This window comes from Leptospira bourretii, from assembly GCF_004770145.1.
Taxonomy (GTDB): Bacteria; Spirochaetota; Leptospiria; order Leptospirales; family Leptospiraceae; genus Leptospira_A; species Leptospira_A bourretii.
In genome coordinates, this window is the sequence record NZ_RQFW01000012.1 from 400,499 (window position 1) to 443,882 (window position 43,384).

Here is a 43,384-nt window from a genome sequence, read left to right on the forward strand (position 1 = left end):
AATAAGCAAAATGATCTCTGCCAGGGATTTGGATCGCATAAAATGGTTTGGTCCAAAGGTCAGAAAAAGGAAGGAGGATGATCCGGTCCACCTCATCTGTGTTATGCTGAAAGGAAAAATCTCCTTCGTAAGTGGCTAAAAATGGGGTGATATGAAAACCGGTTCTTGTATGGAGACCTTCTAGTTTTCCCAAAACATTCAGACTAGAGCGGTGGACACCCATTTCCTCCTCCCATTCCCGAAGGGCAGTGATGAGGAGATTGGGATCTTCTTTTTCTTTGACCCCGCCAGGAAAAGAAATTTGGCCGGGATGAGATTTTAGATTTTTGGAACGTTCAGTAAGGATGATTCCTTCTGCAATTTCTTTGGATCCAAATAAAGGAAAGATCACTCCTGACTTCACTTCTGTTGTGTCAGGAATCTCGTCGAAGTCCCTTGAAAGTTTTTCTACAAAGGACTGGTAGGGTAACATCAACCCTCGTCTTTCGAGTTTTGGTTTTGTTTTTTCCTGCGTTTGGCAACGAATGCTTCTTTGGAACGAATGGCAACCAAACGATTGATCATCGAATCAAAAGGAAGTCCTTGGATGGCAGCAAGTAAACTTGGACCATAGTTCTGTACTTTCCAATCGGAAAATACATGAAGGGCTTTTAGTTCTTCTAAGTTTTTTGGTGCTGCACGTAAAATAACAATGAGTTGTTTGTTAGAAGGGAGAAGGGAGTGTTCCATTCGTCTAGCGCGCATAATACGGAGTCGCCATTTTTTTGCGTTTTGAAATTTATGATTTTCGTCTTCGTTTAAGTCTTCGCCATGACGTTTCGAAAGTTCTGATGTGTCTATGGGGTCACTATATTCTGCGATGAGTAGTTTGTAGATTTCTGATCCATCTTTTTTCCCAAACCATTCCACACACTTTTCTTCGTTCGGGTGTCCTTTGACGGCTTGTGACAAACGATCGTTATTAAAAACTCGGAAACTTGCTTTGTTGATTCGTTTTGCTTTTTCATCTCGGTAACGAAGTAATTCTAAAATCTTTCTTCTTTCGAGCGGAGTGAAATTGAGAATGTCAGGAAATTTTCCTAGAGAAAATCCTTCTCCTTCTTTGGTTACGTATTCTTCAGAAGCGATGAATTCAAATTCTGATTTGGCTTCTTCATAGAGACCTCTACGTTTGAGTTCTTCTTCCATTTTCAACCAAATGGATTCTAAATAAGCAGTGTCAAGTGCTGCGTACTTTAGCTGTTGTTTTTGAAGAGGACGGATTTCCCAGTTAGACTTTTGTTCTACTTTAGAAAGTGTCACTTTATGATAATGTTCCACAACATGTGACAATGAACTTTGTTCTAATGACAACAACCGAGAACTGATCATCGTATCTGCCGTGTTCACAAATTTAAACCCAAAGTCTCGTTTTAAGGCTTTGATGTCGTCTTGTGCCGAGTGGAAGATTTTGAGGATGTTCTCATCTTCGAATAAAGGACCCAAAGCTGACAAATTTGTGATCTTTAGTGGGTCAATCAGGTAATTTTTGCCATTAGAATTGATCTGGATGAGGCAAACTTTGGGATAGTACGTGTAATAACCGGAGGACTCGGTGTCGATCGACATGATTTTGGACTGTCTGAGATTGATCAGAGCTAAATCCAAAGCTTTTGCTGTATCAACGAGAATATAGTTGGAATTGATTTGCATCTAATTGGGATTTTGGAAATACTGCAATTGTCATTCTAACAATGATTCTCCAATCTGACAAACCAAAAGAAGAATGTGCCATTTTCGGCATCTACAATAGCAAGGAAGCTGCTAATTTTACCTACCTAGGTTTGTACTCGATGCAACACCGTGGCCAGGAGTCCAGTGGGATCGTCACAACCGATGGATCTCACTTATACCGGTATGCCAATATGGGCCTTGTGGCAAATATCTTCACCCAACCGAAGATCAAAGAGCTCATTGGGGATGCGGCCATTGGCCACAACCGGTATTCCACAACGGGAGCCAGTTTTTTACGAAATGCTCAGCCCATCCGCGTGGAATCCCACTTAGGTCCTGTGGCTCTAGCCCACAATGGAAACCTAGTCAACTCCTGGGACATTCGAAACAAACTCGAAAGAGACGGATCGATCTTCCAAACCACTATCGATTCCGAAGTCATTGTCCACTTAATGGCGAAAAGCCATAAAACAGACCTTCTAGAAGCACTTTGTGAATCACTCGCACAAGTTCGTGGTGCCTACTCCCTGTTAGTTTTAACTCCAAGATACTTAATTGCCGTGCGAGATCCCAACGGTTTCCGTCCGCTTGTGATGGGAAAACGTTCGGATGGGGCGATTGTCTTTGCTTCGGAAACTTGCGCTTTTGATATCACGGAAACGGAGTATGTAAGAGATGTGGAACCGGGAGAGATGGTTGTCATCGATCATACCGGAATGCGTTCTCTCTATCCATTCCCAAAAGCAAAACCAAGCCTTTGTATTTTTGAATATATCTACTTTGCAAGACCTGATTCTTATATTTTCGAAGAGTCAGTTTACAAAGTAAGAAAGTCTCTCGGCCGCCAGCTGGCGCGTGTTATGCCAGTGGAAGCAGATGTGATCATTCCTGTTCCCGATTCTGCAAACATTGCGGCCCTCGGTTACAGTGAAGAGTCAGGAATTCCTTACCAAAGTGGTCTCGTACGTTCTCATTATATTGGTCGAACTTTCATTGAACCGGACCAAAAGATTCGGGACTTTGGAGCCAAAATCAAATACAATGTGGTGAAAGAAGTGGTGAATGGAAAACGTGTGGTCATCATTGACGACTCGGTGATGCGAGGGACAACTAGCCGCAAAATCATCAAAATGATCCGTAATGCTGGTGCCAAAGAAATTCATTTTCGAGTTTCGGCACCTCCAACAGTTTCTCCTTGTTATTATGGAATCGATATTCCTACGCATAAAGAATTGATTGCCTCCACACATAGTATTGATGAAATCCAAAAGTATTTACGTGTGGATTCCCTTGCTTATTTAACATTGGATACAATGCACAAAGCAGTGGAAGGACATAAAGGTGGTGGATTTTGTGATGCTTGTTTCACATCCAACTACCCAGTGGAATTCCAAGACCATGCTGGAAACCAAAAGTCACTCTTTACGGAATACGCGACGGAAGAGTGATGGAAGAGCTTGAACTTTCCAAAACCTTTGGTTTTGAAGCCGCACATTTTTTACCCAATGTTCCCGAAGGCCATAAATGCAAAAGAATGCATGGCCATAGCTTTCGTTTTGCTGTATATCTAAAGGGTGAAATTGATCCACATACAGGTTGGATTATGGACTTTGGGGAACTTAAATCCATCGTAAAACCAATCTTAGACGAACATTTGGACCATTATGTGTTAAACAATGTTCCTGGCCTTGAAAACCCTACGAGTGAAAATATTGCGGTATGGCTCTGGAACCAATTAAAACCTAAATTGCCACTGCTCGATAAAATTACTCTCTACGAAACTTGCACTAGCTCCTGTGTATACAGAGGGCCGAAAAAATAAATGGTCTCCGTAAAGGATTCCTCACTCAAATCCAAATCTGAAAAAAAAGGTGCCGTTGTACTTCTGTCAGGCGGACTCGATTCAACTACTTGTTTGTATTTTGCCGCCAAAGAGTTTGGTTATCCCAAAAACAAAAAATTGCCAATACTCGCTTTATCTTTTGATTATTCTCAAAAACATAAAATTGAACTCATCAAAAGTAAAAAAATCGCAAAAACCTTGGGTATCAAACATGTGATCCAAAAATTGGATCCTGGATTTTTTTTGGGAAGTTCCCTTACTGAAAAAAAAATCAAAGTGAGAAAGAACGCAAAATCCTTGTTTAGTGGGATCGAAGAAGAAATTCCGAATACTTATGTCCCTGGTCGCAATATTTTATTTTTATCCTTTGCTTTGTCACTTGCGGAAGGCCATGGGTATGATTCCATTTATATTGGAGTCAATGCACTTGACTATTCTGGATATCCGGATTGCCGGCCTGAGTTTATTGAATCCTTTCAAAAGATGGCAAATCTTGGGACAAAAAAAGGGGTGAGTGGGGATGGTGATTCCATCCAAATCAAAACTCCACTTTTACATCTGGGTAAAAAAGAAATTATTGAATTGGGAATCCAAGTAGACGCACCACTCCACCTAACGCATTCTTGTTATGATCCCGTGCGAGGGAAACCTTGTGGCAAATGTGATTCTTGCATTTTAAGAGCCAAAGGATTTTTGGAAGCTGGAATTTTAGACCCAGCCATCTCTCTTCGATAAATTTTGAAAGGGTTCTATGAAAATTCAATTCGTTTTGTTTTTTTTGATTCTGGCAACGATCTATCAATGCAGACAAAGCCAACTTAACAATTCTTCTGACTCCCAATCCGATGCTTACTTTGAAACAGCAATTTGGAATTGTATGATTACCACAGTTCCATGTTATGAAATTAAACAACAAAACCAAGGTATAAAACAATGGACTAGGTTGTTAGGTGGTACTTCGTCTGTTGCAACCAATTCGTTTGCCTCCGCAACAGATTTCGATGGAAATAACTATATTGCTGGTAAAGTGGATGGAGCACTTCCGGGATTAACTAAAGTTTCTTCTGGTTTTAATACGGATTTATTTCTCGCAAAATACAACTCCATGGGAGACCTCCAGTGGGTTCGACAATTAGGCTCTTTAAGTAATTATAATTCAGATGCGCAGTCGATTCATGTAGATTCCTTTGGTGATATCATTGTGACAGGACTAACCCAAGGTTCTTTTGGGGAATATACTTCAACAGAATATGGTTTAGTTTTATTAAAGTATTCTCCATCAGGAGAAAAACTTTGGACAAAAATATTTTATGGTAATTCGGGATTAGTGACTGCCGGTGTGGGAGTCACTTCTGATCTACAAGGGAATATTTATGTTACTGGGCATACCGAATTAACAAACATTAACGGGGAAATCGCTTATGGAATTTATAATTTAATTCTATTTAAGTATGATCGAACGGGGAATTTGTTATGGACTCGGATATTAGCAGAGACTCCGGGAAGTTTAATTTACGGATACAAAATTACTTACGATAGTTATTCCAATCAAGTTTTTGTTGTTGGTCATGCCACTGGACCTGGCACCTTTTTAGGCCAAACCATTGGAAATACGCAGGAAAGTTTTATCGCTGCGTTTCGTGATGATGGTGTCAATACTTGGGCAAAAGTCATAGGCCAACCTGGAACAAGTGTTTTTTCGCGTGGAGTTTCTTCTGATAAAAGAGGATCGATTTACTTAACGGGTGATTTGAGTGGAATGCCGATTGATGGGCAAACTTTTTCTGGTACAATGGCAGAGTTACTCATTAAATTTAATGTGACTGGTTTTCGGGAATGGACAATCCTTAGAGGTGCTGGTTCTGGCACTTCGACGAACGCTCGTGGTGTCTATGCAGACAATTCAGGCAATGTATATACAGTTGGATGGACAACTGGAAATCTTTCTGGAGTAAGTTTGAATGGAACTCAAGATGCGTATTTATCGAAATATCATTTTAACGGGAATCTAGAATGGACAAGATTGTCCGGAAGCAGCTTGGTAACGTTAGATGGTATGGCGTTGTCTTCAGATCGATTGGGATCCATTTACCTTACTGGTGGGACCACTGGAAATTTGGATGCGCAAACAAAAACAGGGACAAAGGATGCCTTTGTCATTCAATATAAATGAGTATCACCTAAGGTTTTTTGAAAGGTATGCGTTTTTTTCTATTATTATTCTTATTTCTTTTATGCATATGTAAACCATTACCGTTTAACAATCCAACGGATGCAAAAACAGATGCTTTTTTGGAAACACAACTACTTCGCTGTATTTTAGGAGAGTGGGATTGTTATGAAATCCCACAAGACAACCAAGGAGTTCGGGAATGGACAAGGTTTTTAGGAGCCACAGGAGGAGTCCAAACAGCTTCGCAGTCCGTTGTTACCGATCGATCTGGAAACGTGTATGTAGTAGGTACAACAACTGGCTCACTGGCAGGCCAACCAAAAATATCTCCAGCCACTTATAATGATATTTTTATAGCGAAATTTGATAGTAACGGAAATCTTTTGTGGGTTCGTCAGACAGGTAGTACTAACATTGCGTCCACTTATGCCGAAGTGGCACATTTTGATAAGTGGGGAGATTTGTATATCGTCGGTTCCTCTGGAGGTCCATTCAATGAATATTCAGGCACCGGTGCGGGAAGTTTACTTCTTAAAGTGCATCCATCGGGATTGGTACTCTGGACAAAAATTTTCCCAACGGGAAGTGAAACCTTAGGATCGGGAGTCACTACAGATTCTGACGGAAATGTTTATATCACGGGAAATACCGAAGAACAAATCATCAATGGCGAAACGGCACTCGGCGGAAGAAATACATTTATCTTTAAATACAATCGTAACGGGGATTATATTTGGACAAGACTCATTGACAATGGTGGTGTCAGTTCGTATGGACATCAGATTCAATATGATCCTTATTCACAAAATATTCTAATTACTGGGCAAGTCGGTGGTTCTGGAACCTTTTTGGGAAATCCGTTACCAGGTGGAAGTATGGATTCCTATTTAATTTCTTTAAACACTAACGGAAACATTCAATGGGTTCGACTTCTGGGAGTCTCCGGTGGAACTACCAGTGCAAGAGCCATTTCCGTTGATAAAAAGGGATCAGTTTATATTTCAGGGGATGCTAATTTAGATATTGATGGTCAAACTAAGTCAGGTTTGATAGATCAATTTTTAACTCGATACAATGTGTCTGGTGAAAAAATTTGGACTCGTTTGCTCGGTGGTGGAGGATCTAGTAGTACATATTCCTACGGTATTTATGCTGATAATGCATTTCATATTTATACAGCAGGCAGTACTACCGGAAATTTATCTGGCGTTAATTTAATTGGAACACAAGATTCTTACCTCACTAAATATGATGGAAATGGAAACTTGATTTGGATTCGTCCATCTGGTAGTAGTGGTTCTACTATTTATGGAAGAGGAATTTCTTCTGATAAGTATGGAACTTTATATGTGATTGGATCGACTGATGGGAGTTTTGATGACCAAACAAAACTAGGAACTTCCGATGCTTTTATAATGAAGTATCGTTAATTACAAATATTCCATTACAAATCAGCTTATGTTAAATTATATTTTGATCGCAATTTAGTGAAATTCAAAATACATTCATAAAACTTTATTAAGGATTACGAATGTATTTATCAATTTAACTAATAACCAACTGTAAATCTTTGTTTTACATATTTTCTTTCTTCGAGTTCATCTACAAAGGCTTTTACTAAATCTGCAAGTGAGATATGGCTATGTCCATTGGTATCAACAAGAAGAGATTCTTTTGAAAAACGATACTTACCTGTTTTTGTTCCCTCTGGTTCGATGACAGCAGAAGGAGAAAGGAAGGACCATTCCAATTCGTTTTCGGATCGTAAGTGGTTTAGTATCTGCCTTGCACCATCGGCACCGGCAAAATATTCTTTTGGAAACTCTGGAGTGTCAATCAGTTGCACTCCAGGTTGAACTTCTAAAGATCCTGCACCACCCATCACAATGATCCGTTTGACACCTGCTTTTTTTGTGGCACTTAGAATGGATAAAGATCCATTGATCATGTTTTCACGAATATTGGGATCTGTCCAACCAGGGTTATAAGAATCCAAAACGGCATCAGAACCGGAAATGATTTTTGCCAATCCATCTGTATCAAAAATATCCCCTTGGATTTTTTTTAAGTTTGGATGTTCCACTTTTAATTTGGAAGGATCTCGCAATACGGCTATAACCTGATATCCTTTATTTAAAGTTTCTTCTAGAGTTTTACTTCCGATAAACCCTGTTGCACCGATTAATGTAATTTTCATTGTTTTCTCCTTTGTTGTTTTGTTGTAACTTACATTATTACATCTTATGTTAAAAAAATTTTAGCTTTTACGCTCGTTTTTTATAAGTTCCCGTTTTTTTAGATAATGTCCGTTGGCGTATCTCCGAACTAACATCGGATAAATTGTATTTTGAAAGTTTATCTTCCATGGCTTTCTGCGCTTCGTCTAAAATTCCTGATAGTGCGACCTGAATATTTTTTCCAATAGGGCAATTCGGATTGGGATGTTCGTGCAAAAGAAACAAGTTTTCTTCTTTTTCTGTTGCTTTATAAATATCGAGTAGGTTGATCTCCCTGGCAGGTTTCGACAAAGAAGAACCTTTGATTCCTCTCCGTGCATTGATGATGCCTGCTCTTTTTAGTTTTCCGAGTAACAAACGAATGATGGCCGGGTTTGTGCCCACAGATCCTGCAATTTCCTCTGAAGATGCTTCTCCATCCATTTCCAAAATGGTTAAAATATGGATGGCAACAGAATATCGGCTAGGGATGGACATAAAGGTTACTTGTAACCACGATTGTTACAGGTGGATTTTTTGGCAAATCTTAAATTCGCTACTTTCGCCATTTGCTTGGACTTGAAAAGTTTTTCGTACGACCCGGTTTGACATGAAACCTCGATCCAGTATTGAATTTTGGAGCATTGAACCGAGCGTTATTGAATTTAAAACGACCTGGTTTGATGTCCATTTTCCCTCTTGGAATGTAAGTCCTTTCTTTTAGAATCGAAAACAATCCACCTAAATCAATTTCTCCGTAGGCACCACCACCTCCGCCTCCACCGCCAGCTAACTCTTCCTCGCCTTCCTCTTCAAGATCATCGTCGTCATCTTCTTCGTTACCATCCTTTTTTATTTGGTTGGTCGAGGTCACATCTAAATCAATAGGTTTTGGTTCTATGTATCTAGATTGGAAATTCACTTGGGAATAAAAATCTAAAATATTAGATTCAGCTAACTTTGGTAAGTTTTCTATATTCGTGTCGTTGGGTATACTTCTAGATAAGATAAAAATTTGACTTTGTGATTTAAAACAAGAAAATACAAAGTATTCTTTTTTTAACTGTTCTTTTTCTACATCCGGTTTCGCAATTTCTAACGTAAAAGTATATGATCCGTCCCGATAATCAGGCGAATAAGTTTCATGAATGATGCCAGATTTTGGATAGGTCTTCTTAATTTTTTCAACGAGGTTTGTGGTGATGAATGTTTTTAAAGTTTTTTCAATCCCATCGGTGATGATATCAGATTGTATTTTTTGGTTTACATTGATGGCTTGAATTTTAAAGAGCCCGTGAATGGGATCAAAAAAACTAACATTCTGTTTGCCATCGCGAATCACAGCGAATCTTGTATCCACAGGAATTTGCGTTGTAAAAAGATTGGAATCGGATGTGTAAGTTCCGCCAAGGACATCCCCATACACTGGATTCAGTCGTTTGATTGGCAATGGTTGGCTATTTTTGTTTTCTAACGCTGCCAAAAATTGATCTTTTGAATGATCTATGAACCTGTAGTCTTTGTTGTAATTTTCAACTTCATTAAAAAAATTGAATGTTGGTAACAGAAGCCATGTGAGAACTCTTCTATATCCAAACTTATAGGTCGTTAGAGTAGGAATTCTTTCGATTGCCTTTCTTTTGAAAACAATGAAATAATGATTCTCATAATTCACGGTAGGAATGATTCCAAGCGAGATTAAAAATAAAACTAGATTATAGTTATCCTTTTCTCTTCTTACATAATATAAGTTATAGTAAGTGTCACAATTCTCTATATCATCAAAAAGATTAGGATGATCACCTGGGTATAAAAAAGTATCTGCATCGATGATTTCAGCATATTTGAGTAATGTTTTTTTATCTTTTGGGTCGATTGTCATTTTCTCAATTTGTTGGAATCTTTCAAATGACTTGTTTGTGCGAAAGGATTCTAACTCTTTCGTATATGGCCAAGACTTAGGAATTCCTTGAATTTGTTTGATATGTCTAGTGTTTGTATTTTTTAATTTTAAATTGGTTCGTATATTTTCAATGAACTGGGTGTCGATGAGTGGAAGATTGGATTGTGTGAGTTCATTGGAAGAACCAGATTCTTGGAATTTTAAAATAGAAAAAAAACAGGATGTTCCCGTCTCTCCCAAAAGGGTTCCCCCTTCTGCGATTGGGATTTCACCAGATTGGTTTGGATTGATCCGTGTATGATACCAACTGACCTGGCAATTCAAAAGGAAGAAGAGGAAAATAAAATAGAATTTCATATCGAGAACCACTAAAGAAGTTAGTGGCTCCCGAGGTTTTGTCAAAACAAAATGCTAACAAACTCTTGGTGTTTCGAGAATCAAATGGTTTCTACTGTTCGACACAAATGATAGCCGCAGTGTTCGTACATCCAGCGGTTCCAGCAGCATAGATTGCATCAGACGATGTACTGTCATATGTTGCCATTGAGAAACTACCAGTCCCCGTCCATTGTGAACAATGATTACCATTACTAGTCCAATTTGCATTCAGTCCTGTTGCTGTCATATTTGTAAAAGGAATTGCATTGCTAATTGAATTTGTCAAAGGAAAGGTAAAGAGTCCATTGGCATTGGTTGTGCCAATCACCGTGGTTCCATTGGATCGCCTATATTCTTTATTTGCCTTTAACACCCAACCAGTATGTTCGGAAGATCCACCAGAACAATTAGCAGTTGTACAAGCAATTCGATTGGTTCCATCAGCAACTAGAGCTTTGTATGTGCCTCCTCCAGAAGGTTTATCAGTGGAGTTATTGCAAAAATTATCTAATCCACTAATTCCTAAATTTGTATTCAATGCTGGAAAAGTATTAGCTGTGACAAATATTTTACAAGGACCAGTTGTGGAGCAAGGTCCGACGGAAGTATTTGTTGTACTTGTCGTAGAAGCAGTAGAACTGCTGTTATTTGACACGAGTGCAAGCGCACTGGCTGCAGCCGTATTGTCGGTGTTATTTTCTTCACAAGAGATGAGTGAAAAGCAAATAAAGCTAATAATGATTAAATTAACTGTAAAAAAGGAATTTGATAAGTCTTTCAGTTTATGCAAAAAAATTCTCCAATATAAGGGTAATACCCAAAGTTGCTCGCTTAGAGTCGACTTTTTTGGAAAGCGAGTCAATTTATTTTAGGGAAATGCTAAGATTATTTTTCTTTTTTGGCAAATGAATAAAAAAGTACGAAATGAACGGTTGTTTCTGAATGATTTTTTTTGATTAGAGAATACTGATACAATTTGATGACAATTTCAACATATCAATGTCATAGGAACCATTTTTAAAAATATAAAAGCCTTCAAGATATGTGTGAATGTTTATACAAATCTCAGTAAGATAAAAAAAATCAATTTGTCATATTACCATAGGAACCACTATACAGTAAGTGGCTCCTGTGGTTTGAGTCAAAATAAATTCTTTATCTTAACTTTAGGTATATCAAGAACCAAGCTGTTTCTATTGTTCTACACAAATGGCCTTCGCATTATAGAAATCTTCTAGGTCAGCGCATGTTGTACCAGCAAACGCAAAAGCACGCATATCTATTTCTTGATGTTTTCCAAAGAGTCCATTTGGTGATGTAGCTGGAGCTCTGGTCGTCCAATTTTCACAATCATTGCTATTGATCCAGTCGGCATTGATTCCTGTAATCACATAATTATTAGCATTTAGTAAATTTGGTTCCATTGAATTGGTCAGTGGAATAGGGAAAAGACCATTTGCATTAGTGGTTCCAATCACTGTGGTTCCATCTTTTCTTTTGTATTGTTGGTTTGGTTTGAGAACCCAATCGATATGTTCAGAAGTCCCACCAGTTGTGCAATTTGCTGAAGTACAAGCTCTTCTGGAGGTTCCATCAGTTACCAAAGCTTTGTAAGTCCCTCCACCTGAGGGTTTGTTTGTAGCATTATTACAGTGCGCATCAATGCCAGAAACACCTGCAGTTACAGGAGCCGTTGAATTTGTAATGAATATTTTACAAGTTCCTGTTGTTGCACAAGAAGGTGTTGCACTACTAGAAGTAGAACTGTTATTTGCCACGATTGCAAGGGCACTGGCAGTCGTTGTGTCGTTGTTAGTATTTCCTGGTTCACAAGAAACGAGTATGAAACAAATAAAGCTAACAATGATTATATTTGATCTGAGTAAGGAATTTGCCAAGTTTTTTAAAATTTTCATAAAATTCTCCGTAATAAGGGTAATACCTAATTTATCTTCACCAAGACCATTACTCTTTGTAATTGAATTCATTAGTATGTTATAATAGTTTATTTTTATCATTTACAAAACAGAACTACGATTCTTTGAACGAATCTTTGTAATACCATTGTTCCTGATTTCTATTGTTCCACACAAATGGCTTTCCCTTTATAGGTATTATTAATCAAATCACTACATGCCATTGTTGCTTCTGAAAACGCTTTGATACCTACCTCAATATGTGCTCCATATTTCCCATTTCCGGTACCTGTCCAATCATTACAATCATCACCAGCTGTCCAGTTGTCATTTAAACCAGTGATGACAAGATCAGAACTTCCATCAATGGCCGTCGGCTGAATTGAATTGGTCAGTGGAACAGGAAAAAGACCATTGGCATTTGTAGTTCCGATGATAGTGGTTCCATCGTTTGTTTTGTATTGTTGGTTTGGTTTGAGAACCCAATCGATATGTTCTGAAGTTCCCCCAGAGCAATTTGCAGTAGAGCATGCCCTTCTTTTGATTCCATCTGAAACCAATGCTTTGTAGGTATAACTTCCTGATGGTTTATTTGTCGAATTGTTGCAGTGTGTATCAAAGCCAGAAATACCTGCATTGATAGGAGCTGTTGGATTTGCGATAAATATTTTACAAGTGCCAGTTGTTGTGCAGGAAGGTGTTGTGGAACTACTAGAAGTAGAACTGTTATTTGCTACGAGTGCAAGTGCACCAGCGGCGGCCGTATTGTCATTGTTATTAGATTCACAAGAAATAAGAGTGAAACAAAGTAAGCTAACGATGATTAGATTTAAATCCAATGTTGGTTTTGATATGTATTTCAAATTTTGCAAGAAAGTTCTCCTCTGTAAAAGTTTTGCCAAAACATTTCTCGCCTAATGTCGGCTCTTTTGTATATTCAGTCAAATTTTTTTAGGGAAATCGGAAAGTTTGACTGTAATAGGATTCATTACGCTAAAAAAGTACCACCAATTTAATTGTTCAATTTATGTACAATAGATCTATAGGTTATGTGGCAAAAGAAGGATAGTCTTGGCAAATCTATGTCAGAAAAAAACTTTTGTTTTAAACAAATGGTTTTTTACGTTTCACCTAACTTTCAATAGTTTAGTCGGTTATCATCAGCTATCGCCTGATAGCCGGTACTTTGTTTCTTTTAAGTTAAAATTGTTTTATTTTGTAGAATTGTTTTCATAAGGTCCAATTTATCTTTTAGATTTCAAACAATTTGAGCAGGGAGAATACTAGACTCGTCATAGCGATTATTGGAAATCTGAGTTCAAAATAGATGAAACCGCGGTTTAGGTTCTATTTTTGATTTAAGAATCGCATTCATTTTCCTGGAAATCAGGTTCAAAGACTAGGATCAGGCTCCAGTTTGGGCAAAATTCTTGAAAATTTTGTTTCCAAAATGGCCATTTTTTCCATAACTACTACTAGTTTATGGAAATATTTGTTACAGCCGTCACGATTTTCGTCCTAGCGATCTTCGTGGGATTTGAAATCATCACAAAAATCCCCCCCATCCTCCACACCCCACTTATGTCGGGTTCTAACGCCATTTCCGGCATTACCTTAATTGGTGCCCTCTATGCAGCCGGAATCCAAGAAAGCAATATCACCAAAATTTTGGGTCTTCTTTCTGTTATTTTCGCTACCGTCAACGTAGTGGGTGGGTTTCTAGTAACTCACAGGATGCTTGGAATGTTTAAGAAAAAGGATACACCAAAATAATGGAATTAGTCAGTATTCTTAACCTTTCTTATCTTGTTGCTTCCATCCTTTTTATTGTTGGAATCAAACAGTTAGCTCACCCAAAAACAGCATCACGAGGAAATTTACTCGGCGCTTTGGGTATGCTCATTGCTGTTGTCGCAACTCTCTTTGACCAAGCCATCTTAACTTATGATTGGATCCTTGTGGGAGTTCTAATTGGATCTGTGATCGGTATTATCTTAGCAATCAAAATCCAAATGACGGCAATGCCACAACTGGTTGCTGTCCTTAATGGATTTGGTGGGATCGCTTCTGTTTTTGTGGCAGGTGCTGCCTTACAACTATCCATTCCAAAGTATGCTACTGCAGTCAATTACCAAGAAATTGTTTCCATTGTCTTCTCTGCTATCGTTGGTGGAATCACCTTTTCTGGAAGTTTTATCGCCTTTGGAAAGTTACAAGGTTTTATTACAGAAAAAGCAGTTCGTTATCCTGGGGATCAACTTGTTAAAATTTTAGTCGGACTAACGGCAGTGGGACTTGGTGTTTATGGATGTTTAGAACCAACAGATGAGTCGATTTATTGGATTCTCAGTGGAGTGAGTTTACTTCTTGGTATCTTCCTCGTGATACCGATTGGTGGAGCGGATATGCCAGTTGTGATTTCCCTACTAAACTCCTATTCGGGAATTGCCGCATCCGCAACGGGATTTGTTTTGAATAATAACGTTCTCATCATTTCAGGATCACTCGTTGGTGCCTCTGGAATTATTCTAACACAAATCATGTGTAAAGCGATGAATCGTAGTTTGACGAATGTTCTCTTCGGAGGATTCGGGGCTGTCGCTACAGAAATGAAAGATGATGGCGATTTTTACTCAGGTAAAGTGAAATCAACAAGTGCTGAAGAAGTGGCAATGTTGTTAGATGTCGCACGAAGTGTAGTGATTGTCCCTGGTTATGGTATGGCTGTAGCGCAAGCACAACATACTGTTCGTGACTTATACCAACTTTTAACTGCACGTGGTATCGATGTCACATTTGCAATCCATCCAGTTGCTGGTCGTATGCCTGGTCATATGAACGTTTTACTTGCGGAAGCAGATATTCCTTATGATCGATTGAAAGAGATGGACGAGATCAATAGTACTTTCGAAAATGTTGATGTTGTGATAGTCAATGGGGCTAATGACGTAACAAACCCTCTTGCAAAAACAGATCCAAAATCACCAATTGCTGGTATGCCGATTTTGGATGTTGGAAATGCTAAGACAGTTGTTGTGATCAAACGTTCCTTAAGTCCTGGATTTGCAGGAGTGCCTAACCCACTCTTCATTGCTGACAACTGTTTGATGTTGTTTGGTGATGGTAAAAAAGCAACACAAGAGATGATCACAGCTTTAAAAGAATCTTAGAGCCGGAAAATATGAAGAAACAAGTCTATATCGTTGATGACCACCCTCTAGTAGTAGATGCACTACAAAACCTAATTGCTAAATCGGAAGATTTAGAGTGCATCGGGAGTGCGGATAACATTGAAAAATCATTTAATGATATAGAAAAACTGCAACCAAGTTTGGTGTTGATTGATATCCAACTCAAACAAAACCAGAATGGTTTGCAGTTACTCAAACGTCTTAGAACAACTTTTCCAAATATTGCCGTCATCATCATCAGTATGTTGACGGACGATACCTTTGTGGATCGTGCTTTTAAACTCGGCGCTATGGGTTATGTTTTCAAAGAAGACACTACCACACAAATCGTAGAAGCAATTCACACTGTGCTGAAGGGAGATTATTTTGTGAGTTCTTCCCAAGCCACTAGACTGCTCGGACATTTATACAGAGCTTCCCAAAAAGACGAAAAGGATCCTATCGACAGATTGTCCAATCGTGAATTGGAAGTTTTTCTCATGATTGGGGAAGGAATGCCGGTCAAAGAAATTGCGGCCAATATGGGTCTTGCTCCTTCTACCATTGAAACTTTACGTTCTCGTATCAAATCCAAACTCAGCATCACTGAAAACGAAAAACTAATTCGTGTGGCTGTGGAATGGAAATACACACAAGCCAAAACGGATATCGTCGTTTCTTAATCAATATCTAAGTTTAAAATAGTGATAGAGTAAATCTTTTCCCTCGCGGGAAGAGAGTAACATTCTATACGCTTCAGCAATTTTTGATTCGTTTTGCGATTGTTTTTGGATGAAATGAAAGAAGTCGTTTGCTCTTTCATCGTAACCTAAATTCAAAAGTAGGTTTAAATAAAAACTTTGGTCATATTCATCGGCAAACGGTGAGTAGGCGATAGGTCGAAGTAGGTTTTCTGCATCTCTCCACTTTCGAATTTCAAAGTAACATCGTGCATATATCTTTTTTTCTCTCCATCCAAGGACTCTTTGGTTTTTTAAATAAGTGAGAGATTTTTTCGGATCTTTTTCAAGTAAGTATACAACGCGGCCCATTAAATGAGAAGCTTGGATGTGTTTGGGATCTTGTTCCAAAATGGTGGAAAGTTCTACTTTGGCTTTTTCTGTTTCATTTAGTTCTAAATAAGTTTTTGCTAAAATGAGTTTTGCTTCATTGTAGTTTGCTTTGTATTCTAAAGATTTGTTTAAGGATACAATGGCATTGTTGTAATCTTTTAGTATAAAGTAGGCAAGACCTAAATTGTAATGATAAAATGGATTGTATGGGGAAATTTGATTGGTTTCTGTCCAAGTATCTTTTGCCTCGGCCCAACTATCTTCCTGAGCATAAATCATACCGAGTAAAAAACTTGCTGCTTCATGGTTTGGTTCTTTTTTGAGAGCTTTGTTTAGGCTTTCTTTTGCCTCTTGCCATTCCATTCTCGAGTATAACAAACTTCCATTTAAATAATCATATTCAGGATAGGACTTATAAACATCAGATTGAATTTTTCTCCACTCAGTATCCGCTAAAAGAAACCTTCCGTAACGAAGTGCATTGATGATATTGCGACTGACTTTTTCCAATTCGATCTTTGCATTGATTTCTATGGTTTCTTTGTCTTCGGTTTGAGCAAAAATAGAATTTGTAAAAAGTAAAAGAAGAAAACTGAAGAATAGAATTTGTATTTTAGCTTTCATAAATTGATTCTAACCATTTCAAAATTTTTAAGTGAGCATCGCGAACTAATTTTATTTTTGAATGCGGAAAAACATTCGGAAACTGATTGTTTTCATTTAATTCAGAAAAAGATCCTAAGTAGGGAATTCCTAATTCTTTTTCAGCAAATTTACCCAAAGTTTCATGTATAGGTGTGATTCCTAACAAACAAACTTTTTTACCATTGGATAGAGATTCCATCATCGTTTGGCCAAAGTAAGTAAGAACCAATTCAGATTTTTGAATTTGTTTTAAAAATTCTATATAAGAAACTCGTTGGATATATTCGACTTCCTTATTTATGGGAGGTGTTCCTCCAATACGAACCACTGAACTTATGTTAGTTTTTTTAAGAGAAATATTCGAATTTAGAAATTGCAATACATACCTATCGATTTGTTCAGATTCTTCATTTCCTAAATTGCCTGCATAGATTAGAATTTGCCCAGCGATGGTGGATTGGTTCCAATCCAATTCAGAAAGAGGGGAGCTAAAATACGATATAGGGTCTCCCTGATTGATTGGGGCCACAGGATTTGGGAGAAAAAAACTAGCATTGAATTCGGTAGGCAAATGATGAAGATTATCGATATAAAACAAATGATGTAAGGGAAATTCATTTTCTCTGATATCTAGAATCTGTGGTAGATGTTTGGATTGGAGATCTGGTTTGTCAGATAGTATTATTTTATATCCATTCATTTCTAAAAACACAGACAAAGATTTGCATCGTTCCCAATGTCCACTTCCGAAGAGAGCAGGTTCTCCGTAGACAATCCGCACTTGTTTGGATTCTCGATTTGCTTTCGGTAAAGAAAAAGTAACTTGTTCCACAGAAGCGTTAACCAAAAAAACTTCCGGATGGTCTTTTGCAAATTGAATCACTTCTTTTGCACCAAAGAATGGGTCTTTCGTTCCTAACCTTTCCCACAAGGAACAAACTAGTTCAAAATCTTTGGATTCATCAACAGTGATTCGAAGAGAACTTGGATTGATTTCTGTGAAATGATTGAGATGTGGGGGCGACAATCGAAATTGTTTATGGATTTCGGGATGTTCTTTGATATGAAGGGAAACATGTTCTGTATGTCGTTCGGGTGCAATGCCTACTGCATCAAACAAAAGAGAATCTGCAGAAAAACATTCCACTCCCATCCCTAAGGGGAGACCCACCATCGAAAGGCTATAATATGGATCGGAAATATAGGTGATTGCTTCATACAAATATCGTATGGATTCTAAATCAATAAAAGGATTATCTCCTGTTAGGCGAAATATATGTTTGGCTTGAAAATGAAGGCAAGCTTTGCGAAATCTATCTCGAACATCAGATTCCGATCCAACAAAGTATTGGTAATGTTTTTTATTTAGAGATGCAATGAGTTCTGTATCCCCTTCAGGAACTAAAAAAACAATCTGTTCTTTTGGGAAGATGGTAGAAAGCCGATTGTGGATATGACAAAGGACAGTAGTATTGGATCCTTCTGGGATGGACTTTAAAATTTTTTTAGGTAATCTTGTGGAACCGAGTCTTGCCTGGACGAAGGCAAAACAATCACGCGTTGAAAGTATACCACTCATCACAATTCAAACAAGGGGCAGGAATTTTATCGTGTTCCCCATTAAAGCTATGTTTAAAAAATCCCAATCCTTTTTGCCAAACATCGCCAAGAGTTTCTTTATATAAATTTCCGATCACTTCCGTTTGTTTTTGTTTGCAAATGGAAACAGTTCCATCTACGGAAAGAGACAAATCTCGCACCAAATGCCAACAAAAATCTCTATGTATCGGAGTGAGATCACTCACTCGACGTTCAGGGAGTTTGTGTGCAAACGAATTGAATTTTTGTAGAATCACATTGATTCCTTTTTTCTCAAAAAAAGTAAAATAAGGATCAATCTCCTCTTCCACTTCCTTCATTTTGATCATCTGCACATGTAATGATTTGTTGGGAAGGTTTTGCGAAAGTAAATCAATCGTACCTAGCACTTTTTCCAGTTCCAGTTTTCCATATAATGATTTGTAAACTTCTGGATTTAAAGTGGTAACGTTTACGATGACACAAAGTTTTTCTTTATCCGAAGGAGTTAAACTTTCTATCAGAGACAACAATGAGTCTGGTTTTGTGTAGAGAGCTGTTTCGATGATGAGTTCTGATAAAGAATTTAATTTTAAAATTTCTAAAACTATATTTTTAAAATTTGGGTGGAGGAGGGGTTCTCCATTTCCTGTTAGACTGATGGTAATCGGAGAAAAAAGTTCTGTACCCAGTTTGGTGATTGTGGATTTTACATTCTCTAATGAAACAAAACTTCCATCATTAGTTAAATCTGCGAACTCACGCGGACAAAATGTACATTTAAGTTCACATCCTTTATAAATTTCCCATTCTAGATAAGAAGGGGCACTGCGAAATATCTGAGGATTTTCTTTTAATTTAGAAAGGAGATTTTCATACGTTAAATCTTTTCCCAAAGGCAATAACCCTTGGATGAGAGTTAGCGAACGAAAAGAGGAAAGTCGAAAGTCCAAACGAAGTTGGCGAAGGTCCGGTGCCTTATAAAAAATATCTACATCATATTGGTTGATGTTCTTTAGAAAAAACGAATGAATGTCAGTGGTCAGTGTATCCGGTAAAGAAGTAAGGAATTCACGAGTGATGATCGTGGGAGTGAGCCCTGGCGGTAAGTTTTCCGAATAAGAATACTGGCTAAAAAAGTTTTTGTGACGATTCCATGCTGTTTCTGTTAGGTGAACATCCAGTAAGGGAGAAATTCCTGTGAAATATAAAAAACAAACCTCATCCCAATCTGGATCTTTAAACTTTGACTCTGGCAAAAGTTTTCCTAATTTGAGGAGGAATTCATATTCCTTGGAAACATCCTCATGGAGTAAAATTTGGTTTTTTAATGCACTAGAATTTATTTTTTGTGAAAGAGATTCGTTTGTATTGATATGAATTTGAATTTTAGGAAATGTTTTGGAAAGGCGATGTACAAATTCTTCCCATAATTCAGGTTTAAAATTTTGATTTAAAAATTGAATGGATTGGGAGTCCAAATAGACAACCGCAAAACTTGGGTTATAGTCTTTTCGGTTCATCATTAGTCTATATTGTATTTTTCTTCCGGATTGCTGATATTGTATTCTTTGATATAAATAGGATCAAAGATGGAGATGGAGGAATTTTTTCGTGTATTGGAAACCCAGTCTTCAAAAGAAGTTTGTTCCTTTTCTCGAAATAAAAATCCTTGGATCCCTTTTCTGACTGCATCTAAAGGAGTGGGTCGCATTCCTTCAATGAAAACTAAACAATAACGTTTGCGATCATCTCGGAATACTTCTGAAATTTTCCCAGCTCCACCTACTTGTGTTAATACAGAAGCAGTTGTGGGTTGGGATTTGTATAGTTCGAAGGTTGGAACCCAGTTGACGAGTCCACCGTTCAATCGATATCGAGATTCGTTTCTTGGGCCTGAAGCAACAAGTTTAAAGAAAGAAGGATCTTTTAAAGATTTGTTTCGAATTTCAGTAAGTTCGTTAAACACTCTTGTTTCTTCATCAATGGAGGCATTGGATGGTGAAAAAACAATTTCTCTAAATCTAAATTCAGAACCCACCTTCGCCTTGTTTTTGTTATACCAAGCTTGTACTTCTTGTTCTGAAGGTAAGGGTGGACTTACTTTGATTTGTAGAAGTTGCCCTTTTTTGATTTGGTAAGGTAAATCTTCCAACCAAACATCATAAGGTAAATTGAATTGGGTTTGAACTGCTTTTTTAAATTGTTCTAAGTCGCTAATCCCTTGTGCTTCCATCCGTTTTTGGATTTCTGCTTCGATTCGTTTTTCGTTGACTTGGATGGATTCTTCATCGGCAGCATTGTCCACCACAGCTCGATCGATTAGAAAATCCACAACTTGGGAATGAAGAGATCCTTTTTTGCGATAATTGGGAAAAAAGCGAGAAAGGTTTTTGTAACGTTCCACACCTTCCTCATAATCCAAACTTGAGATGGATTTGGGTCCAACGATCACTAAAACGGAATTTAAAGATTCGTAAGAACTTAAACTGATAATGGGAGCAAAAAAGAGGCTAAAAACAAAAACCGATGCAAAAAATAAAATCAAAAGTCGAGGCATTCGAAGTCCTTTTTGCATACGGTCGTAAATTTACCCGATGAACGTAGTATGTAAAGCCTTTACTGCATCTTCCGCTTGGTTTTGTTTGATGACGCAGGAAATTTTAATCTCTGAGGTGGAGATCATTTCGATATTGATGTTTTTTTCAGCGAGTGATTGGAACATCTTAGCGGCCACACCTACATGGGATTTCATTCCCACACCAACGGCAGAAACAATTGAAATGTTTTCATCTATTTCTGCTTTTCCATTTCCATGATCTTTTGCATAGGCATCAATGATTGGTTTTGCGGCAGAAATGTCTTTTTTGGCAATGGTAAAGGAAATGGTATTGATTCCGTCTCTTGGAGACGATTGAACAATGACATCCACGATCACATCTTTATTTGCTAATTGAGTGAACAACTCTGCTGCAATCCCTGGTTTGTCTTTTACATCGGCAATGGTAACTCGAGCTTGGTCACCTTTCGCAGTTACTCCGCTCACTTTCATTTTTTCCATAATTTTGTCCTCACTCATCACTAAAGTTCCCGGTTTGTCGTGGAAACTGGATCTTACGTGGATGACCACGTTATAGTTCATACCTAATTCAACACTTCGAGAATGAAGAACTCCCGCACCAAGGCTTGCGAGTTCTAACATTTCTTCGTAAGTGATTTGTTTGTGCATCTTTGCTGTGGGAATTTTTCTTGGGTCAGCAGTGTAAACACCATCAACATCCGTATAAATTTCACATTCATCAGCACCAAGGGCAGCAGCAAGAGCCACAGCAGAAGTGTCACTTCCTCCGCGACCAAGGGTGACAATATTTTCGTCTTTATCAATTCCTTGGAAACCGGCAACAATTACCACCTTCCCTTTGTTAAACGCTTCATCAATGCGAGAACGATCGATCATTTCGATTTTTCCATTGGAGAAGTTTCCATCGGTTAGGATTTTTAATTGAGAACCTGTAAAGGATTGTGCTGGGACTCCAATTTCATTCAGAGCAATGGCAAGAAGAGCAATTGAAACTTGTTCCCCTGTCGAGAGCAACATATCCATTTCTCGTTTGGGAGGATTTTTAGAAATTTGGTCAGCAAGGTCGACAAGTTCGTCGGTAGTATGTCCCATTGCAGAAACTACAACGGCAACTTTTTGGCCTTCGTCGTGGTAACGTTTGATACGTTTTGCCACATTTTGGATTTTAGTGGTGTCACCAACGGAGGTTCCACCGTATTTTTGGACAACGATTTTCGATGACATGGGTATATGGACAGGGTGCTACAGGCAAATCGGGAATCAAGTAGAATGAATTTTTTTGCAACCAAACGGAATGACAGGACTCCAATAGATATAGGTTTCCTGAATGAATTCTTCCTCCTCAACCGTTGAGCCGATTGTCAAAGAAAAGGCTCCTTTACTTTTTCTAATTTTGTTTTTTTTGGTCCAAGCCACTGTCCTTACCGTCTTTACCGTTCCCTTTTCCTGGTCTCTGGTGGGGCTGGCCCTTGGATCCTATTTCCTTCGGATGTTTGGAATCACTGCTGCTTACCATCGTTATTTTTCACATGCTTCCTTTAAAACATCTCGCGTGTTTCAGTTTGTTTTGGCATGGATCGGGGCCATGGCTATGCAGAAAGGCCCACTCTGGTGGGCGGCTCACCATAGAAACCACCATAAGTATTCGGATACCGAAAAAGACATCCATTCCCCCAGCCGAAAGGGATTTTGGTATTCGCATATGTTTTGGTTTTTAAGGAACGATTACAATGATTATGAAGCCAAACTCATTCCTGATTTTTATAAATATCCCGAGTTACGTTTTATCGACCGTCACCATTGGATTGCGCCGTTATCGTATGCCATCTTACTCTATTTAGTGGGTGGTTGGGCTTGGCTTGTGTATGGGTATGCAGTTTCAACTTTCTTTTTGGGCCATGCCACTTGGACGATTAATTCTCTTTCTCATGTTTACGGTTCAGTGCGGTATGATTCACGCGATACGAGTAAAAATAATTTTTGGCTGGCACTTCTTACGATGGGTGAAGGTTGGCATAACAACCACCACTATTACTGTTCATCGGTAAACCAAGGTTTCTATTGGTATGAAGTGGATGTTTCTTATTATATTTTAAAAGTACTGAGTTGGTTTGGAATTGTTTGGGATTTAAAAAAACCACCTAAAAAAGTGATTGAGGAAGGACTTCTTCGAGACCGCGAACAAAAGGCAACAAAACGATTCTTAAGTGAATCGAAACAATCTTCTAAGATCAAAAACAAAACAGAGGTATTGTCTATCTAAATCGGGGTTTTTATACCCCTAATCGTTTTCTTATATCTGCTGGGATACTTTGGATGGAATCGTATCTTTTTTTCTTTCCACCTGGCAGAGAAACATAATAAAACCCATTGATCATTTCTAAAAAGTAGTCCTCTCCTTTTTCTCCTAGGGATCTGTTGTCCAGTTCCTTTACCATTTTTTGGTATTTGGTGGGAAGGAGATTCCAATTCATATAATTAGTAACCACACCTTGGTCATTCACTGTATAGGCACCATCTTGGTGGAGGATTTTTGTCCCATTGTAATCAAAAACTTCCATCACCTTCAGATTGGTATCTTTGGATTGTTTGGAATCTTTTTTCGATTTGTTGAAAGACTGGTTGGAAGGATCTTCCGGGTTATTGTTTTGTTTTGAGTTTGAACTTGCGGAGGTTTCTTTTTTTCTAAGTTTTCCGAATACTAGTAAGAAAAGTCCGGCTAATGCTAGTGATGCGAATAAAAAAACTTCCGCAGTTGATAAATCAAATAAATACCGCCACATAACTATTTGAAACTCGTTCCGATGGCTTTACATGATTCGGGAATATATCCTTCTGTATTCCATGTAATACAATCGGTAAGATCAATGGCGCGAAAGCAAAGTTTTAGATCATCAATTTTGACTCTGCCTAATACCAATGCTCCTGGAAGTTTGTTTGTCCCACAAGCTGAATTTTTCAATGTATAGGTTTCAAAAATCTTTTGGTTTCCTTCACTTGCAGAATAAAACAAATCATCTCGATTTTGAATGCATTGAAAGTTGATTCCAATGCTAAAAAGAAGGGCGATCATCCCGAGGTAGAAAAATTTCATTTTTTAAGTTTGATCCGAGAAACTTCTTTCACGGGAATGGGAAGTTTCCCAAAAGCACTATCTACTTGAACCGTTCCATAAATTTCGAATTCTGCATCTTCCCCACGTCTAGCTGCATCTGATAGTTGTTTTGCTAACAAAAGAAGTTTGGGAAGAATTGAACCTTTTTGTTCGGGGACAAGTTTCAAAACCACCAAAGCTTCTGAGTTTGGTTCTACTTCAAGAGGTGTTTCGTTTTGGAGTTTTCCAATGTATTCTTTTCCTTTAGGCGTCACAAGTTCTATCTCCAAATCAAATTGATAGATAGAGACTTTGGTGTTGTTTGGATTGACCACAGAAACTTGCGGATACAAATCCACTAAGGGAATTAATGGAAAATTTGGATTTGGTTTGAGGTCCACACGAACATCCACCAAATCAAACTGACAGGCCTTTAAACTTTCTAAGTTCTTTTTTGTATCACTGAGACAATGGACAAATACGAATGAAAAAAGAACTAAAGATAAAAATAAATATCTACGGACCAAATACTACCTTCCCTTCGGTCATATGTTGTTTGTAAAATTCCAAACCTTCTTTGTATTCTTCGAATTTAAATCGTTTGTTGATTTTGGTTTGGAAAACTGTTTTTAAATACTTTTGTGCTTCTTTGGCTTGTTTCTGAAATTCTTCTAAACCAATTTCATATATCCAGGAAGACAACCAAAACCCTTCGATCTTTTTGTTTTGGAACAACATGATTCCTGCATTGACCGCAAATGGTTTTTCGGACAAAGCTCCGTAACAAACGACTTTTGATCCATAAGGCATACATTCTACGAGGGACTGCGCTGTTTCCCCTGCCACTGCATCGATCGCATAAGTTGCATTTAGTTTTTTAGAGATTTTGAATAAATCTTTTTGGTAGTTGGGAGAAGTTGAGTTTAGAATGTTTTCTGCACCAATTTCTAAAAGACTATCCTCTTGTTCTTTTTTTCGCACAACATTGATTAAAGGGATTCCACGTTCTTTACAAAGTCGAACCACCATTTTTCCCAGAGCACTCGCGGCAGCCGTTTGGATCATAGCAGGATGGCCTTCTTTGGAACATTTCGATACCATAGCCCAAGCAGTCATAGGGTTTACGAAAAAACTAGACCCTTCGTCAAGTGTCACACCATCCACTAACGGCAAACAGTTGTCTTCTGTAGTGATCATGTATTCGGCCCAGGACCCGTCATTTTGCGGAGCCACACAAGACACATTCATTCCTACTTTTAAAGTTTTGATGGCACTGCCTACGGCATCGACGGTTCCACTGGCTTCAAACCCTGCAGAGACAGGAGCTTTTTTTTTGAATCCATACAGTCCACGGATGAACATTAGATCAGAAGGATTGATCGGAGAAAGATGGATTTTGATCCTGACTTCGTTCTCTTTCGGTGTGGGAACTTCTTTTTCACGGAGTTCCAATTGAGGTTCGGATTCGTCATATTTGAGGATGGTGACTGCTTTCATCTTCTCCCATTCAGTCATTTAAAATCTGCTTGCCAACTCTTTCTTTGGAAGGAAGAATTTTAAGTCTGCCGTGAAATCAAAAAAGTTATCAAAGGAATCCCTGACAGGGATCGTTTTTTTTTCTATTTTGGTCTTTGCTTTTTTCACTACAGTCATTGAGCCAGATCGACCTGCCAAAAAATACCCTTACCGGTTATCTTTATTTTACTCTCGTATTGATGGAATTAAGGAAGGGACCGAAGTTCGAATTTTAGGAATCCAAAAAGGGTATGTGGCCCATATCGATTCTAGGCCGCTGATTGATGTACCTGATCGCCGGTTCCTCGACCATAACATAGATCATGCGATTGAGTTACATATTGCTTTGGAAGATCCGTTAACCCTTTGGGATAACTATGAAGTGGATTTTCAAACCATAACATTGTTTTCAGGAAGGATCATCAATATCAACCCAGGAAGTTCTGATGGGAAACGTCCTTTTTTTAAACCCACGTTTCGTGAGGGTGAAAAAAGTCCCGACTATTTGCCTTCTGCTCGTTATTTTGATGATTTTTTCAAAGCCACTTCCGCGACGATGGAAGAAAATCGAGCAGACCTCAGACAAATCACATTGGATTTTCGTTCCATCTCCGATAAATTAAATCATACAGAAGGAACAATTCCCAAATTAATTGGAAGTACAGAAATGTATGATGAACTTCTTGCGACTGTGAAGGACGCAGAAACCATTGGAAAAGAAGGAAGACGTTATATGGAAAGTTCTAGAAATTTAGAGAACACCATGCCGATTCCTTTTTTAATTACAGCATCGTATTACGGACGTACAACGCCAATTACGGGAAGAAGGATTGGACCACAAAATTAATGAAAGTTGCAATTATACATGATTGGCTCACCGGTATGCGCGGTGGCGAAATCGTACTCGATAGTTTATTGAAAGCATTTCCAGAAGCGGATTTATTTACTCTTTTTTATTCCAAAGGAAAACTAAACGAAAGGATTGAAAATAGAAAGATCACAACGGCTTTCACAAACAATCTTCCTTTTAAAGAAAAGTATTATCGTTATTATTTACCTGTTTTCCCCACTGCCATTGAATCATTGGATTTAAAAGGGTATGATGTGGTGATTAGTTCTTCGCATTGTGTGGCCAAAGGAGTCATTCCCCATCCCGATACATTCCATTTGAGTTATATCCATAGCCCCATGCGTTATGTTTGGGATATGTATTATGATTATTTTCCTGGTCGCAAAGGTTTTAAATTTTTTCTTTTACAAACCATCGCCAATTACCTACGTACTTGGGATGCCGCATCTGCCAATCGTGTGGATTATTTTACATGTAACTCGCATTTTGTGGGAAGACGGATCCAAAAGTATTATCGTCGTGATTATAAAATTGTGTATCCGCCTTGTTTGCCCCAAGACTTCCGGGTCCATGATGTTTCGAAAGATGACTATTACTTGATGGTCTCGGCCTTTGCTCCTTATAAAAAAATTGACCTCGCCATTGAAGCCTTCCGGGAAAATGGAAAACCACTCATCCTTGTGGGTGGGGGCCAAGAAGAAGGAAAACTCGTCAAAAATTTACCGAAAAACATCCTTTGGAAAAAGGGACTCCCGCGCACAGAGGTTGTGGAACTTTACAAAAAGGCACGAGGGTTTATTTTTCCTGGGATGGAAGACTTCGGGATCACTCCTGTTGAGTCGCAAGCCTATGCCACCCCCGTCATTGCCTACGGAAAAGGGGGAGCTTTGGAATCGGTCAAAGAGGACAGAACTGGGGTATTTTTCAAAGAACAGACCGTAAAATCCTTAAATGAGGCCATCCAAAGGGCCGAGAAGATCCATTTCAAACGGGGAGATTTCCAAAATTCCATCAATCGATTTACGGAAGAAAAATTCGTAAGCGAAATTCGAAAGGTAGTCGATAGACATAAATAGAAATCTCTGAAGGGGGATCTCTTGGTCATTTTACATCGACTCAAAGGTGCTGAATTTGTTCTCAATGCAGATTTGATTGAGACCATCGAAGCAAATCCGGATACGATCATCACTCTTGTGAATGAGAAAAAATTCATTGTACAAGAGTCTGTTGCGGAAGTTGTGGAAAAGGTAATTGTTTACCAAACAAGGATCCACAATCTCCCTCGAGTCACTGAAAGAAGGCCTGAGGAAACATAAGAAATGGATATAGCTACAGTCATTGGTTTGGCCCTTGGAGCGGCCTTGATGTTACTTGGGGTGGTTTCGGGGGGTCTTGCATTAACAGACCTTATCGATATTCCCTCAGTGATGATTACATTTGGTGGGGCTGCTGCTGCCACGATCATTTCTTTTCCTTGGACATCTACCATTGGAGTGGGAGCCGTTACCAAAAAAGCCTTCCAAAATCCTCCCTCAGACTTACCAGGACTCATTACGACACTCGTTAGTTTTTCTGAAAAAGCTCGTCGTGAAGGTTTACTTGCCTTAGAAGATGATATCAATGAACTTCCAGAAGAATTTTTAAAGAAGGGAATCCAACTCGTAGTGGATGGAACCGACCCCGAACTGGTTCGAAATATTATGGAAACCGAAATTGGGAACACGGCCACAAGGCATGCTTATGGTCGTTCTTGGTGGGATGCTTACGCTGGTTTTGCGCCAGGGTTCGGGATGCTTGGGACCCTTGTGGGTCTTGTGGGGATGTTAAAAAACTTAGGTGGTGGGGATGCAAGTGCCATCGGACAAGGTATGGCGACGGCCCTCATTACCACATTGTACGGATCACTTGCGCAGAACTTATTTGCCGCACCAATTGTGAGAAAACTAACCAGACGATCGGAAGATGAACTTGTGATCAAACAAGTTATGGTGGAAGGAACTTTATCGATTCAATCCGGGGACAACCCAAGGATTGTAAAAGAGAAACTTGCGAGTTTCTTAACTCCTGCTGAAAGAACAGCACTCAAAGACGACGGAGATTAATATCTAAACTATGGCGTCTAAAAAAGAAAAATGTCCTGAGTGCATCCAAAAAGTTCCCGAGTTCATGGCAACTTACGGGGACATGGTGACACTTCTCCTTTGTTTCTTTATCCTCTTGTATACGACAGGGAAAACAGATGCAAAGGAGATGCAGATCATTTTATCTGCGTTTAAATCCACAACAGGATTTTTCACTGGGGGACAAACACTATCCAAAGGTTCTTTGGAAGAGATGGGAATGCAAATTGAATCGTTACCATCTCAAGTAGTAGGGCGTAACCTTTCTAAATCCAAAAAAGATGCCCAAGAAGTTTTTAAACCAGAAGTAGAAGCAGGAAAAGTTCGAATTTCGGAAAACGAAAGAGGACTTGTGATTTCTCTTGTGGGTGCTGATTATTTTTATCCAGGTTCAGCCATCCTAACACCCGCTATCCGAGAAACCTTACGTAAAGCGGCGACACTTATCAAAGGTCTCGAACGATTTGTTCGCGTAGAAGGACATAGCGATGACGATGCGGTCAATCCTGTAAACCGTCCTGGTCGTGAAGAAAGAGAATATATCAATAACTGGGATTTGGCGGGAGCAAGAGCTGTGAATGCTACCGTTTTTATGATCAATTCAGAAGAAATTGAACCGAGTTGGTTCCAAGCTGTTAGTTTTGGATCCTATAGACCTCTTGTACTGGAGAATGAAGGCACACCTGAAGCAAAAGCTTTCAATCGTAGAGTGGATATCATCATCCTAACAGAGAAGTCTACCAAACGAGCACCAGGGGAAAGTAAATACGGACTACCTGACACTCGTTTACCGAACACTGAAACAAATGTAGAAGGAGAATTTTAACATGGGTGACCGTGAAGTAGATGAAGAAGAAGGTGGGTTAGCCGAAGGAAGTACCGCCTCTGCCGGGATGTCCCCCATTGTAAAATGGTTATTGTACATTGCTGCTGCCATTTTTGGGATTATCATTGTAACCGTAATATCGATGTTTGTTGCTCAAAAAACAGCAACAAGTGTGTTTAAACAACAAAAGAATATCTCTCTTGTGAAAGCTCCCCCTCCTTTGGAAGTTTACACATTTCAAGAAGAATTTAGAGTGAATACTTCTGATGTTGGTGAGTCACACTTTGTGAAGTTAAAGATGTCTCTTGGATTTGAATCAGGTCAGCCTGCACTTTCTGCGGAACTTGCTGCACGTGTGGCGCAAATGCAAAACATCATTAACCTTGTCATTGCACGTAAAACAAAGGACGATTTAAAATCCATTACCAACCAATTGGATTTACGTGAGGAAATCAAAGCCCACTTAAATCACATTTTGACCAATGGAAAAATCAAAGAGGTTTACTTTACCGAGTTCTTGGTAAACTAGGACTATGTCCGACCAAATCCTCGGTGTGATCCCTGCGCGCTACGCGAGCACAAGACTCCCCGGAAAACCACTGGCCCTCATTGGTTTAAAACCAATGATCCAGTGGACTTACCACCACGCATCCCTTTCCAAATCTATCCACCGTTTGGTGGTTGCTACCGATGACAAACGAATTCACGATACCGTGATTGCATTTGGTGGGGAATCGGTTTTGACGAGCCCTGATCATCCTACAGGAACCGATCGCATCATCGAAGTGGCAGAAAAATTTCCAGGTTACGGAATCATTCTGAACATCCAAGGAGACGAACCCGGGATGGAACCAAACCTCATTGATGGAGTTTTGGATTTAAAAACCAAACATAGAAATTGGGAAATGACCACAGCGGCCGTTCCTTTTGCTACCTCAGAAGATCCAAAAGATCCTAACAAAGTAAAGGTGGTCTTTGATAGAACCGGACGAGCCAATTATTTTTCACGTTCTCCCATCCCCGCTTCTTTTAAAGGTGAGGCAACTTACCACCGGCATTTAGGAATCTATGCCTATGAAAGAGAATTTTTAATGCATTACAACCAATTGCCAGCTTCTGATTGGGAAACAGTAGAATCTTTAGAACAACTTCGCGCTTTGCAAAATGGATCTACCATTGGGGTTTATCTTTCTGATAAGGCCAACTTGGGTGTGGATTCGCCAGCCGACTTGGAAGTGGTGATTCGGGATTTTAAAGCGAAGGGTTTGATTTAGAATTTTTTTTTGCTTTTTTATTCGATTCTTATTTTCAAATGAATCAAATATTTGAGAGGAAACCAAGGTAGAAACCAATTAATCATTGCTCATCGATTTCTATCTTCCATAATCTTATCTTTAGAATAAACGACAAAAAGGTTATATCAAATTGGATCAACCCAAAGGATTGTATGGTGAATAACATTTGTTTTGTTTGTAAGAAACCATTCCGCGAACATCAATTAATAAGTGCTCTGGGTATAGGTAACGAAATTGTAGAACTCATTAATGAAAAATATCCCGGTTGGGATGATCAAAGTAAAATTTGTAAAAATGATTTTAATATTTTCCGAATGAAGTATATCACTCAGTTAGTTGAAGAAGAAAAAGGAAATATTGAAAATTTAGAGAGAGAAGTGATCAAAAGTATCAATGAAAATGAAATTTTAACAATTGATACTTCCTTAAAAACAGATTCACTTACATTTGGTGATAGAATTTCGGACAAAGTTGCATCATTTGGGGGCAGTTGGAAATTTATTATCGCTTTCTTTTCTGTATTGATTCTATGGATATTAGGAAATAGTTTTTATCTTTATCTCAAGCCATTTGATCCATATCCTTTTATATTATTGAATTTAATCTTATCTTGTGTTGCCGCAATACAAGCACCTATCATTATGATGAGCCAAAATAGACAAGAGGTAAAGGATAGAATTCGCGCAGAGAATGATTACAAAGTGAATCTAAAATCAGAGATTGAAATTAGAACCTTACATGAAAAAGTGGATCATCTTTTACTCGACCAATGGTCAAAAATGATGAAGATCCAAGCGATTCAGATCGAAATTTTAAACGAAATTCGAAGTAAAATCAAATAAGGTTCCAATACAAATCTATTTTAAAATTTTCTTATTCGTTATTTCTCATCCCCCGAGAGATATAGTCATACAAAAACTCTCCGGTAATCACACCGGGGATGATGACTTTTTGGGCTCCATCAGCAACTAACTTTTTGGCTTCGCCAGGTTCATCACTTGTAAGGATGATTTTTGCGTTCGGTGCGAGTTTGCTGAGAGTGGAGAGTAAACGGTTGTTATTGGTTCCTTTTAAGAAAGAATCTGAAATGGTACAGATGACCATCGATGCATCGTGAAGACCAATATGGGATAAAGAATCTGGATGGGCAAGGTCGGCATAAGCCCATTGGAATCCTTTGTTAGTGAGTTCATCTTTGAAGGCTGGGTTGTAGTCAGCAATGATGATCCGCTTGATAAGAGATGGAGATAAGTCTTCTAAGTATTCCACGAAGGCTCGGGCAATTCGAAAATAACCAAGCACAATGATGTCTCGTACCATTCCATCTCCATGTCCTCCATGGCCTGCTTTATCTTCTTTTCCAGATTCTTCCGCTTGGTCAGTGATACCAACACGAGCGAGTAATCTTTCGAATGTCGCAGCGATATTATGGTTAAACATAATGATGTATGTGGAGAGAACGGATGCAATGATGGTCGAAGTTAAAATCACCGCCTGCAGTTTTGGTGTGATGTGTTCAAAACCAGCACCTAATGCTAAGATGACGAGTGAGAATTCTGAAATCTGTGCTAAATTGAGTGCAGTTAGGAAACCGTTACGAACCCCTTTGTTGAGTTTGATGATGACAGGGGCAATGGTAATCATCCTCACAAATAACATAAGTGCGATGATGGCAGCAGATAATCCAATGACTTCTAAACTAGGAAGGGGAACTTTAAGGCCCAGAGCCACAAAGAAAAGAGTCACAAAGAAGTCGCGAATTCCAATCAGTTTGGAAATAACATCTGCCCCATAAGGGAAAGCGGCAATACTCATACCGGCAACGAGAGCACCCATTTCTTTGGAAAGTCCTGCTTCTCCTGCGATCCCGCAAACAAGAAAGCACCACATAATAGATGTTAAGAGGATAAGTTCCGGGCTACTGGCACAGGCTTTGTATAACTTGGCCAAAACATAACGGCTGACACTAAAACTAAAGGCAATGAGTAAAACAATGATCCCGACAGAAGATAGAATTTTTAGTATTTCTGGATTGTTTAGGTTGGGTTGGACCCCCATAAACAAAATGGCCCAGATGTCTTGGAATACCAAAACCCCAACAGTTAATTTTCCGGAGAGGGTGTTGATCTCCACTTTATCTTGCAGTAATTTAACAACGATTAACGTAGAACTAAGAGAAAGTGCAACGGCAATGTAAAGAAGGTCAAACTTTTCAGATCCAATGGGTAGACCAAAAAATGGAAACACAGAATACACAAAAGCAACGGAAAGAGTGAATTGAAGGATTCCCAAAGTAAACATAGCCTTACCCATTTTTGCGAGTTCGGCCAAATTGATTTCCAATCCGATGATGAAGAGAAGTAAGATGAGTCCGATTTCTGAAATGAGTTCGATACTTGCTTCGTTAGTGACAAGTTCAAACCCCATCTCTTTACCGAGCATGGCCCCACCGATGATATAACCTAAAATTAACGGTTGTTTGAGTACTCTTGCGATGTGACTTAAGACTGTTGCGAAAATAATACTGAGACCAATGTCTTGTAATAGTGACTCTTCCCCGTGCATAGATACCTTCTTTAGGGAAAAGTTTAGAGATTCACGGAGTAGTGAAAGTCGTTTTTTTTTCTGAACAATAAAACAAACTATGGAAAAGGAGAATTTTGCAAAATGGAAGCCGTAGAAGCTTGGAAATGGGCAATGGCCACATGATGATCGTACAATGCCTTAATTTCTCGAACAGCCGCTTCGGCACTTGTCTGTTCTCTAATATTCACGAATAGAAGAGTAGAATCACCAAGGGCAAACCGTTCACGCTCCATCTCTTCTAACTTTCTTGCTAGTTCCACTTCATTTTGAGTAACAGTTACACGTTTTGCCGAGGCTATCACCTCTGAAATGGAATCTTGTACTTCTGTTTTGATTTTATCTTTTGAAAATTGTAGTTCCTGGTCTAGTTGGGCAATCTTTGCTTCAGCTGCTCCAATCATCCCTCTCGGTCTTTTGGTTTGGATGGGGAGGTTGAGGATGAGAGAGGCTTCCAGTTCTGGTTTGGCTCTTGTGACAGAACCTGGACCAAAGTCTTGTGATCCAGCAACCACTAAATCCACTTGTGGTTTTAACGAGTTATAACCCATATCTTGGTCTACACGGACCTTATCTCGTTTGAATTCAAAGTCTTGTAATTCCGGTCGATACTTCCAAGCGAGTTTGATACTTTTTTCCAATTCCACTTTTTTATAATCGATGGGTTTTGGAAATCCTATGGGCAACCTGTTTGTTGTAGGAAGGATTAAATTTCCATCAGGTGCACGTAGGAATAAAGACAAATCGATGGCCGCTTTTTGCATCTCTCGTTCCGCAGAAACAAATTGGGATTCTCTTTGTAAAATGGCTCGGTCATTTTCTGTTCCTTCCATTTTTGGAATGTCACCTAACTTGATTCTTTCGGTAATTTGATTTTGTCTGTTCTTTGCGATTGTTAGCAAGTCTTTGTTGACTAAATATTCTTGGCCACTTGCGACCCATTTCCAATATCGTTTGGTGGCTTCTTTGATGACTTCGATTTTTAATTTTTGAATGGAGAGTTCAGCGAGTCTACGGTCAAGGTCCGCTTTTTTGATATCGGCTCTGTTTTTATCAATCTCACGATTGCGCATCAGGGGAAAGATGGCACCCGCCCGAATTTCTCCATGATCATTGGTTTCTCTTTTTCCATCATAAACTGGAAAGGTTCCCCGACCAATGCGATAACCAGCAAAAAAAGAAGTTCCGCCAAGTGGTGTTGGTTTTTCAAACATTGCATCGGCTGCATTGTTTGTATAATAGCCCATAGGTTTTGTGGTTCCCATTGATTTAAATTGTAAATCAAAAGCACCTTCTGCTGCTAGATAGTTGTATTCGGCTTCTGATAAAAGTTTTTCTGCAGCAAGGACTAGTGGATAAGATTTTTCAACAGACTTTAAAAGTTCTTCTAAGGTAAGAACTCCTGGTTGTTGATTGATATAGTCTTGGGAATAAATATTGGGACCATGTAAAGATTCAAAAGGATCTCGTGTTGGATCAGCTTCTAAGACAAAGGAAAAAAACATTCCAAATGGACAAAGGATTGCAAGTAAAGATTGTTTGAATTTGGATTTCATTTGACCTTATCCCCACTTCCAGTTTCATCTAACAATGATTTCATCTCTGGATCATCCATTGGTAAGTTTGGTGGAAAGTCATTGAACCTTCTCCAAAGTTCATAACCAACACTGACACGATTGAGAAAAATCCAACCTTTGGCTCTCACTCCTTGTCTGAGATAACGACTGGACGGCCACTTACGATCATCTCGATCTGGAATGACAAGGACTCGGAAATTTCCAGATCCATTGTCTGTGATATCAACAAGTTTAACCGTTCCTCCAAAAGTTCCTACGGCAGTTTCCGGCCAACCACTGATTTGTAAAACAGGGTATCCTTGGAATTGTAAACGAACTTTTCTTCCTTCACCAACGAGCGGTATATCGTTGCCGGAAATAAAAAGTTCCACTGCTTTGTCTTCTGCGTCGGGAACAAGGATCGCCACACCGTCTCCTTCTTTGACTTGTTGTGTGTCAGGATTTACCAAAATTCGCATAATGGTTCCATCCCTCGGTGCAAATATTTCTTGGTTTTCTTGTCTAGATAACCGAGCCTCTAACTTTGGTAAGTCTTCCAAAACACGTGCCACTTCCGATTGTGCAGAAGCTAAGGAAGCCTTGGCATCATTGATCGATGCTTCTGCATCTTGTGCTACTTTTCCTGTATCACTGTATAAGGCTCTTTCTTCTTTAGTGGCTGCATCATAAGTTGCTTTTGCACGATCAAGACCCGTCTCGGCATTGGTATGTTCTAATTCTGCCAGTTCCAATGTTCGTTTGGAGGTAAGGCCTTTTTCCCATAATTGTTTTTGACGATCAAGATTTAGGTTTGCTGTTTTTAATGCAGCTTTTGCGGCATCTACTGCTTGTTCGCTGGCTCGTACTCTGTCTTTTGCCATCATCCTTCGAGAATCTGCTGCATCCACAGCACTGCCACGAGAAGAACGTAAACTAATGATTCGTGATCGAATGTTGTCCTCTCTGGATTTTGCTGCCTCTAGGCGTTGTAAGAGTGCATTTCTTTCCTCACGAATTCGATTGATAAAGTTGGGATCGTTATCGGAGATATCAATGATAGGATCACCTTTTCTCACTCGTGTTCCTTCATGTACATGCCATTTCACAACACGTCCGCTGATGGGAGATTCAATGACTTGTTGCCGGTCGAGGGGAGCATAAGCAACGACTCTACCAAATCCCATCGTTGTTTGTTGCCAAGGTACGTACAATAAGATGAGAAGGCTTAAAAAGAATATGATTGTGAGAAGATAAGCTAGACTTTGTGCGGGTAAAGCTGTTTGCACCAATCGATATGAAGGTAGATTTTTATGTAGTTTCCATTTTTGTGACATATCAGTTTTCATAAGCCAACTTTAAGAATTTACCTTTAAGGAATGTGAATCATTTTCTAATCTTAATATTTGGTCCATCAAAGAAAGAACAGTAGGTGATTTGGAAACGATAAATAGAGTCCATTCCTTGTTTTTTTGCAAAATAACTTTAAGTGCAGAATTGAGGAGAGATGGAGGTAACAGATCCAAGTTTCCATCGATTAACAATAATTTTGGTTTTCCAATAATTGCTCTTGCGAGGGATATAATCGTTGTTTGTATTGAATCAAAAGGATGACCAAAAGTTAAGAGTGGAGTATGAATTCCATTTGGTAGGATTTGAATTGTCTCCCAAATACCTAACGTTTCTAAAAGTTCACGAATTTCGATTAAGGATATTTCTTCTCTTCCCACTCGAATGTTTTCCAAAATGCTTCCTTCAAAAATTTCATTTCCTCTGACCAAAAAGGTAACAGAATGAATTTGTTCTTTGGAAACTTCATGAATGTTTTGGTGATTGTATTCTACGATTCCAGATGTTGGAGTTCGCACCCCACTTATCAAATCTAATAGGATATGTGCATCATAAGGAGTGTTAGATGAAATTCCAATGGATTTACCTGGTGATACTTTTAAATTAAATTGATTAAAAATTTTGTGACCATTCGTAAGGGAATAATGGACCCCAGAGAGTTGTACTTGGATTGGTCCTTCAGGAATTTCAAATTCCACTGTTTTCACCGGAATTGTGGGTAGATGGAACACCGAGTTAATTTTATCCACAGCAGCAATCAAACTGTAAAAACTATCCAATTGTTTTCCAAATTTGGAGATATCGCTGAGTACCTTAGCAATCACAAGTTCTGCTGCAACCAATTGTCCGATGGTAAGTTGTCTATGGATGACTAGATAACCACCTAATCCAAGTACAATGGCACTTGCTAAGGCTTGGATTCCAACAAGACCAATGATTTGGCGTATATAGTTAAAAAAGTATTTTTTCCTTGCATACAAATAATCTCTAATAAATGAATCGGCTCTGTCCAAAGCAAAATTTGAACCAAATGTAGAATGAAAAAGAGCAGAGTGTCTCGATATTTCTTCCAACCATGCCGCTACTTTATATTTTTCTTTTGAAATTTTGATATAGTTTTCGGCGGCTGGTTTGCCCAATCGATAAGTAACCCAATACCCACCAATGAACAAAATGAGAAAAGAAAATACGATAAAAATAGGATGATAAAAGGAAATCAAAATAAAACCAATGACGGTTGTCAAAACAACTGATAAACCATCAACTAACAAGGAGTGTATGGATTTTTGAATGGTCATCGTATCAAAAAAACGATTCACGAGTTCTGGGCTATGGTGTTTATCTAAGGAATCTTGGCTGATTTTTGGAAATTTGACAGCAAACTCTGTAGCAATTCTAACAAACACACGCCTTTGTAAAATTTCCACCACATAGATTTGTATGGTTTGCATGGCACCTGCAAATCCAAGAAAAAAGACAACTAACAATGTTAATATGATAACGGGTTGGAGCAAAACTCCGAAAGCTACAATGTTAACTAATGAAGACGTTGCAACGGGAACCACCAAAGATAAAATTCCAATTCCAATCCCATAAATAAAAACGATCCAAACATCTTGGGACTCCATTCGAATCAAATGAGAAATTTGTTTAAGAGCATTTTTGACTGGAGAATCATCTTTCGACATATCTTTGTTTGTTGAAAACGGAAATGTTGGTTCAGCAATTACCCAATCTACATATTCTTTGTTCGATTTGATTCCGATGAGTTTTAGCAGTTCTTTTTCTGAATACCATTCCTCATCACCATCAATTTGATTGAGGACTTTGATTCGATAGGAAGATGTTTTATAACTTACGATTGCATAAAATTCTGGTATTTGGTTTGTTTCGCTCGCCACTTGGAACACGAAAGGGGAACCATCGGTAATGTAAGGTCTTATGTCTTGTAAAGTTTTTTGAACAATGTTTAGACGAACCTTATACTGGTGTGAAGCAGCGAATAGGAAATCATAAAAATTTTGATTTGTAACTTGCCTGTACTTGCTACGTAAAGATCGGAAACCTTCAATGATTTGGCTTGGGAACGATTGAATATTGAGTGATTCTGAGAAAAAATCCAAAACAGATTTTGCCAAATCTTCCATGGAAGTGAGCCTAACCGAGAGGCTTTCTTCTTTTTTTTTGAAGAGTTGGTTCTTGAAGTGAAATACCAACGTGTGTAGAAATTTTAACATGCGAATTGTGATTCGAGTCTTAGACTCCACTTGACAAAACGTTGTTCTACATTTTCTATTTTCCAGTAGAGGTTTCCATGAAAATTTTTAATTCCATTTTGGTACTAATCGCACTCAGCGCCATCTCTCAGTTGGTTGCGCAAGAGAATTGTATTTATGAATACGACCCGGCCCAAACCTCCTTAGAGTGGACAGCGTTCAAGTTTACTGAGAAAACAGGTGTTAAGGGAAAGTTTGATTCTATTAAAGTGGTTGGGAAACAAAAAGATAAATCGAAGTTCGGTGCAGTCAAATCACTCCAGTTTCAGATTGATTCTTCTTCAGTTAATTCAGGTGTGCCTGACCGTGATGGAAAAATCAAAAAATTCTTTTTTGGTTCTGTGAAAGGAAATAAAAAAATTTCGGGTTCGTTCTCTGATATTTCAGAAGGTGAAACTGGTTCTGCGAAACTGAATCTAAGATTCGGAAATGCTAAAACAACGATACCAGTTTCTTTTGTATGGAAAGGGGAAGTGGTTGAGGTAACCGGAACCGTAGATGTTGTTGGTCTTGGTCTTCAATCTGGGCTTAGTAAATTAAATGCCGAGTGTAATGATTTACACAAAGGATCCGATGGTGTGAGCAAACTTTGGCCGACAGTAGATGTTAAAGTTGTCTCAACAGTAAAGAAAACTTGTAAATAAGAGGAGATTCCGAAAGAGTTGAAACCAAACAATTGAAGTTTGCCCACTATGAATTGAATTCATTCGATTGGTAGTGGGTCCTTAGTCAAAATTTTTATAGCTGATTGCCGTGAATCGAATAAAAATAAAGTTTGGTCGTTTCAATTTTCAAAATTGATTTAAGAAGAGAGTTTCTCCATGAGTCAAGAAATCGAAATATATAATCAATCACAATCCTCAACAGATAAAGAGATTTGTAGTTTTCTTTATAGGGAAATTAATCTACATCTTCCCAAAGCTCTGAAAAAAATTTGGCATGCTCATCCCGTTTGGTTTTTAGATGGGAATCCTATTGTTGGTTATAGCAAATTAAAAACTTGTATCCGCCTTCTTTTCTGGAGTGGTCAAAGTTTTGAAGTGGATGGACTCACACCGGAAGGAAGTTTTAAGGCTGCCGAAGTCCGTTATACGGAAGTGAATCAAATCAAGAAAAAAGATCTGAAACTTTGGCTCAGCCAGGCAAAAAAGTTCCAATGGGATTATAAAAATATTGTGAAACGAAAAGGTGTGTTGGAGCGTTTGAAGTAATCACTGATATCAGAAATATTTATACGCATTACGCATATAAGAATGTGAATGAAAAGTAACATTGAGATATAAAAATCTACCCCCCCCACTGCGAATATGCGCTATTCGTATATAAGTATTCCATTGGTAGATCCAGATATCTATTAAGTCTGCGGCTATATGTAATTCGGATATAAACATTTAATTGAAAGATTGAATATGGAAAATATAGAAATTAAAAAACTGTCCTCTAATGAGTTAAATCAATTTATCAAACTCATTCGAGTCTTTGAAGATGTATTTGAAATGAAAAACTTTCAAATGCCGAACGAAGATTATTTGCAATCCTTGTTGGCACGTGATGATTTTTTCGTTTTTGTTTCAATCTTTAGGAGTCAAGTGATTGGTGGTTTGACTGCTTATACACTTCGTCAATATTATTCTGAAAAACCTTTAGTTTACATTTTTGACTTAGCCGTCCTTACCAAATACCAACGTCAAGGAATTGGCAAATCACTTATCGAAGCGATCAATGTATATTGTAAAAAGATGGGGGCCGAAGAAGTGTTTGTCCAGGCAGATTTGATTGATGATTATGCTCTTGATTTCTATAGATCAACAGGAGGATTGCCAGAGGAAGTTGTTCATTTTACATACCCGTTGTGGTTAAGTTGAGATAGAGATATATATGCTTTGAATTCAACTAAATTCGAATGAGAAAACTTAAATAGAAAAATCGCTTCTATACAAATAATGAGGTAAGGTCAATTTAAAAAAATAAGTCTAATAAACGAATAACGTATAATTGCAGCTAACGGGAATTTAATCGAGTTACGTATACTCGCATGAAGTTTATTTTAAATTGACAACATTTGTTTATTAATTCTTGAGAATATAATTTTTCATTAAGACAAAAAAATTACCTTAATGAATCACTTCAAAATAATTTTTCTGCTAAAAATGAACCCCAGCGCCAGCGATAAATCCGGAGCGACAATAGGAGCGAGGATAAAAGCAAACCGAAGGTTTGACTTGGTGGATGAGCCTAGCGAATCCAACATAAACAAGGCGTGATGAAATATTTAGACTAAAATCTCCGAAAATCGATTGCAAATGAAATTAAGCTGCGTGCGGAAATCCTTTCCATACTGATAACTATTTTCATCTACAAACAGACCGGAAAGATTGGAGCGGATAGCGCGGTCGTTTCAGAGTTTAATATCGATCAACTAATGAATTCGAGGCGCACAAAAAAATAAACTAAGTTTTATCCTGTTGGCAATTTTTCAAATTTTGGTAAAGCAGGATCCAGATGGTCCCAAGAATATCCTCGTTTTACATATGTGACTGCTTGTGGTTTGTAGAGATTTGGATCATCAAGGCTTGTTGCATGAATGGTAAATAGTTCAGGCATAGCGGAAAAAGTCATATAGACCGGTGAACCGCAGTTAGGACAAAAACTACTTGTTTTGATATTTCCACTGTCGCCAACCATATCGAAGTTAGTTGTTTTTCCTTCTACTTTGACTGTAGTGCGGGATTGAAAGGTAAGATAAGATCCATGTCCGGTTCCACTCATCCGCTGACAGTCTCGGCATTGGCAATCGTTCATAAAAATAGGTTCTTCAGTGATTTTGTAACGAATGTTTCCGCAAGCACATCCACCGTTATATATTTGATTCATATCATCCTCCATAGTTTGTTACGAATTTGCACAGAATCATTCTTAAAGTATTTTTTTAAGAAATTGAAATATGTCCTGCTAATGGTCTGCCCGATTCCAAAAATGTTTTTAGGTTGGAGAGAACACTTGGCCAACCACTAGAAATTCCTTTTAACATTTGTGGGTCTAGATCTTCATGGGTGACAACTAAACGAACAAGTCCATCGGCATAAGCTTCTATATCAAATGTAACTCGAGAGTGCTTTGATTCATCATTGAATTCTGTTGGCCTTGACCAAGATAAAACTAATTTTTGTGGAGGTATGATTTCCAAAACTTTACCGATGATATCGATTGTTTTTTCATCATCCATTCTTATATGTTTCCAAACGGAACCAACTTTCCATTCTGAAACATTGGTATGCGCTGGATTTTTCGCTAGTGGATCAAGCCAATATTTGGATGTCACTTCAGGATCAATGATTGCATTCCATACTTTCTCCTGTGTGCTAAGTATAAAAGTAACATAAACAAAGTTATGTGGTTCCATGATTTTCTCCTTCAAGTTGTATTTTTAAGTCGTGTAAAAAACCTAAACGGTTCTCTTCAAATTTTCGAACCCAACGTGCATAGACCTCGTAAATTGGAACAGGGTTGATGAAGTGAAGTTTCTCTCGCCCTTTCCAAACAACGGTTACCAAGTTGGCCTTGATGAGGATTTCTATATGTTGGGTTGCCGATTGTCTTTGCATGTCTAGTTGTTCGCAAAGTGCAGTCAGAGTCTGACCATTGTTAGCATAAAGAAGATCGAGCACCTTTCTGCGATTCGGGTCAGCCATTGCCTTGAATACCTGATCGGTTTCCTCCATTTCTTTGGGCATGCGAATTATTATGCAGGTAAATGCCTGCATGTCAAGAATAAAAATGATAATCTGACGTGGAATTTTCTGTGAGAGGTGTGTAAGAGGTAAATATAGAGAAAGTTATGTCACATAACTGGTTTTGGATTGGAGATAGTTTTTAAGAAAGAAGAGCGGTCATTAGAAGATAGAATAGAATAAGGAAAAGATGAATGGGGGCGAGGTGTTGACAACGCGAGCTATTTGCTATTCGGATAATTCACAAGGAGGAGGCTAATTGCAAGTCAGATAACTACCAAGTAGGGGACTAAACGCATTGCGTATATTCGCCTACGATTCATTCGTATCAATGGGAATGGGTTTTCTTTGGAACATAAATAGAATAAAATTTTTGGATTTTCGACTCGATCATGGAAATCTTGCATTCGGATGAATTTGAGATCTACATGCAATAATGGAGAATTGTATAAACATATAAGCAAGCGACTTTCACCTACATGTCCTCCTGTAAAACCAACTAACAGATCACCTATTTGGTCTGCGAATTGTTTCATCTCGTCTGGTGGAAATACAACATTGTTTTCCGTAATTAAAACAATGTCTAAATCCGAATATTTGTCTAGTTCTTCTGTAATTCCAGATCCTGCACAACAAATGGCTGTAAATCGCTCATCTGATTTTGCAAAGTTAATTATTTTTTCTAAGTAATTTTCGAAGAAGTCCATTGTTAGATTTTTCCTTATTTTTAGTTAAATTAAATTAGTTTCCCCCCGAACGATTTAATTTTCTTCGGCGCCAAATTCTTTTTTTTCTCCGGATTTATGCGAATAACAGTTAAAGGCAATTGATAGTTAGCTATATGAATTGCTTATTGCCAACTTTGTTGTTTCTTACAAATCTAAATATTAAGTTATCATAAATTATTTGCTTCATTATTTTACGAAGAAACCTGCACAATCAGCAATGGATTTGGTCGTGTGAGTGGTGGTGATGTAACAAACATTATAGTGAATTGCATTA

Annotated in this window: 45 protein-coding genes (1 of these 45 only partly in view); 20 read left to right on the forward strand and 25 right to left on the reverse strand. The window is 38.4% G+C overall.

The genetic code is table 11. The annotated features are described in order from the left end of the window. On the reverse strand, positions 1-475 hold the 5' portion of the coding sequence (locus EHQ47_RS09370) for an NUDIX hydrolase (protein ID WP_425269568.1). The gene continues 149 nt to the left of window position 1, outside the view; only the first 475 of its 624 coding nucleotides appear in the window; its start codon is at positions 473-475; its stop codon lies off the left edge, out of view. Then, entirely contained in the window at positions 472-1,692 is a 1,221-nt protein-coding gene (locus tag EHQ47_RS09375) for a ribonuclease D (RefSeq protein WP_135777049.1), read from the reverse strand. Before EHQ47_RS09375 ends, EHQ47_RS09370 begins: the two co-directional genes overlap by 4 nt. Before the next feature lie 41 nt (positions 1,693-1,733). Here EHQ47_RS09375 and purF point away from each other — a divergent pair, with 41 nt between their 5' ends. Genes purF through EHQ47_RS09400 form a run of 5 tightly spaced genes read left to right on the forward strand, consistent with a single transcriptional unit; the run spans position 1,734 to position 7,159 of the window. Continuing rightward, positions 1,734-3,161, forward strand: coding sequence for an amidophosphoribosyltransferase (gene purF / locus EHQ47_RS09380; protein WP_135601884.1), 1,428 nt, complete (start codon positions 1,734-1,736; stop codon positions 3,159-3,161). Beyond that, positions 3,161-3,535: a 6-carboxytetrahydropterin synthase QueD gene (gene queD, locus EHQ47_RS09385; protein ID WP_135696011.1), complete on the forward strand. Its 375-nt coding sequence runs from the start codon at positions 3,161-3,163 to the stop codon at positions 3,533-3,535. Before purF ends, queD begins: the two co-directional genes overlap by 1 nt. Beyond that, the gene (queC, locus tag EHQ47_RS09390) at positions 3,536-4,291 is read left to right on the forward strand and encodes a 7-cyano-7-deazaguanine synthase QueC (protein ID WP_135777050.1); all 756 of its coding nucleotides are present in this window, start codon (positions 3,536-3,538) and stop codon (positions 4,289-4,291) included. Between the two features lie 16 nt (positions 4,292-4,307). Continuing rightward, positions 4,308-5,729, forward strand: a complete 1,422-nt coding sequence (locus EHQ47_RS09395; protein WP_244290285.1) for an SBBP repeat-containing protein — start codon at positions 4,308-4,310, stop codon at positions 5,727-5,729. A gap of 26 nt (positions 5,730-5,755) precedes the next feature. Next, positions 5,756-7,159 carry an SBBP repeat-containing protein gene (locus EHQ47_RS09400; protein WP_244290286.1) on the forward strand — a complete coding sequence of 468 codons (1,404 nt, stop codon included), beginning with the start codon at positions 5,756-5,758 and terminating at the stop codon, positions 7,157-7,159. Between the two features lie 119 nt (positions 7,160-7,278). On the opposite strand, the gene EHQ47_RS09405 is transcribed toward EHQ47_RS09400, so the two are convergent. The 6 genes from EHQ47_RS09405 to EHQ47_RS09430 form a co-directional block, all read right to left on the reverse strand. Then, positions 7,279-7,926, reverse strand: a complete 648-nt coding sequence (locus EHQ47_RS09405) for an NAD(P)-dependent oxidoreductase (RefSeq protein ID WP_135777051.1) — start codon at positions 7,924-7,926, stop codon at positions 7,279-7,281. 67 nt (positions 7,927-7,993) lie between these two features. Continuing rightward, entirely contained in the window at positions 7,994-8,443 is a 450-nt protein-coding gene (locus EHQ47_RS09410) for an Rrf2 family transcriptional regulator (RefSeq protein ID WP_135777052.1), read from the reverse strand. 58 nt (positions 8,444-8,501) lie between these two features. Continuing rightward, positions 8,502-10,205 carry a hypothetical protein gene (locus tag EHQ47_RS09415; protein ID WP_135777053.1) on the reverse strand — a complete coding sequence of 568 codons (1,704 nt, stop codon included), beginning with the start codon at positions 10,203-10,205 and terminating at the stop codon, positions 8,502-8,504. 91 nt (positions 10,206-10,296) lie between these two features. Beyond that, on the reverse strand, positions 10,297-11,016 hold the full coding sequence (locus tag EHQ47_RS09420) for a DUF1554 domain-containing protein (RefSeq protein ID WP_244290287.1): 720 nt from the start codon (positions 11,014-11,016) through the stop codon (positions 10,297-10,299). Positions 11,017-11,419: 403 nt separating this feature from the next. Continuing rightward, complete coding sequence (locus EHQ47_RS09425; protein WP_135749845.1) at positions 11,420-12,142, reverse strand: DUF1554 domain-containing protein; 723 nt, start codon at positions 12,140-12,142, stop codon at positions 11,420-11,422. Between the two features lie 161 nt (positions 12,143-12,303). After that, a complete protein-coding gene (locus tag EHQ47_RS09430) occupies positions 12,304-13,005 on the reverse strand; it encodes a DUF1554 domain-containing protein (RefSeq protein WP_244290288.1) in 702 nt (233 codons plus the stop codon). Between the two features lie 619 nt (positions 13,006-13,624). Here EHQ47_RS09430 and EHQ47_RS09435 point away from each other — a divergent pair. From EHQ47_RS09435 to EHQ47_RS09445, 3 genes are read left to right on the forward strand one after another with little or no spacing between them, the layout of a single operon-like run. After that, positions 13,625-13,915, forward strand: a complete 291-nt coding sequence (locus EHQ47_RS09435; protein ID WP_135749844.1) for an NAD(P) transhydrogenase subunit alpha part 2 — start codon at positions 13,625-13,627, stop codon at positions 13,913-13,915. Beyond that, on the forward strand, positions 13,915-15,312 hold the full coding sequence (locus EHQ47_RS09440; RefSeq protein WP_135777054.1) for an NAD(P)(+) transhydrogenase (Re/Si-specific) subunit beta: 1,398 nt from the start codon (positions 13,915-13,917) through the stop codon (positions 15,310-15,312). The genes EHQ47_RS09435 and EHQ47_RS09440 overlap by 1 nt, the downstream gene beginning before the upstream one ends. 11 nt (positions 15,313-15,323) lie before the next feature. Further along, on the forward strand, positions 15,324-15,995 hold the full coding sequence (locus EHQ47_RS09445; protein ID WP_002977218.1) for a response regulator transcription factor: 672 nt from the start codon (positions 15,324-15,326) through the stop codon (positions 15,993-15,995). On the opposite strand, the gene EHQ47_RS09450 is transcribed toward EHQ47_RS09445, so the two are convergent. Genes EHQ47_RS09450 through EHQ47_RS09470 form a run of 5 tightly spaced genes read right to left on the reverse strand, consistent with a single transcriptional unit; the run spans position 15,996 to position 22,413 of the window. Continuing rightward, positions 15,996-17,009 (reverse strand): tetratricopeptide repeat protein, encoded by a 1,014-nt coding sequence (locus tag EHQ47_RS09450; protein WP_135777055.1) that lies wholly within the window; start codon positions 17,007-17,009, stop codon positions 15,996-15,998. After that, positions 16,999-18,609 carry a cytidylyltransferase domain-containing protein gene (locus EHQ47_RS09455; protein WP_135777056.1) on the reverse strand — a complete coding sequence of 537 codons (1,611 nt, stop codon included), beginning with the start codon at positions 18,607-18,609 and terminating at the stop codon, positions 16,999-17,001. The genes EHQ47_RS09450 and EHQ47_RS09455 overlap by 11 nt, the downstream gene beginning before the upstream one ends. Continuing rightward, entirely contained in the window at positions 18,584-20,134 is a 1,551-nt protein-coding gene (locus EHQ47_RS09460; protein ID WP_135777057.1) for a spiro-SPASM protein, read from the reverse strand. Before EHQ47_RS09460 ends, EHQ47_RS09455 begins: the two co-directional genes overlap by 26 nt. Continuing rightward, a complete protein-coding gene (locus EHQ47_RS09465; RefSeq protein WP_135749838.1) occupies positions 20,134-21,186 on the reverse strand; it encodes a putative peptidyl-prolyl cis-trans isomerase in 1,053 nt (350 codons plus the stop codon). The genes EHQ47_RS09460 and EHQ47_RS09465 overlap by 1 nt, the downstream gene beginning before the upstream one ends. 12 nt (positions 21,187-21,198) lie before the next feature. Continuing rightward, positions 21,199-22,413 (reverse strand): aspartate kinase, encoded by a 1,215-nt coding sequence (locus EHQ47_RS09470; RefSeq protein ID WP_004786328.1) that lies wholly within the window; start codon positions 22,411-22,413, stop codon positions 21,199-21,201. A 103-nt stretch (positions 22,414-22,516) separates the two neighbouring features. Here EHQ47_RS09470 and EHQ47_RS09475 point away from each other — a divergent pair, with 103 nt between their 5' ends. Further along, positions 22,517-23,452, forward strand: a complete 936-nt coding sequence (locus tag EHQ47_RS09475) for an acyl-CoA desaturase (protein ID WP_135777058.1) — start codon at positions 22,517-22,519, stop codon at positions 23,450-23,452. A 10-nt stretch (positions 23,453-23,462) separates the two neighbouring features. Here EHQ47_RS09475 and EHQ47_RS09480 read toward each other — a convergent pair whose 3' ends face one another. From EHQ47_RS09480 to EHQ47_RS09495, 4 genes are read right to left on the reverse strand one after another with little or no spacing between them, the layout of a single operon-like run. Further along, the gene (locus EHQ47_RS09480) at positions 23,463-23,972 is read right to left on the reverse strand and encodes a hypothetical protein (RefSeq protein ID WP_135749836.1); all 510 of its coding nucleotides are present in this window, start codon (positions 23,970-23,972) and stop codon (positions 23,463-23,465) included. Positions 23,973-23,974: 2 nt separating this feature from the next. Further along, complete coding sequence (locus tag EHQ47_RS09485; protein WP_135749835.1) at positions 23,975-24,283, reverse strand: LIC13255 family lipoprotein; 309 nt, start codon at positions 24,281-24,283, stop codon at positions 23,975-23,977. Beyond that, positions 24,280-24,810, reverse strand: coding sequence for a hypothetical protein (locus tag EHQ47_RS09490; protein WP_135749834.1), 531 nt, complete (start codon positions 24,808-24,810; stop codon positions 24,280-24,282). The genes EHQ47_RS09485 and EHQ47_RS09490 overlap by 4 nt, the downstream gene beginning before the upstream one ends. Then, the gene (locus EHQ47_RS09495; RefSeq protein WP_135777059.1) at positions 24,800-25,798 is read right to left on the reverse strand and encodes a zinc-binding dehydrogenase; all 999 of its coding nucleotides are present in this window, start codon (positions 25,796-25,798) and stop codon (positions 24,800-24,802) included. Before EHQ47_RS09495 ends, EHQ47_RS09490 begins: the two co-directional genes overlap by 11 nt. A 52-nt stretch (positions 25,799-25,850) precedes the next feature. On the opposite strand from EHQ47_RS09495, the gene EHQ47_RS09500 reads away from it, so the two are divergent. The 8 genes from EHQ47_RS09500 (at position 25,851) to EHQ47_RS09535 (ending at position 31,731) form a co-directional block, all read left to right on the forward strand. Then, a complete protein-coding gene (locus EHQ47_RS09500; RefSeq protein ID WP_135749832.1) occupies positions 25,851-26,645 on the forward strand; it encodes an MlaD family protein in 795 nt (264 codons plus the stop codon). Beyond that, positions 26,645-27,724 (forward strand): glycosyltransferase, encoded by a 1,080-nt coding sequence (locus tag EHQ47_RS09505; RefSeq protein ID WP_135749831.1) that lies wholly within the window; start codon positions 26,645-26,647, stop codon positions 27,722-27,724. The genes EHQ47_RS09500 and EHQ47_RS09505 overlap by 1 nt, the downstream gene beginning before the upstream one ends. Before the next feature lie 21 nt (positions 27,725-27,745). After that, entirely contained in the window at positions 27,746-27,964 is a 219-nt protein-coding gene (locus tag EHQ47_RS09510; protein WP_135749830.1) for a flagellar FlbD family protein, read from the forward strand. 3 nt (positions 27,965-27,967) lie between these two features. Then, positions 27,968-28,750, forward strand: coding sequence for a motility protein A (locus EHQ47_RS09515; RefSeq protein WP_004784282.1), 783 nt, complete (start codon positions 27,968-27,970; stop codon positions 28,748-28,750). Positions 28,751-28,760: 10 nt separating this feature from the next. Beyond that, positions 28,761-29,594: a flagellar motor protein MotB gene (motB, locus tag EHQ47_RS09520; RefSeq protein WP_135749829.1), complete on the forward strand. Its 834-nt coding sequence runs from the start codon at positions 28,761-28,763 to the stop codon at positions 29,592-29,594. Between the two features lies 1 nt (position 29,595). Beyond that, positions 29,596-30,123: a flagellar basal body-associated FliL family protein gene (locus EHQ47_RS09525; RefSeq protein WP_135572365.1), complete on the forward strand. Its 528-nt coding sequence runs from the start codon at positions 29,596-29,598 to the stop codon at positions 30,121-30,123. 4 nt (positions 30,124-30,127) lie between these two features. Further along, a complete protein-coding gene (gene kdsB, locus EHQ47_RS09530; RefSeq protein ID WP_135777060.1) occupies positions 30,128-30,868 on the forward strand; it encodes a 3-deoxy-manno-octulosonate cytidylyltransferase in 741 nt (246 codons plus the stop codon). A 173-nt stretch (positions 30,869-31,041) separates the two neighbouring features. After that, positions 31,042-31,731, forward strand: coding sequence for a DUF1003 domain-containing protein (locus tag EHQ47_RS09535; protein WP_135777061.1), 690 nt, complete (start codon positions 31,042-31,044; stop codon positions 31,729-31,731). A gap of 31 nt (positions 31,732-31,762) precedes the next feature. On the opposite strand, the gene EHQ47_RS09540 is transcribed toward EHQ47_RS09535, so the two are convergent. The 4 genes from EHQ47_RS09540 to EHQ47_RS09555 form a co-directional block, all read right to left on the reverse strand. Then, the gene (locus EHQ47_RS09540; RefSeq protein ID WP_135696048.1) at positions 31,763-33,454 is read right to left on the reverse strand and encodes a cation:proton antiporter; all 1,692 of its coding nucleotides are present in this window, start codon (positions 33,452-33,454) and stop codon (positions 31,763-31,765) included. A gap of 77 nt (positions 33,455-33,531) precedes the next feature. Continuing rightward, a complete protein-coding gene (locus tag EHQ47_RS09545; RefSeq protein ID WP_135747791.1) occupies positions 33,532-35,028 on the reverse strand; it encodes a TolC family protein in 1,497 nt (498 codons plus the stop codon). Continuing rightward, the gene (locus EHQ47_RS09550; RefSeq protein ID WP_208727418.1) at positions 35,025-36,362 is read right to left on the reverse strand and encodes an HlyD family secretion protein; all 1,338 of its coding nucleotides are present in this window, start codon (positions 36,360-36,362) and stop codon (positions 35,025-35,027) included. Before EHQ47_RS09550 ends, EHQ47_RS09545 begins: the two co-directional genes overlap by 4 nt. 21 nt (positions 36,363-36,383) lie before the next feature. Further along, entirely contained in the window at positions 36,384-38,612 is a 2,229-nt protein-coding gene (locus EHQ47_RS09555; RefSeq protein ID WP_135777062.1) for an ABC transporter transmembrane domain-containing protein, read from the reverse strand. 77 nt (positions 38,613-38,689) lie between these two features. On the opposite strand from EHQ47_RS09555, the gene EHQ47_RS09560 reads away from it, so the two are divergent. The 3 genes from EHQ47_RS09560 (at position 38,690) to EHQ47_RS09570 (ending at position 40,516) form a co-directional block, all read left to right on the forward strand. After that, complete coding sequence (locus EHQ47_RS09560) at positions 38,690-39,295, forward strand: YceI family protein (protein WP_135777063.1); 606 nt, start codon at positions 38,690-38,692, stop codon at positions 39,293-39,295. 177 nt (positions 39,296-39,472) lie between these two features. After that, complete coding sequence (locus tag EHQ47_RS09565; RefSeq protein ID WP_135777064.1) at positions 39,473-39,862, forward strand: DUF1801 domain-containing protein; 390 nt, start codon at positions 39,473-39,475, stop codon at positions 39,860-39,862. A 198-nt stretch (positions 39,863-40,060) separates the two neighbouring features. Next, positions 40,061-40,516, forward strand: coding sequence for a GNAT family N-acetyltransferase (locus EHQ47_RS09570; protein ID WP_135777065.1), 456 nt, complete (start codon positions 40,061-40,063; stop codon positions 40,514-40,516). 592 nt (positions 40,517-41,108) lie between these two features. Here the strand turns inward: EHQ47_RS09570 and EHQ47_RS09575 are convergent. The 4 genes from EHQ47_RS09575 to EHQ47_RS09590 all read right to left on the reverse strand — a co-directional run bounded on the left by EHQ47_RS09575 (position 41,109) and on the right by EHQ47_RS09590 (position 43,089). Further along, positions 41,109-41,525 (reverse strand): GFA family protein, encoded by a 417-nt coding sequence (locus EHQ47_RS09575; protein WP_167483276.1) that lies wholly within the window; start codon positions 41,523-41,525, stop codon positions 41,109-41,111. Positions 41,526-41,580: 55 nt separating this feature from the next. After that, positions 41,581-42,054 (reverse strand): SRPBCC family protein, encoded by a 474-nt coding sequence (locus tag EHQ47_RS09580; RefSeq protein ID WP_135777067.1) that lies wholly within the window; start codon positions 42,052-42,054, stop codon positions 41,581-41,583. Next, complete coding sequence (locus EHQ47_RS09585) at positions 42,041-42,385, reverse strand: ArsR/SmtB family transcription factor (protein WP_135777068.1); 345 nt, start codon at positions 42,383-42,385, stop codon at positions 42,041-42,043. Before EHQ47_RS09585 ends, EHQ47_RS09580 begins: the two co-directional genes overlap by 14 nt. Before the next feature lie 263 nt (positions 42,386-42,648). Then, positions 42,649-43,089, reverse strand: a complete 441-nt coding sequence (locus EHQ47_RS09590; protein ID WP_135747782.1) for an aminoglycoside 6-adenylyltransferase — start codon at positions 43,087-43,089, stop codon at positions 42,649-42,651. Positions 43,090-43,384: the final 295 nt, after the last annotated feature.

What these genes read in the sequence shown, in the direction of transcription:
- EHQ47_RS09590 (WP_135747782.1), bottom strand. Translation starts at nt 43,089, where the DNA reads ATGGACTTCTTCGAAAATTACTTAGAAAAAATAATTAACTTTGCAAAA.
- EHQ47_RS09535 (WP_135777061.1), top strand. Translation starts at nt 31,042, where the DNA reads ATGGTGAATAACATTTGTTTTGTTTGTAAGAAACCATTCCGCGAACAT.
- EHQ47_RS09465 (WP_135749838.1), bottom strand. Translation starts at nt 21,186, where the DNA reads ATGCAAAAAGGACTTCGAATGCCTCGACTTTTGATTTTATTTTTTGCA.
- EHQ47_RS09560 (WP_135777063.1), top strand. Translation starts at nt 38,690, where the DNA reads ATGAAAATTTTTAATTCCATTTTGGTACTAATCGCACTCAGCGCCATC.
- EHQ47_RS09570 (WP_135777065.1), top strand. Translation starts at nt 40,061, where the DNA reads ATGGAAAATATAGAAATTAAAAAACTGTCCTCTAATGAGTTAAATCAA.
- EHQ47_RS09480 (WP_135749836.1), bottom strand. Translation starts at nt 23,972, where the DNA reads ATGTGGCGGTATTTATTTGATTTATCAACTGCGGAAGTTTTTTTATTC.
- EHQ47_RS09515 (WP_004784282.1), top strand. Translation starts at nt 27,968, where the DNA reads ATGGATATAGCTACAGTCATTGGTTTGGCCCTTGGAGCGGCCTTGATG.
- EHQ47_RS09485 (WP_135749835.1), bottom strand. Translation starts at nt 24,283, where the DNA reads ATGAAATTTTTCTACCTCGGGATGATCGCCCTTCTTTTTAGCATTGGA.
- EHQ47_RS09555 (WP_135777062.1), bottom strand. Translation starts at nt 38,612, where the DNA reads ATGTTAAAATTTCTACACACGTTGGTATTTCACTTCAAGAACCAACTC.
- EHQ47_RS09545 (WP_135747791.1), bottom strand. Translation starts at nt 35,028, where the DNA reads ATGAAATCCAAATTCAAACAATCTTTACTTGCAATCCTTTGTCCATTT.
- EHQ47_RS09425 (WP_135749845.1), bottom strand. Translation starts at nt 12,142, where the DNA reads ATGAAAATTTTAAAAAACTTGGCAAATTCCTTACTCAGATCAAATATA.
- EHQ47_RS09405 (WP_135777051.1), bottom strand. Translation starts at nt 7,926, where the DNA reads ATGAAAATTACATTAATCGGTGCAACAGGGTTTATCGGAAGTAAAACT.
- EHQ47_RS09415 (WP_135777053.1), bottom strand. Translation starts at nt 10,205, where the DNA reads ATGAAATTCTATTTTATTTTCCTCTTCTTCCTTTTGAATTGCCAGGTC.
- EHQ47_RS09375 (WP_135777049.1), bottom strand. Translation starts at nt 1,692, where the DNA reads ATGCAAATCAATTCCAACTATATTCTCGTTGATACAGCAAAAGCTTTG.
- EHQ47_RS09455 (WP_135777056.1), bottom strand. Translation starts at nt 18,609, where the DNA reads ATGAGTGGTATACTTTCAACGCGTGATTGTTTTGCCTTCGTCCAGGCA.
- EHQ47_RS09505 (WP_135749831.1), top strand. Translation starts at nt 26,645, where the DNA reads ATGAAAGTTGCAATTATACATGATTGGCTCACCGGTATGCGCGGTGGC.
- EHQ47_RS09395 (WP_244290285.1), top strand. Translation starts at nt 4,308, where the DNA reads ATGAAAATTCAATTCGTTTTGTTTTTTTTGATTCTGGCAACGATCTAT.
- purF (WP_135601884.1), top strand. Translation starts at nt 1,734, where the DNA reads ATGATTCTCCAATCTGACAAACCAAAAGAAGAATGTGCCATTTTCGGC.
- EHQ47_RS09440 (WP_135777054.1), top strand. Translation starts at nt 13,915, where the DNA reads ATGGAATTAGTCAGTATTCTTAACCTTTCTTATCTTGTTGCTTCCATC.
- EHQ47_RS09580 (WP_135777067.1), bottom strand. Translation starts at nt 42,054, where the DNA reads ATGGAACCACATAACTTTGTTTATGTTACTTTTATACTTAGCACACAG.
- EHQ47_RS09525 (WP_135572365.1), top strand. Translation starts at nt 29,596, where the DNA reads ATGGGTGACCGTGAAGTAGATGAAGAAGAAGGTGGGTTAGCCGAAGGA.
- EHQ47_RS09540 (WP_135696048.1), bottom strand. Translation starts at nt 33,454, where the DNA reads ATGCACGGGGAAGAGTCACTATTACAAGACATTGGTCTCAGTATTATT.
- EHQ47_RS09410 (WP_135777052.1), bottom strand. Translation starts at nt 8,443, where the DNA reads ATGTCCATCCCTAGCCGATATTCTGTTGCCATCCATATTTTAACCATT.
- queD (WP_135696011.1), top strand. Translation starts at nt 3,161, where the DNA reads ATGGAAGAGCTTGAACTTTCCAAAACCTTTGGTTTTGAAGCCGCACAT.
- kdsB (WP_135777060.1), top strand. Translation starts at nt 30,128, where the DNA reads ATGTCCGACCAAATCCTCGGTGTGATCCCTGCGCGCTACGCGAGCACA.
- EHQ47_RS09450 (WP_135777055.1), bottom strand. Translation starts at nt 17,009, where the DNA reads ATGAAAGCTAAAATACAAATTCTATTCTTCAGTTTTCTTCTTTTACTT.
- EHQ47_RS09445 (WP_002977218.1), top strand. Translation starts at nt 15,324, where the DNA reads ATGAAGAAACAAGTCTATATCGTTGATGACCACCCTCTAGTAGTAGAT.
- EHQ47_RS09550 (WP_208727418.1), bottom strand. Translation starts at nt 36,362, where the DNA reads ATGTCACAAAAATGGAAACTACATAAAAATCTACCTTCATATCGATTG.
- queC (WP_135777050.1), top strand. Translation starts at nt 3,536, where the DNA reads ATGGTCTCCGTAAAGGATTCCTCACTCAAATCCAAATCTGAAAAAAAA.
- EHQ47_RS09470 (WP_004786328.1), bottom strand. Translation starts at nt 22,413, where the DNA reads ATGTCATCGAAAATCGTTGTCCAAAAATACGGTGGAACCTCCGTTGGT.
- EHQ47_RS09400 (WP_244290286.1), top strand. Translation starts at nt 5,756, where the DNA reads ATGCGTTTTTTTCTATTATTATTCTTATTTCTTTTATGCATATGTAAA.
- EHQ47_RS09460 (WP_135777057.1), bottom strand. Translation starts at nt 20,134, where the DNA reads ATGATGAACCGAAAAGACTATAACCCAAGTTTTGCGGTTGTCTATTTG.
- EHQ47_RS09585 (WP_135777068.1), bottom strand. Translation starts at nt 42,385, where the DNA reads ATGCCCAAAGAAATGGAGGAAACCGATCAGGTATTCAAGGCAATGGCT.
- EHQ47_RS09475 (WP_135777058.1), top strand. Translation starts at nt 22,517, where the DNA reads ATGAATTCTTCCTCCTCAACCGTTGAGCCGATTGTCAAAGAAAAGGCT.
- EHQ47_RS09575 (WP_167483276.1), bottom strand. Translation starts at nt 41,525, where the DNA reads ATGAATCAAATATATAACGGTGGATGTGCTTGCGGAAACATTCGTTAC.
- EHQ47_RS09495 (WP_135777059.1), bottom strand. Translation starts at nt 25,798, where the DNA reads ATGACTGAATGGGAGAAGATGAAAGCAGTCACCATCCTCAAATATGAC.
- motB (WP_135749829.1), top strand. Translation starts at nt 28,761, where the DNA reads ATGGCGTCTAAAAAAGAAAAATGTCCTGAGTGCATCCAAAAAGTTCCC.
- EHQ47_RS09435 (WP_135749844.1), top strand. Translation starts at nt 13,625, where the DNA reads ATGGAAATATTTGTTACAGCCGTCACGATTTTCGTCCTAGCGATCTTC.
- EHQ47_RS09565 (WP_135777064.1), top strand. Translation starts at nt 39,473, where the DNA reads ATGAGTCAAGAAATCGAAATATATAATCAATCACAATCCTCAACAGAT.